Raw genomic sequence first — 56,250 nt, 5'->3', positions numbered from 1 at the left:
GCTCGAGCGCGAGGTCGGCGGCCCGGTGGTCCGCCGCGGCGCCGCCGCGGTCCCGACGTCGCTCGGCGACCGCCTGCTCGCCCACGCCCGCAGCGTGCTCGCCTCCGTCGACGCCCTGGAGGCGGTGGTCCGGCCCGCCACGGCGCGCGGCACCGTGCGACTCGCCGCCGTCCCCACCGTCTGCCAAGGCCTGCTGCCGCGGCTCCGCGAGCTCTGGGCGGTCACCCTGCCCGACGTGGACGTGCAGGTCTACGAGGGCGACGACGACGAGATGCCCGAGTGGCTCGAGGCCGGGACGGTGGACGCCGCGGTCCTCGTCGACCCCTCGCCGGTGCCGGACGGCGGGGTCGTCGTGGCGCAGGACGAGATGGCCGCGGTCGTCCGCCGGGACCACCCGCTCGCCGACCTGCCGGCGCTGACGCTCGACGACCTGCACGAGGACGGGCTCGTCGCGGGCGGCGGTGGCTGCGAACGCCAGATCCAGCGGCTGCACGAGCTCGAGGGGCAGCCGTTCCGGTGGGCGCACCGCGTACGGGAGATGAACACCATGTTCGGGATGATCGAACGCGGCGAGGGCGTGTCGATCGTGCCGACGCTCGGGCGCGGGATGCTGCCGCCGGACCTCGTCATGGTGCCGATGGCCCGGCGACTCGAGCGGACGCTGGTGTTGAGCGGACCGGTGTCGCGCGAGTGGCACCCGTTGGCGCAGGCACTGGTCGACGCGGTCTGAGCAGCGGCCGGGGTTGCATTTGCAAGTGCAACCGCCGTACGGTGTGCAGTGAGTTGCACACCCGCAGTCGCGACGTCGATCGGAGGAACACCTTGCGCGCCGGAACCATGACGAGTCGAGCAGTCCCGGTCGACGAAGTCGCGCGGGCCGAAGCAGCGGACGTCGTGACCTCGGCCGGTGACCGACGTGCCGTCACGGTCAGGATGACGCTCGACGACGGCTCTTCGATCGACCTCCCGGACCGACTCGGGACCTTCCTGGCCGACCTGGTCGAGAGCATGGCCGGCGGTGCGGGAGTGTCCACGAGCGTGCTCCCCGAAGAGATGACCACGACCGTCGCAGCCGACGTGATCGGGGTCTCGCGGCCGACCCTGGTGAAGATGATCGATCGCGGTGAGATCGCAGCACGGAGCGTCGGGACCCACCGACGGCTCCGACGCGAGGACGTCCTCGCCGCTCGGGTCACGCGTCGCGATGCACGTCGGATCGCCGCACAAGAGCTGCTCGAAGCGGGCGAGGCGTTCGACTGAGCTGGCCCCGCCCGCTACGGTATGAAATGTGATGCTCCAGCGGGTGTTCGTCGATGCGAACGTGTTCTGCAGCAGAACGCTGCGCGACTGGACCTGTCTCCTCCGACTCCGGACCGACGGCATGTTCCAGTTGCACACGACCGAGGACGTACTCGCCGAGACGGTTCGGACGCTCCGCCGCAAGCACCCCGAACTCCCGGGTGGAGCGGTGACGCGGCTGCGTGCGGCTGTCCTCGGTGCGATCGACGAACTCGTCGAGGAGTTCGACGCCACGTTGGCGTACACCGGACCGGACCCGGACGACCGCCATGTGCACGCTGCGGCCGAAGCATGTCGTGCACACGTCCTGCTCACCGAGGACCAAGGCTTCACCCACACCGACGCAGCGAACTACGAGGTCTACCGCTGCGACGACTTCTTCCTGCTCGTGGACGACTCGGCCCCGGGTGCGGTGCGTGACGTGGTGCGGCAGCAAACCCAGTACTGGGCTGCTCGTCCGGTCGCCACGCGCCGGGGACTCGCCGAGGCGTTGCGCGATGCGGGGTGTCCACAGTTCGCCGCCCGGGTGGAGTCGCACCTGCGGGTGCTCGCTGGCGAGGCATGCCGACGAGCGCCGGCGCCCCGGCGCTGACCCTGCACGGAGGGACGCTCGGCAGGATGGGGCGATGGCCGAGACCCACGTGAAGACCTTCACCGACCCGCACGAAGCAGCCGCCGAGGCCGCCGGTCTGGCCTGGTTGGCCTCGGCCGAGGAGTCCGGCGGCACCCGGGTCGCCCGGGTCCTCGGACGCCCCTCCCCGACCGTGCTCGAACTGGAACTGATCGACGACGGTTCGCCGAGCTCGGCGCAGGCGGAGCGCTTCGGACGGTCGCTCGCACACACGCACGCCGCGGGTGCTGACGGATGGGGAACGCCCGCTCCGGGCTTCCCGACGGCCGGTCCGCTCCGGATGGGGCGCTCGGGCACGCCCTTCGTCACCGCGGCGGACGCACCGGCGACCTGGGGCGAGTTCTTCGCCGAGTACCGCATCCGCGACTTCGTCCGCCGGATCGTCGACCGAGGCGGGTTCGACCACGCGCAGGCGGCGGTGTTCGACCGGGTCGCCGATCGGGTGCAGGACGGGACGCTCGGGTCGCCACAGCCAGTGCTGGTCGGGGACCGTCCGGCGAGGTTGCACGGCGACCTCTGGGCGGGGAACGTCCTCTGGCCCGGCGACCCCGCTGAACCCACCGGCGCGGTGCTCATCGACGCCAACCCGCACGGCGGCCACGCGGAGAGCGACCTGGCGCTCCTCGGGCTCTTCGGACTCCCCCGGCTCGAGACCGTCCTCGCCGCCTACGACGCCGAGTCCCGGCTCGCCGCGGGCTGGCAGGAGCGCGTCGAGCTGCACCAGCTCGCGCCGTTGCTGCTGCACGTGTTCCTGTTCGGCGGCTCGTACACGGGTGCGGCGATCCGGGCGGCGCAGCGGTACGCCTGACCTCGCACGGTGCGAGGGCAGCCGCGGCACGGTGCGAGGCACGCGGAAGCGCGCCCGCCGCTCTTAGGAACCGCCAAGCCCGACCATCGGGTCGTTCGGGGAACGCCCGGAATCCTCACTGGCATGACCACGTACCCGGTACCCGTGACCGATCGACGCGACCGCGCGCACAGTGACGCGCAGGATCGGCGTCGCAAGCCCCTCGCCCGCCTGTTCCTCGGCGAGCGCGAGGACGCCCGCTGGCTCCGCCCGGCGTTCTGGGCGCTCCTCGTCGTGACGGCCGTGGTGTACCTCTGGGACCTCAGCGTCTCCGGGTACGCCAACAGCTTCTACGCCGCAGCCGTCCAGGCCGGCACGAAGTCGTGGGAGGCGTTCTTCTTCGGCTCCCTCGACTCGTCGAACTTCATCACGGTGGACAAGCCGCCAGCCTCGCTCTGGGTGATGGTGTTGTCGGCGCGACTGTTCGGCTTCTCGAGCTTCAGCCTCCTGCTCCCCCAGGCGCTCATGGCCGTCGGCTCGGTCGCGCTCGTGTGGGGCACCGTCCGCCGCACCCTGACCCGCGTCGGCACGACGACCGCGAACGTCGGCGCGCTGCTCGCCGGGTTCGTCGTCGCGGCGACCCCGGCGGCGGCGCTGATGTTCCGGTTCGACAACCCGGACGCACTGCTCGTCTTCCTGATGACCACTGGCGCGTACTGCACGGTCCGGGCGCTGCCGCGGGGCAGCTGGAAGTGGATCGCCCTGGCCGGTGTCGCCCTCGGCTTCGCGTTCCTGACGAAGATGCTGCAGGGGCTCCTGGTCCTGCCCGCCTTCGGGCTCGTGTACCTGTTCGCAGCACGCACCACCTGGGGCAAGCGGGTCGTCGGCCTGCTCATCGCCGCGGGCTCCCTCGTGGTCTCCGCCGGCTGGTGGGTCGTCGCCGTGTGGCTCTGGCCCGCGGAGTCCCGCCCGTACATCGGCGGCTCGACGAACAACACCGTGCTCGACCTGGTGTTCGGCTACAACGGCCTCGGCCGCATCTTCGGCGGCTCGGGCAACGGGGGTGGAGGCGGAGGCGGCGGCATGACCGGCGGGACCGCGGGCTCGTCGTTCGGCGGCTCGACCGGACTGAACCGGCTGTTCTCCTCCGAGATGGGCCTCGAGATCTCGTGGCTGCTGCCCGCTGCGCTCATCGCGCTGATCGTCGGCCTGGTCGTCGTCGGCCGCCGGCACCTCGCCGACCCGGCCCGCGCCGGTCTCGTCCTGTGGGGCGGCTGGCTCCTGGTCACCGGACTCGTGTTCTCGTACATGTCCGGGACGATCCACCCGTACTACACGGTCGCGTTGGCGCCGGCCATCGCGGGCCTCGTCGGCACCGGCGGCGCGCTGCTGTGGCACGCTCGCGAGCGCTTCCTCGGTCGCCTCGGTCTGGCGGCCATGATCGGGATCACGGCGTTCTGGGGCTGGTGCCTCCTCAACGAGAACCCGACCTGGTTGCCGTGGCTGCGCTGGGTGATGCTGTTCGGCGGGTTGCTGTCCGCCGCCGCGATCGTCATCGGCAGCGTGCCGACGCTCCGCAAGCTCGTCACCGTCGGCGTCCTCGCCGGCACGCTGTTCGGGCTCACCGGCACCACGGCCTACGCCCTCGCGACGACGACCGTCGCGCACTCCGGGTCGATCCCGAGCGTCGGTCCGGCGGGCAGCAGCTCCGGCGGGACGGGTGGCGGCGGCACGGGTGGCGGTCTGCCTGGAGGCGCGGGGGGACCGGGTGGGTCGGCCTCCGGTTCCGAGACGGACGGCTCCGACAGCACGAACGGCACCCAGCAGGGTCCCGGCGGCACACCGCCCGAGGGCATGACCGGCGAGATGCCGGGTGGATCGACCGACGGGACGTCCGACGACGCGCCGAGCGGCACCGGAGGCGGCATGGGCGGCGCGGGATCGACGACCTCGTCGGCACTGCAGACGCTCCTCGAGGCCTCGGACGCCAAGTGGGCCGCCGCGGTGAACGGTTCGCAGTCCGCCGCGCAGATCGAGCTCGACACCGACACCGCCGTGATGGCGATCGGCGGCTGGTCGAGCGACCCGGCACCGACGCTCGCCGAGTTCAAGGCGTACGTCGCCGCCGGGGACATCGGCTACTACGTCTCCTCCGGGACCGGTGGAGGGATGGGCGGCGGTTCGTCCACCGCCTCGGCGATCCAGGAGTGGGTCGCGGCGAACTACGACAGCACGACGGTCGGCGGCCAGACGGTCTACGACCTGAGCGACCCGAAGTAGGCTCCGGGACATGCCCGCGTCACCGCTGCAGCGCACCGACGGCACTCCCGTCCGTGCCCTCGTCGTCGACGACGAGCACGCCCTCGCGGACGCCGTCGCCCTCGCGTTCGAGGGCGACGGCTGGTCCGTGCGGGCCGTGCACCGCGGCCGGGACGTCCTGTTCGCGGCGCGGGAGTTCCAGCCCGACGTGATCGTGCTCGACGTGATGCTGCCGGACATCGACGGCTTCGAGGTGCTCGATCGGCTCCGGGACGCCCGGGACGACGTCCGCGTCCTGTTCCTCACCGCGCGGGACGCCCCCGAGGACCGGCTCGCCGGACTCACCGGCGGGGGCGACGACTACCTGACGAAGCCCTTCGGCATCGACGAGCTGCTCGTGCGGGCCCGGATCCTCGCACGGACCTCCGCCCGGGTGACGGCCGCCGCGGGCGCCTCCGAGACGACCGTCGGCGACCTCCACCTCGACGAGGACGCCCGGACGGTGAGCCGCGCTGGCGACCCGATCGACCTCACCCCCACCGAGTACGAGCTGCTGCGCCACCTCGCCCGGAACGCGAACCGGGTACTGTCCCGGGAACAGCTCCTCGCGAACGTGTGGGGCATGGACTTCGGAACGTCCTCGAACCTGGTGGACATGTACGTGTCGTACCTGCGGAAGAAGCTCGACGCCGGACGCGAGCCGATGCTGCAGACGGTCCGCGGTGCAGGGTACGTGCTCAGGCCGACGACGTGAGCCGACGGCCCGAGGCGATCCGCGCCTCCAGACCGAAGCCGACGGACCGGACGAGACGCGTGCCGTCGCTCCGGTGGCGGATCGTGGCGGCCGTGGCGCTCCTGCTCGTCGCGACCAACGTCGTCGTGGGAGCCGTGACCGTCGTCGCGTTCCGCGGGTACCTCGTGCAGCGGCTCGACGCCGAACTCTCGACGGCGGCGAACCGGACCGTCGGCGGCCCGGACGGCCAGCGGCCTCCGCCGCCCTCGAGCGCGACGGGGACGGACCCGGACAACGCGTTCATCGGCGCTCCCGGACAGTCGGCCGGCACCGTCGTCGCGATCTTCCGCGACGGGAAGGCGGTGCTCGGCGGGTACACCGACAGCGACGGAGAGCAGCACGGGCTGACCTCGGCGCAGGAGCGGACGCTCGCCGCGGTGGCCAGCGACGGCGACCCGACGACGATCGACCTCGGCACGCTCGGCACCTACCGGGTGCAGGCGGTCGGCGACGACGGTGACGTGTTCGTCACGGCGTTGCCACTCGGTGACCTCGACGCTGCGATCACCCGGCTCCTGCTCGTCATCGGCGTCGTCACCGTCCTGGGGCTGGTCATCGCCGCGTGGGCGCTGACCCTGCTCGTGCGGCGGTCGCTCCGGCCCCTCGAGCGCGTCGCGGCGGTCGCATCCGACGTGAGCGCGCTCGACCTCGAACGCGGGGACACCGCGATCCCGGTCCGGGTGGGCCCGGCCGACCTCGCCGCCAACCGTGAGGTGTCGCAGGTCGGCACCGCACTGAACCGACTGCTCGGACACGTCGCCCGCGCCCTCACCGTACGACGCGACGCCGAGGCCGGGATGCGGACCTTCATCGCCGACGCCTCCCACGAACTGCGGACGCCGATCGCCACCGTGCGGGCGTACGCCGAGCTGACCGCGTCGTCGTCGGACGTCGACGCGATGCACCGGAACGTCGACCGGATCGGGCGCGAGGCGGTGCGGATGGGCGACCTCGTCGAGGAACTGCTGCTGCTCGCGCGCCTCGACGCCGGTGCGATGGCGTCCGGGCCGGCACCCGCGCGCGAGCCCGTCGACCTGACGTCGCTCGTCGTCGAGGCCACCATGGACGCCCGCGCGACCGCGCCCGGACACCGGTGGACACTGCAGGTGCTCGACGACCACCCGCTCGTGGTGTCCGGCGACCCGCGACAGCTCCGCCGGGTGGTGACGAACCTGCTCGCGAACGCCCGGACGCACACGCCCGCCGGCACTGCGGTGGTCGTGTCACTGCAGCGGGTGGGCGACGTCGTGCGGTTCGTGGTGGCCAACGACGGGCCGCCGATCCCCGCCGAGGCCCTGCCGACGCTGTTCGACCGGTTCACCCGTGGCGAGGCCTCACGCTCCCGGGAGGCCGGGACGAGCGGCCTGGGCCTCGCGATCGTCCGGGCGGTGGTGACGGCGCACGAGGGGCTCGTCCGCGTGGCCTCGGAGCCGGGCCGCACGGCCTTCACGGTCGACCTGCCCGGTCCGGGCGCCGGCGGCGCGGGCGCGGGCGGCGCGGGCGCGGGCGGCGCGGGCGCGGGCGGCGTCGACTGAGCAGAAATCGTCGGGTCGCCGCCGTGGACTCGACGATTCCTGCTCACTCGAAGGCGGCCGCGGGACGCATACTGGGGAGCACCGGGACGAAGGGGCCACGATGACGGACGCGAACGGCTTCGCACGACTTCCGGAGCGCCCACGCGCCGACGACCTCGTCGTCGAGGTGCCCGCGTTCGAGGACGACCGGCCCCAGCCAGAGCCCGCGCCACCCGCTGCCGCCCCGGAGCTCGTCGCCGCGACCGAGTTCGCCCGGACCTCGCACGCCCGCCCCACGATCCGCCGGACGCAGATCCGCGCGGGCGCGTGGATCGCGGGTGTCCCGATCGCGGTGCTCGCGGTGATCGCCGTCGTGCAGGTCCTGCTCCCGCGCTGACCCGGGCCACGAGTCTCGGGCCCAGCGACAGTTCTCGGGTCCCTGCGCCCGAGAAGTGTCGCTCAGCACGAAACTCGGGCCCGCGCCGCCCGGGCGCGCGTTCTTAGGGACGGCACAGGCCACTGCTTCGGTCCCCGTATGCCCGCTGCCGAGCATGAGCGCATGACGGAGACGAACCAGACCCTCGACATCGACATCGTCGTCCCCTGCTACAACGAGCAGGACACGCTCGCCGCCCACGTCCGACGGCTGCACACGTTCTGCCGCACGTCGCTGCACCACTCGTGGCGGATCACGATCGCGGACAACGCCTCGACGGACGACACCGCCCGGATCGCGGACGACCTCGCCGCGATGCTGCCCGACGTGCAGGCCGTGCACCTCCCGCAGAAGGGACGTGGCCGAGCGCTCAAGGCCGTGTGGAGCGCGTCCCCGGCGACCGTGCTCGTCTACGTCGACGAGGACCTGTCGACGGACCTCGCCGCGCTCGAGCCGCTCGTGGCACCACTGCTGTCCGGCCACTCGGACGTCGCGATCGGCACACGGCTGGCAGACTCGGCGCGGGTGGTGCGCGGCGGCAAGCGCGAGTTCATCTCCCGCTCGTACAACCTGTTGCTCCGGGCCACGATGGGGGTCTCGTTCTCCGATGCGCAGTGCGGGTTCAAGGCGATCACCCGCCAAGCCGCCGAGCACGTGCTGCCGCTCTGCGAGGACGACGCGTGGTTCTTCGACACCGAGATGCTCGTGCTGGCGGAGCACGCGGGGCTGCGCATCCACGAGGTGCCCGTCGACTGGGTGGACGACGTCAACTCGTCGGTGCACATCGCCTCAACCGCGACGGAGGACCTCAAGGGCATGTGGCGGGTGTCCCGCGGCATCGCGTCCGGCCGGGTGCCGGTCGCGGACGTGTACGAGGCGATCGGGCGCCGACCGTTCACCCCGCCGCACGTCGGGATCCTCGGCCAGGTGCTGCGGTTCGGCGCGATCGGGGTGCTGTCGACGGTCGCGTTCGCCCTGCTGTACGCGCTGTTCCGACCGGCGATCGGCGCGCAGACGGCGGACTTCCTCGCGCTGCTGGTCACCGCGATCGGCAACACCGCGCTCAACCGGCGGTTCACCTTCGGGGTGCGGGGCCGGGCGGGTGCGGGCCGGCACCACGTGCAGGGACTCGTGGTCTTCGGCATCGCGTGGGCGATCACGTCGGGGTCGCTCGTGGTGCTGCACGCGACCGCTCCGACCTCGTCGCACGGTACGGAGATCATGGTGCTGACGGCGGCGAACCTCGTCGCCACCGGGGTCCGGTTCGTCCTGTTCAAGGCGTGGGTGTTCCGGGCCCGTCGGCGGCCGGAACTCATCCGCCCGGGCACGACCCCGGCCGCGGACGCGAGCACCGCGGTCACCGAGCCGATCGCCGCGGTGGACGAGCGCGCAGCCTGATCACGCGAGCGGCGGGCCGGGCGGTCGTCGCGGTGTTGCGCGGGCGGTATACCGCGCCGTAGCATCGCCTCACCGCACCACAACCCCACAGGGCCCGACTGCCACCACCGGTCTGCCCGCGGCGAGCGCTCCACTGATGCAGCCTGGCCGTCCGCTGCCGGCAACGCCCCACTGGACCCGCACACGTGAACCCCTCCTCCTTCGGTCTCTACGACCCTGCCCGCGAATCGAGCGACTGCGGCGTCGGTTTCATCACCCGACTCGACGGCACGCCGAGCCACGACGTCATCCGCAAGGGCGACGAAGCGCTGTGCGCCATCCCCCACCGCGGCGGCAAGTCCGCCGAGGGCGTCGGTGACGGTGCCGGCGTGAGCATCGACCTGTCGGTGGAGTTCTTCAGCGCGATCACCGGCGAGGAGCTCCGCGCCGGCCACTTCGGCGTCGCGAACTGCTTCGTGCCGTCCGGCGACGACGAGCGGGCCGCAGCCCAGCAGACCGTGACCGACGCCATCGAGCACGAGGGCTTCGAGCTCCTGCTCGTCCGTGACGTGCCGGTGGACCACTCGGTCGCCCGGCCGGAGGCCGAGCAGTACCAGCTGCCGATCGTGCAGTGGGTCTTCCGCGCACCGTCGGACTGGGCGCGCACCGAGGTCGACGCCGCGGCGAACCGTGCTCTGCTCGCGATCGAGGCCGTCTCGTACGGACAGGCCGCCGCCGACCACGCCGAGCACGCCGCCCTGTACCCGCTGTCGCTCAGCGCGCGGACCCAGATCCTCAAGGGACGCCTGAACTCCGGCGAGGTCATCGGCTACTTCACGGACCTGCGGGACCCCCGCCACTCGGTGCGGACGCTGTACTTCCACACCCGGTTCTCGACGAACACCGAGCCGCACCCGACGATGGCGCAGCCGTTCCGCCTGATGGCGCACAACGGCGAGCTGAACACCGACCGGAAGAACCGGCTGTCCGACGAGGCCCTGGCCCGCGCGCGCACCCGCAGCATCGTCCGCCCGCCCGGGCAGTCCGACTCGAGCCGCCTCGACCAGACCCTGCAGAGCCGGGTGTTCGACGACGGACTCGAGATCGTCGAGGCCGTGGTGTCGCTCATGCCGCCGGCGTGGGAGAACGACCGCACACTGACGCCCGACGTGCGGGACATGCTCGAGTTCTTCTCGCTGTACGAGGAGAAGAACGACGGGCCCGCCGCCGTGATCTTCAGCGACGGCGACGTCGTCGGCGCGCGCCTCGACCGCCTGGGCCTCCGCCCGCTGCGCTCGGTGCAGACCGCCGAGTACCTGATGGTGTCGTCCGAGGCCGGTCAGGTCGAGTTCGACGCCGACGAGGTCGTGCACCGCGGCCGCATCGAGGCGGGCGGCATGCTCGTCGTCGACCACCGCACCGGCACGCTGATGCGCACCCGCGAGGTGCTCGAGATGCTCGCGGCGCGCAAGCCCTACGGAGCCCTGCTCGACGCCGCCCGCGTGAACCTCGACGACCTGCCGGCGCCGGAGTACCAGCGCACGACGACGACGCTCGGCTACGACGGCGACCTGTCGCTCGCGGGCCGCTACGTGGCGTACTCGCTGAACCAGGAGAGCTTCCGGTTCATGCTCGACCCGATGCTGCAGAACGGCTCGGAGCGCATCTCGGCGATGGGCTACGGCAACGCGATCAACGCCCTGAGCGACACCGAGGGCGGCATGGCGAAGTACTTCTCGCAGCGCTTCGCCCAGGTGACGAACCCGCCGCTCGACTCGATCCGCGAGGCCGACGGCATGTCGATGCGCGTGGCCCTCGGTGCGAAGCCGGACGGAACGGGTTCCGCGACCCGGCAGCTCGTCGTGCAGTCCCCGATCCTCGGGCACCTCGACATGGTCCGACTGCGCGACCAGGACATCGTGCCGCTGGAGCGGTTCGAGATGCTCTACGTGCCCGTGCTCGGCGACGAGCAGGCCAACGCGTCCGCCGTGCGCGCCGCCGTCGACGAGCTGTGCACCGCCGTCGAGCAGTTCGCCGAGCACACCGGCGGGATCGCCGTGCTCACCGACCGCAACGTGTCGTCGACGCATGCGCCCCTCCCGGTCATCCTCGCCGTCGCCGCCGTCAACCAGCGACTCATCGAGACCGGCCTGCGGCTGCGGGTCTCCGTGGTCGCCGAGTCCGGTCAGCTGCCATCGTCACACCACGTGGCGACGGCGCTCGGCTTCGGTGCCGCGGCTGTGTACAGCCTGTCGGCACGGCTGCGTGCGGAGGAGAAGTACCCCGCCGCGCCCGCCCCGGCCGGCGAGCTGACCGCGACCGACCTCGCGCTCAAGCAGTTCCGGAAGGCCGCCGAGAAGGCCCTCGCCAAGACGATGGGTCGCGTCGGGCTCTGCACCGCCGAGAGCTACATCGGCGGCGAGTTCTTCGAACCGAACTACCTCGACACGCGTGACGACCTGTTCGCCCGGGTCTTCCCGCACATGCAGGCCCCGGTCGGCGGTGTCGGCTTCGCCCGCATCGCCCAGGCTGCGACGGACTGGCACGAGCGCGCCCGCAGCGTCGAGTCCGAGGGCCAGGTGCCCATGCTCGGTCTCTTCAAGGAGCGCTCGGACGGCGCCGGGCACTCGTTCGGCGTCGCGAGCGTGCGCGGCTTCGGCGGCATGACCGAGGAACGTCCGTCGTTCGAGCGCTCCGGCGACTCCGAGGCGCTCCGGCTCCTCACCCTCGGACAGCTCGACGACGCGTTCGGCATCACCGACACGGCGTACCGCAACACCGGGTACGACCGCCTGAGCGACGCCGAGATCGACGCGCACCGGATCACCCCGGGCTACGTCACCTTCCTGCAGACCACGCACGACGAGCGCTCGCGCCGTCCCGCGGCCCTCCGCGACGTGCTCGCGCTGCCCGCGGACGTCACCGGCATCGACACGGCAGAGGACTTCGCCCGCGAACTCGGCCGCTTCGCCACGACCGGCAACGCGAGCGTCACGGTGCGCGGTCTGTCCGGCTCGCGTCCGTCGTCGTCCGACGCTCTGCCTGGAGGCACGGAGCGCTTCCGCCTGCAGCTCACGTCGACGGGGACGACGGGTGCACTGCGCCACGCGGCCCTGGCAGACGGCCTCGCGCTGCTGCACCCCGGCCAGGTCGACGTCGACTCCGTCGACGAGACCCAGGTGACGCTGCGCGCCACCGGCACGGCGGTCGACCTGCTCGTGCTGCTCGAGAGCGCCCCGGACAGCGTCGCGCTCGACGAGGTCCAGCCGGCCCACGAGATCACCCGGACCCTCGCGTCCGGTGCGATGAGCCACGGCGCCCTCGTCGCGACCGCGCACGAGGCGGTGGCGCACGGCACGAACATGGTCGGCGGCATGTCGAACAGCGGTGAGGGCGGTGAGCACCACTCCCGCTACGGCACCATCCGCGGCTCGCGGATCAAGCAGTTCGCTTCGGGTCGCTTCGGCATCTGGGCGGGCTACCTCGCCGACCCGATGCTCGAGGAACTCGAGATCAAGATCGGTCAGGGCGCGAAGCCCGGCGAGGGCGGTCAGCTGCCCGCGCCGAAGGTCACGGTGGACATCGCCGCGGCCCGTGGTGGCACGCCCGGCGTCGAACTCATCTCGCCGCCGCCGCACCACGACACGTACTCGATCGAGGACCTCGCGCAGCTCATCCACGACTGCAAGGCCGCCCGTGTCCGGGTGATCGTGAAGCTGGTGTCCTCCGAGGGCATCGGCACCATCGCGGTCGGTGTCGCGAAGGCCGGCGCCGACGTCATCAACGTCGCGGGCAACACCGGCGGCACGGGCGCCGCGGCCGTCACGAGCCTGAAGTACGCGGGTCGTTCCGCGGAGATCGGTGTGGCCGAGGTCCACCAGGCCCTCGTCGCGAACGGCCTCCGCCAGAAGGTCACGCTGCGCTGCTCCGGCGCGCACCAGACCGGCAGCGACGTCGTCACCAGCGCCCTGCTCGGCGGCGACAGCTTCGAGTTCGGCACCACCGCGCTCATGATGCTCGGCTGCGTGATGGCGAAGAACTGCAACGTGAAGTGCCCGGCCGGCCTGACCACGAACGCCGAGGCGTTCGAGGGCGACCCACGTGCGCTCGCGCAGTACCTGCTCAACATCGCCCACGACGTCCGGCAGATCCTCGCCCGCCTCGGCCTGCGCTCCCTCCGCGAGGCCCGTGGCCGGACCGACCTGCTGCAGCTCCTCGACCACCCGGCGAGCGTCGGGCGCCTCGACGTCCGAGCGCTCCTCGCGCAGGTCCCGGAGAAGGTCGTCGAGGACCCGGAGTACCTCGAGAAGGACTTCCACACCGACGACGCGCTGCTCGAGCGGGTCCGCACGGCCCTGGTCGACCACGAGCAGGAGCACGTGCTCGTGCACGGCGTGCTGCTCGGCAACAGCGACAAGTCCGTCGGTGGTCAGCTCGGCATCGACGTCGAGCGGCTCCTCAACCACGAGCTGCGCGACAGCGACCTGTCCGGGCACCCGGCGATCACCACGGACGACCGTGGCCGCCGTCGCCTGGTGGACGGCGCGGTCACGATCCGTACCCAGGGGTCGGCCGGGCAGTCCTACGGCGTGTTCAACAACGACGGCATCGTGCTCGAGCACACCGGCACCGCGAACGACGGCGTCGGCAAGAGCCAGAGCGGTGGCCGGATCATCGTCCGAGCGCCCGGCGGCGGCAGCACCGACCAGGGCGGCAACGTCCTCGTCGGCAACTTCGCCCTGTTCGGCGCCACCGGCGGTCGCACGTTCGTCGAGGGCGAGGCCGGCGACCGGTTCGCCGTGCGCAACTCCGGGGCGAGCGCGGTCGTCGAGGGCGTCGGCGACTTCGGCTGCGAGTACATGACCGGCGGCGCCGTGTTCAACCTCGGGTCGTTCGGCAAGGGCCTCGGCAACGGCATGTCCGGCGGGTTCCTGTACCAGTACGACCCGTCCGGTCAGGTCACCGAGCGCGCGAGCACCGACTCGCTCCTCGTGTTCCCCGTCACCGACACCGAGCGCGGGTCCTTCCACGAGGCCGCCGCGCGCCTGCTGCTCGAGTGGCACCTCGAGGCGACGGGCTCGGCGCTGGCCGAGCGTCTGCTCGCCGGCTGGGAGACCACGCGCCAGCACGTGTACGTCGGCATGCCCCGCGCGCTCCTGCTCACCCAGGACGCCGGCGAGATCTTGGCCGCGGCGAGCCGGAACGAGCTGCTCGACGAGCTGGCGACCTCGATCGCGACGGACAAGCTCCGCGCGTTCAAGGTCGACTACCGCGACCAGCGTGCCGTGCTCGGCGGCCGTGCCCCGGCGCTCGGCGACCAGGGCGACGACATGTTCTCGCTCCTGTCGTCGTACACGGTGCTCGGCGTCGCGCAGGACCTCGCGCTGGAGCGGGTCCCGGGTGCCGCGGGTCCGAACGACCCGCGCGTGACCGAGGCCGTCAAGAACCTCGTCCTCACCGAGGACTTCTTCGTGAAGCAGCGCGTCGTGAAGTACCTGCGCGGCACGCTCGACCGGTTCGCGGACGACCAGCTCGCGACCCTCATCGCCATCAAGCGCCTCGACGACTACAAGCGCGCGCTCACGCAGCGGAACAACCGCAGCATGGACGCGCCGGGCACCACCGGGTGGATCATGCACCAGAACGCCAAGAACGACGGCCGCGTCCGCGAGGCCCTCTTCGACGAGCTGCTCGCGAACGCGGCGCTCGAGGACATCGCCGGCCGTGCACCGCTGGCGCCGACCGAGGCGGTGTCCCTGTGAGCCTCCTGCCCCCGACCGGATCGCTGATCCCCGTCGACGCACCGTTCTCGGCCGCCCAGGAATCCTGGCTCGCCGGCTTCATCGCGGGCATCGCCGCCGCGGGCAAGCGTGCCTCGGGCGGCGCTCCGACGACGACGATCGACGTGCTGTTCGGCACGCAGACCGGCAACGCGGAGTTCCTCGCCGACGAGCTGGTCTCCGGCGCGAAGGCCCGCGGGCTCGGCGGTCGTGCCACCGCGCTCGACGCCGTCATGCCGGAGCAGCTCGCCGGGATGTCGCACGTGCTCGTCGTCACCTCGACGTACGGCGAGGGCGAGATGCCCGACAACGCCGGACTGTTCTGGGACGCGATCCAGGCGACCACCGTGCCGCGGCTCGAAGGGCTGCAGTACGCGGTGCTCGGGCTCGGCGACACCAGCTACGACGAGTTCTGCCAGGCCGGCAAGCTCCTCGACACCCGGTTCGAACAGCTCGGCGCGACGCGGATCCACGACCGTGTCGACTGCGACGTGGACTTCGAGGACCCGGCTGTGCTGTGGACCGCCGCGGTGCTCGACCGACTCGCGGCAGAAGCGGGCGCGCAACCCGGCGCGTCCGGCCCCGCCGGCGACCCGGCCACGTCGGCGACCGCGTCCGGCGGGGCGGGCGCGAGCCGTGCCTCCAGGCCGGGTTCCCAGTGGAACAAGCGCAACCCGTTCCCGTCGAAGCTGGTCGAGAACCGGCTGCTCTCCTCGCCGCGCAGCGCGAAGGAGATCCGGCACTACGAGTTCGACCTCGGCGACTCCGGCATCGAGTACGCGGCCGGCGACGCCCTGGCGGTCGTGCCGGTCAACGACGAGGTCTTCGTCGGCGAGCTGCTCGAGCAGGTCGGCGCGAACGGCTCCGAGTCGCTGGACGGTCGACCGGTCACCGAGGTCCTGCGGACCGACCGCGAGATCCGGACGCCCTCGAAGGACCTCATCGCCGACCTCGTCCAGCGCGCACCGTCGAGCGAGCTCGCCGCGGTCGTCTCGCACGGGGACAAGCACGAACTCGACCGCTGGCTCTGGGGACGGGACGTCCTCGACCTCCTGCGCGACGCCGGTCCCGCGGCACCGGGCCTCGACGAACTGCTGCCGAACCTCCGACCGCTGCAGGCCCGCCAGTACTCGATCTCGTCGAGCCCGCTCGCGCACCCGGACCGCATCCACCTGACGATCGCGTCCGTCCGCTACGGCGACCCGCACCGCATGTACGCCGGTGTCGCGTCGACGTTCCTCGCCGACCGGGTCTCACCCGACGGCACCGTCGACGTGTACCTGCAGCCCAACGCCTCGTTCGGGGTGCCGGCGGACCCGTCCGCGCCGATGATCATGATCGGCCCCGGCACCGGCATCGCACCGTTCCGCGGGTTCCTGCACGAACGTGCGATCGCGGGAGCCAGCGGCCGGAACTGGCTGTTCTTCGGCGACCAGCACCGCGACACCGACTTCGTGTACGAGGACGAGCTCACGACGCTGCAGGAGCAGGGCGTGCTGAACCGCCTCGACCTGGCGTTCTCGCGCGACCAGGCCGAGAAGGTCTACGTGCAGACCCGGATGCTCGAACAGGGCGCGGAGCTGTACCGGTGGCTCGAGGACGGCGGGCACGTGTACGTGTGCGGCGACGCCTCCCGGATGGCGAAGGACGTCGAGTCGGCCCTGCTGTCCGTCATCGGGTCCCAGCGCGGCAAGGGCGAGGACGACGCGCAGGCGTACCTCGCCGACATGCGCCGCGGGAAGCGCTACGTCCGCGACGTGTACTGAGCCGCGTGCCCGGGGCCGTGCGACAGCCGGCTCGGCAGTGTGCGAGGTTCCGCGCTCCGTGCGAGGGGACAGGCGTCCCACCGTGCGACGGCGCGTGCGCACGCCCGACGCCGTCGTCCCGGTGCGGAACCCGAATCCGCGACCGGGACGACGGTGAGGGGGCGCTGGGGGCTGGGAGACTCCTGATCCGGGACTCCCTCGCGCGACGCGTGGTTCCCCCCTCGACCGCCGGCGGACCCGTTCCGGCTCCCTGGGCCGGCGCGGACGCTCGCGGTGACACACAACCTACGGCCTTGCACGTCCGTGCGGAACCCGTTGACCGGACACACGGGTCGTGCTAGCGCCCCGAGCCGTCCGGTGCGTCGCCCGGCACCACGGCTCGCGACCACGCCGAGTCCTCCGCGGTGCTGGTGTCCGGCGGCTCCGGGGTCAGGACCAGGCCGGAACCGGAGGTCGCGGCCGCGTAGAGCTCCTCGAGCCAACTGCGGTTGATCGAGGGGACGCGGCTGCCGGAGAACTTGAAGTGCAGGCTCACGTCCGGGTGGAGCCAGATCGCGCTCCGGCCGTCGCCGCGCAGGACGTCGTCCTTCCACGAGAACACGAAGCGGTGTTCCCGACGGAGCAGGTTCACGATGACGATCTGCAGGTGCGTCAGAGCGCGGTCGTCCACGGCGAGGTCGAGCTGTTCGCCCGCGTAGATCAGATGGCCCATGTGTCCTTGTACACCGGACGGGCTGTCAGCCGAGCCGGTCCGCCCACGCGGTGACCTGCTCGTCGAACCAGACCGCGTCCGCGTTGCGTTCCCAGGCGTGCTCGGCCGGCGCGCTCACCGCGAGCGTGACCGTGTCCGGGTGGCGCGACGCGAACTCCTCGCTCACGGCGAAGGGCACCGTGGTGTCCCCCGTCGAGTGCACGAGCAGCACCGGGGGCAGCGCCGGTGGACGCCGCAGCCAGGACAGCGTCCGGACGTCGACGCGGGACCGGAGCCCGACCGCACGGCAGAGCAGCGGGGACGCCATCGCACCGAGCGCCGCCCCGACCACGACACCGGGCACCCCGGCACGGGCGGCCTGGGAGCGCACGGTGGCCTCCCAGTCGAGCGCGGGTGCCACGAGGACGACCCCGGCTACGCGGTCCCGGTGCGCCGACCTGCCGAGCAGTTCGTGGGTGATCGTCGCGCCCATCGACCAGGCCACGACGACGATCCGTTCGGCACCGTGGGCGACGGCGTGGTCGAGCGCGGCGTCGACGTCGGGCCACTCGCGAGCGCCGAGGTGCGACGCGCGGCCCTCCCGCGGGGCCTCACCGTCACCGCGGAACGAGGGCACGATCGAGGTCCAGCCGAGCTCCAGGGCAGCGGGGACGGTCCGGAGTGCGGTCACCCGGGTGGTCCGGATGCCGTGGACGTGCACGGCCCAGGTGCGCGAGGACCGGTCGGCGCCGTCGGACGGTCGGACGATCCACGCCGGCGCCGGTCCGACCGGGGTGTCCAGCGCGACCTCGGACCAGTCGACCCCCATCGCGGCAGGGTCGGGGTGCACGTGCCCGCTCCACCGCACCCGGGACCCCACGTCACCGGTGGTCCGCAGAACGGCGCGTCGCACGGTGCCCGCGGACTCATCGACCTCGAGCACGGGTCCGACGGTGGTGTGCCCAGCGCCGTCGTGCCACAGGCCGTACTCCCCTGCGTGCAGGGTGTCGTCCGTGATCGGCAGCAGCACCGAGTCGTCCGAGACCTCGAGCACCGGGGTCCAGCGGTCCGTCCCGGGCAGGACGATCCGCCCCACCACGGCCCGGACCACCAGGAGGGACGCCGTGAGCACCACCACCAGTCCACCGAGGACCCACCACACGATCGTCACCCGCGAACGATACCGAGGAAGCCGTTGCGGAGCGGTTCCGACGGGCGTAACGTGCAACCAAATGGTTGTACGAATCGAACTGAGCGATGCCGAGGTCGACCGGGTGTTCCACGCGCTGGCCGATGCGACGAGGCGCGACATCGTCCGTCGCACCCTCGTCGGCGAGGCGTCCGTGAGCGAGCTGGCGGACGCCTACGCGATGTCGTTCGCCGCCGTCCAGAAACACGTCGCCGTCCTCGAAGGAGCAGGACTCGTGACCAAGGAACCCCGGGGACGCACCCGCATCGTGCGCGCCGAACCGGGACAGATCGACCGGGTCCGCGGGCTGCTCGACGCCTACGCCGACCTCTGGCGCGGGCGGATCGACCGCCTCGACGCACTGCTGGGAGCCCACCGCGCGCCGCGGAGCGACCAAGACGCAGACCACGCGCCGCGCAGCGACCACGACCGAGAACAAGGGAGCCACTGATGCCGACCACGTCCGTCCACACCGATCCCGAGGAACTCACGATGACCCTCGTGGCCGAGTTCCCCGTCCCCGTCGAACGCCTCTGGGGTGCGTTCGCCGATCCGCGCCAGCTCGAGCGGTTCTGGGGTCCGCCCGGGTTCCCCGCCACGTTCACGTCGTTCGACCTCCGCCCCGGCGGCCGCGCCGACTACCGGATGACCTCACCGCAGGGCGAGCGGTTCCACGCCCTCTGGCAGGTCACCGCGGTCGAGGAACCCGAGCGGATCACCTTCCGCGACTTGTTCGCCGACGCGGACGGCACGGTCGACGAGTCACTGCCGGCGAGCGAGACCGTCCTGTCGTTCGAGCGCGTCGGGGAGGGCTCCCGGGTCACGGTGCTGACCTCGTTCGCGTCCTCGGCCGACCTCGACGCCATGATCCGGATGGGCATGCTCGAGGGCTACGAGCAGGCGTTCGGTCAGCTCGACACCGTGTTGGCCGACCTGCGCGAGTACGCCCTCGGCAAGGGCACGGTCACCGACGTCGTCGACGACACGCACGTCGCGATCACCCGCGCGTTCGCAGCGCCGCGGCACCTGCTCTGGCGCGCACACACCGAGCCGGAGCTCATGCGGCGGTGGCTGCTCGGCCCGGACGGGTGGGAGATGACGGTGTGCGAGAACGACCTGGTCGTCGGCGGCTCGTTCCGGAACGCCTGGGCCCCGGTCGGCGACACCGAGGGCGAGGCGTTCGGCTTCGAAGGCGAGAACCTCGTCATCGAGCCCGAACGGCGGATGGTCAGCACGGAGCGGATGACCGGCGCGCCGTTCCCCGCGAACGTCAACGACCTGCAGTTCGACGAAGCGGACGGCGTCACGCTCATGACGCTGCTCATCACGTACCCGGACCAGGCGCAGCGGGACATGATCCTGGCCACCGGCATGACCGACGGCATGGAGGCCAGCTACGCGCGTCTGGAACGCGAGGTGCTGACCGCCGCGGCGTGAGCACGAGACGGACTGGAGGCGCGTGGCGGGCCCGCACCGCGCCTCCAGTCCGTCTCCGGTTCGGGTGGAACCGCGAAAGCGACAGATCGCGCGCAGTGGCCACGTCCGGCCCGCGGAAGCGACAGATCCCCGCGGATGTTCCGCGGGGATCTGTCGCTTTCGCGAGGGGGTGCGAGGGGGTCGCGTCAGGCCGAGGCGGTCGCCTCGTAGCGGCGTGCGCCGCCACGCACGCCGGCGAACCGGTACGGCGCAGCCGTGACGTGCGGACGCTCGACGTCCTCGCTCGTCGCGGCACCCGCGGCGTGCAGCTCCCGGTACGCGTCCACCGTCAGCGGTACCCGGGCCGCGAGGAGGTCGCGGACGCGCCCCTGCCGACGGTGCTCCCGGTACGCCGGCTGGACGATGCCCGTGATGAGCTCGCCGACGCTGCCCGAGCCGTAGCTGAAGAGGCCGATCCGCTCCCCCGCGAGGTCGTCGTCGAGGTCGAGCAGCGCCGCGAGACCGATCCAGAGCGACGCCGTGTACGTGTTGCCGGTCTGCTTGTTGTACGTGAAGCCGAGCGCGAGTTCGGTCTCGTCGAACGGGACGCCCACGTGCTGCGTGAGCTTCCGGTGCGCCTTGAGCGCCATCTTCGTGAACGGCTGGTGGTGCACGAAGCGCACGATGTCCTCGTACGCCGGGCCGCCCTGGGCCGCGAGGTCGTCCCACGCGCCGACGAACGCGTCGACGTAGGCACTGACCGACAGGCGGCCGTCGACCAACGCGGTGGACCGGTCGTTCGGGCGCCAGAAGTCGTCGACGTCCGCGGTGAAGACACCCGCGGCGGGCTCGATCTCGATCAGGTCGGGGTCGGCGGCGATCAGGATCGCGGCGGCGCCGGCGCCCTGGGTGGGCTCGGCGGCGGTGTCGACGTCGTAGCGGGCGACGTCGGCGGCGATCACGAGCACACGTTCCTGCGGTGCACGAGCGACGATGCCGAGGGCGAGCTGCACGGCAGCGGTCCCGCCGTAGCAGGCCTGCTTCAGCTCGACCACGCGGACGTTCTGCGGCAGGCCGAGCAGACCGTGCACGAACACCCCGGCGGCCTTCGACTGGTCGACGCCGGACTCGGTCGCGAACAGCACCGTGCGGATGCCGTCGACGCCGTGCCGGTCGACGAGCTCCTTCGCCGCGGCGGCACCCATCGTGACGATGTCCTCGTCGGGTGCTGGCACGCTGAAGGCGTCCTGCCCGATGCCGACGTGGTACTTCGCCGGGTCGACGCCGAGGCGCTCCGCCAGGTCGTCGAGCTCGAGGACGTGGTGCCCGGTCGCGACGGCGAGGTCGTGGATGCCGATGCGGGTCATGCTGCGCCTCCGGCGGGCTTCGAGCCGCGACGCTCCATGGCGACGTGGGCGGCCATCAGCTCGCCCGGGTTGGTCTGCGCGGCGAGCAGCGAGAGCTCTCCGCAGAGGACCGTCGCGGCGCACAGGGCGGCGAGACGGCGGGCGTTGGCTCCGGGTTCGCGGTCTTCCCGGCAGCCGAGGCGCACGAGGGCGTCCTCGACGACGGGCAGATCGCCGCCCTTGCCGTTGCCGACCGTGCCGACGATGAGGTGCGGCAGCGAGGTCGAGAAGTACAGGTCGTCGCCGCGGACGTCGGCGGACGTGATCCCCTGCGAGCCCTCGACGATGTTCGCGGCGTCCTGCCCGGTGGCCAGGTAGAAGCCGAGGAGCATGTTCGCGTAGTGCGCGTTCGCGGAGCGGATGGCACCGGCGATGGTCGAGCCGACGAGGTTCTTCGCGACGTTCAGCTCGGCGATGCGCTCGGGCGTGCTGCGGAGCCGCTTCGACACGATCTCGCCCGGGATCACGATCTCGGCGATCGTGCTCCGACCGCGGCCACGGATGCCGTTCACGGCGGTGGCCTTCTTGTCGGTGCAGAAGTTCCCCGAGACGGACACGTAGCGCAGGCCCGGCTCCCACGCGAGGATCGCCGGCAGGAGCTTGTCCGCCGCCTGCGTGACCATGTTGTGCCCGGAGGCGTCGCCCGTGGTGAACGCGAAGCGCAGGAACAGCAGGTCCCCGACGATCTCCGGGTGCACCTCGATGAGCTTGGCGAAGCGGCTCTGCCCGGCGACGATCTGCTCGAGCTCGTCCTGACGGGCGAGGATGCGCCCGGTCGCGAGGTGCGCGGCTGCGGCGCTGTCCGCGCGGACCACCACGGAACGGGTCATGCGCTCGTCGACGACGGTCGAGACGATGCCGCCCTCGACCATGCGCGAGATGCGGGCGCCACGGCCGACGGACGGCCAGAGGGGCGACTCGTACGTGGCGAGCGGCACCTCGTGCTCGCCCTCCACCGCGTTGCCGCTGATGCGGATCGGCCCCACCCACTTCGTGGGGATCGGGGTCAGCAGGTCGGTCATTCGACGCTCCCTTCGGGCGCTTGCACCGCGACGCTGAGGTGTCTGATGTCGTGCGCCTCCCAGGCGCGGTGGATGCCGGCGAGGTCGGTGTCGGCCGGGACGAGCGCGATGCCGCAGTCGCCGCCGCCGGCACCGGACGGCTTCGCCGCCCCGCCGGCCGCCTCGACGACGTCGCACAGGGTGGCGAGGCGCTCGGTCTCGATCTGCGACCCGACGGACGTGCCGAGGCGCTGCAGCAGCACGCGCGCGCGACGCAGGGCGTCCAACGTCATCGACGCGTCGCCGGTCTGGAGGCCCGTGGTCAGGTCGTCGACACAGGTGCGGCTCTCGTCGAGGAACGCCTGGTACCCGCCGTTGCGGTGTCGACGGACGACGCCGACGAGCTTCGTGGTGGACGCCGGCGAACCGGTCCAGCCGACGAGCAGCTCGAGGTTCTCGGGCGCGGGCAGCCGCTGGACGTCGAAGCCCTCCCACGCGTCCGCGTCGGTCAGGATCTCGGACACCGTCCGACCGTCGAGCATGCCGGCGAGGTGCTCACGGTCGGGCGCGCTGTACCGCAGCCAGCCGCCGAACGTGCTCGCTGCGAGGTCGCCACCGGACGCTCGCGGGTTCACCCGGATGGTGGCCAGGAGGGCGACCTGGAACCGCTGTCGCTGGGACAGACCGAGTCCGTAGAAGCGGTCGAGCGCGCCGACGGTCGCCACGGTCACGGCCGCCGACGACCCGAGCCCGAACTTCCGGCCGCTGGCGTCGTCGAGCTGGCTGTGGATGCGCAGGTCGTGGAAACGCGGGGCGATGCCCCGTTCCTGCCGGAGCTTCTCGACCAGGTCGATGGTCGCCATCACGTAGTCGTACGGGTGGTGCTCGGTGTCGAGCGCGATGCCGTCGTCCGCTCGCGTCCACGTCACGGGGAGGTGCCCGTACTCCTCGGAGTGCACGCTGCCCGAGCCGTGGCCCTCGGTCACCCGGGCGGTGATGGCGCGATCGAGGGCGATGAGCACGGACGGCTGCCCCGGCTCGACGACGGCGTACTCCCCCGCGACGAACAGCTTGCCGTGGGCGCGGAACTCGATCACTCGGCGCTCTCCTCCTGGTCGGGGACGACACCCGGCTCGGGCGTCCCCGTTCCTTCGGAGCGGACGAGGCGCGCGCCTGGTCCGGTGCCGGACTCGATGACGTCGCCGAACCCGGCCAGCGCCGACGCGACGGCACCACGGTCCTCGGGCTTGGTGAGCACCACGACGTTCGGCCCGGCGTCGGCGGTGGCGTAGGCCTCGACCCCTGCGGTACGGAGCTCGGCGACCGCGTCGAACACGGCGACGCTGCGGGCGTTCAGGTAGCGGATCGGGGGGAACGCGCCCTCGATCGTGGCGTGCATGCGGAGAGCGTTGCTCTCGGTGATCTCGCCGATGCGGGTGAAGTCCCCGGCGGCGCACGCGTCGAGCATGTCGCCGACGGTCTCGGTGGTCGAGGTCACCCAGGCCGGGTAGAACGGCGACGTCGCGATGGTCCGCCGCATGGCCTCGCGCGACCCGATGGGCTTCGGGCCGGCGTCGATCGTCACGACGACCATCGCCATCGGCGGTGCGGGGATCGGCTCGGCGTAGGAACCCTGGTCGTCGCCGGCGTGCCAGACCGCCACCCCGCCGGGGATCGACCGCGTAGCCGAACCCGAGCCACGGCGGGCCAGGCGGGAGAGATCGCGCGGGGACAGGTCGAGGCCGAACGCCGCGGAGGCCGCCGTGGCGAGCGCCGCGAAGCCCGAAGCGCTCGAGGCCAGGCCGGCACCGGTCGGCACCGTGTTCTCGGACACGACGCTCGCGCGGGCGTCGCTGCCGGCGAGGTCTCGCACGAGGTCGAGGAACTCCCGGACCCGCACCAGCGCAGCGTCCTCGACGACGCGACCGTTCAGGGTGAACGCATCACGCGCCTCCAGGCCGTCACCCGACCCGCCGTCCACCGTGACGGTCGTCGTCGTCGGGAACACGTCGAGTCCCATCGACACGCTGCCGGTGGCCGGCAGCGCGAGGGACGCGTCCGCCTTGCCCCAGTACTTGACGAGGGCGATGTTGGGGTGCGCGACGGCGGTGGCGGTCATCAAGCGCGGGCTCCGATCGTGGTGGTCCAGGTGGCTGCGGCACCTGCGCCGCGGAAAGCGGCCGCGATGCGGTCCGCGTGGTCGCCGTCCGTGGCGAGGGCGAGGACGCATCCGCCGCGCCCGCCACCGGTGAGCTTCGCGCCCAGGGCGTCCGCAGCACGTGCGGCGCCGACGAGTCGGTCCAGGTCGTCGCTCGACACGTCGAGGGCGGTGAGGAGGTCGTGCGCGGCGTCCATCGTGGCACCGAGTCCCTGTGCGTCGCCGTCCACGAGCGTCCCCCGGGCACGTCGGGCCAGCGCGCCGATGCGGTCGACGACGCCGTCGACGGCCGCCGGGTCCGCGTCGTGTCGTTCCCGGACGGCGGCGACGGCTTCGCGGGTGTGGCCGGGGACCCCGGTGTCGGCGACGACGAACGTGAAGGGTGCGCCGAGCTCGACCGGTTCGATGCGGCCGGCCTCGAACCAGACGGGTGCGTCCGCGACGACACCGCGTGCGTCGAGGCCGGACGGACGGCCGTGGGCGACGCGCTCGCACGCCTGGATGAGCTCGTGGTGCGCCTCGACGTCGAGCGTCTCGCCCAGTGCGTCGGCGACCGCTGCGGTCACGGCAGCTGCGACGGCGGCGCTCGACCCCATCCCGCGGGCGGTGGGCACGTCGCTGTCGACCCGGACGTGGAAGCGGCGGTCCGTGACCCCGAAGTGCTGGAGCGTCGCGGTGACCGCGGTGACGGTCGGCATGACGGCGGCGGGAGCGAGGTCGAGGGGGCCGGTGTGGACCGCGGACTCGAGGTGGTGTCCCTCGGTGTCGTCGATCGGCGTCACCGTCGCGACCACCACGGCATCGATGACCGGCAGCACGAGCGCGGGTGCGCCGTAGACCACGGCGTGCTCCCCGATCAGGATCGTCTTGCCGTGGGACGACGCCCTACCGGTGCGGCGAGTGGTGCCGGCTCCCGTGGTCGCTGAGTTGTCGAGGTCGTTGCTGGTCATCGTGGGTCACGTCAGCCTAACCGTCCGGACCATGCGCGCGCTCGACGGTGTCCGTACCCCGGCCGTGAGCCGGCTCCACGGTCGTGCGGGAAGGTTGTGCGGGAAGGTTGTGCACAACTGAGTTGCGTGCGATGCTTACGGCATGCCCGTGACCGACGAGATGGTGTGCTTCTCCCTCTACGCTGCGAGCCGAGCCACCACGCAGGCGTACCGGACCCTGCTGCAACCGTGGGGCATCACGTACCCGCAGTACCTCGTCCTCGTGACGCTGTGGATCGAGGGCGACCAGACCGTGTCGACCCTCGGCGACCACCTGCAGCTCGACTCCGGCACGCTCTCGCCACTCCTGCGCCGCATGGAGCAGGGCGACCTCGTGCGCCGCGAACGCCGCAGCACCGACGAGCGCGTCGTCACGATCACGCTCGGCGACCGCGGCCGCTCAGTCCGTGGCGAACTGGCACACATCCCGTCGACGATCGCGGCCGGCATGGGCCTGCCCGACGAGCACGCCGCGATGGAGCTCATCGCGACGCTGCAACGGCTGACCGAGACCATGCACGCCGCCGCGGCGCCGAACCGCGCCGCCGCGGACCGCTGACCCCACGAAGGAAGGAACACCATGGAAGCCCTCTACACCGCCGAGGCCCTCTCCACCGGCGCCGGCCGCGACGGCCGCGTCGCCACCAGCGACGGCTCGTTCGCGCTCGACCTCGCGATCCCGAAGGAGATGGGTGGCTCCGGCGCCGGCACGAACCCCGAGCAGCTGTTCGCCGCCGGGTACGCCGCGTGCTTCCACTCCGCACTGCAGGGCGTCGCCCGCAGCCAGAAGGTGAAGATCGAGGACTCGTCCGTCGGCGGCCGCGTGCAGATCGGCCCGAACGGCGAGGGCGGCTACCAGCTGGCCGTCCTGCTCGAGGTCGTCCTGCCCGGGCTCTCGCACGAGGTCGCACAGGGCCTCGCGGACGCCGCACACCAGGTCTGCCCGTACTCGAACGCGACCCGCGGCAACATCGACGTCACCATCACCGTCTCGGAGGACTGAGCATGAGCACCACCCCCACCACGATGCGCGCCGTCGTCCACGAGACCTTCGCCGAGCCCGCCGAGGTCCTCGGCGTCCAGGAGCGCCCGGTCCCGACGCCCGGCGCCGGCGAGGTCCTCGTCCGTACGGTCCTCTCCCCGATCCATAACCACGACCTCTGGACCGTCCGGGGCACCTACGGCTTCAAGCCGGAGCTCCCCGCAGCCTCCGGCACCGAGGCGCTCGGCGTCGTCGAGGCCCTCGGCGAGGGTGTCACGAACCTGACGGTCGGCCAGCGCGTCGCCGGCGGGGCGTTCGGCGTCTGGGCCGAGTTCTACACCGCGAACGCCGCCGGGCTCGTCCCGGTGCCCGACGCCATGCCCGACGAGGCCGCGGCGCAGCTCGTGTCGATGCCGTTCAGCGCCATCAGCCTGCTGCACTCGCTCGACCTGCACGAGGGCGACTGGCTCATCCAGAACGCCGCGAACGGTGCGGTCGGGCGCATGGTCGCCCAGCTCGGAGCCGCGCGTGGCATCAACGTCATCGGGCTCGTCCGCCGCGCTGCCGGCGTCGAGGAGCTCCGCGAGCAGGGCATCGAGCGCATCGTCGCCACGGACGCCGACGACTGGCAGGACCAGGTCGCCGCGATCACCGGAGGCGCTCCGATCGTCGCCGGCGTCGAGTCCGTGGGCGGCAAGGCGGCCGGTGACATCGCGAGCGTCCTGGGCGAGAACGCGACGCTCGTCGTGTTCGGCGCCATGGCCTCGCCCACGCTCGAGATCCCGTCGGGCAAGGTCATCTTCGGCCAGCTCACGGTGAAGGGCTTCTGGGGCAGCGTCGTCAGCAAGACGATGCCGGCCGAGACGAAGGGGCAGCTCTTCGGCGAGCTCATCACGCGCGTGCTCGACGGTTCGCTGACGCTCCCCGTCGCCGAGACCTTCGCCTTCGAGGACGTCCGCGACGCGGTGCGCGCCTCGGACACCGCCGGCCGCGTCGGCAAGGTGCTCCTGCGCCCGTAGACGCGACTGCAGGACGGACGGGAGGCACGGTGCCAGCTGGCACCGTGCCTCCAGTCCGTTGTCGGGTGCGTTCTACCGCCGCGCCTTCTTCGCGGGGACCGTGAAGATGTTGCCGGTGGTGACGCCCTCCTCGACCTCTTCCAGGGTGCGGCCGCGGCTCTCCGGTACGAACTTCCAGATGAAGAGCAGGGCGAGGACGCCGACGATCGCGAAGCCGAAGAACGTCCCCGTGATGCCCGTCGCCGCGACGATGGTCGGGAAGTACAGCCCGAGGAACGCGTTCGCGATCCAGAGGCAGAACACCGCGATGCCCATGCCGAGCGCACGGATCTGCGTCGGGAAGATCTCGGACAGGATCACCCAGGTCGCGATGTTGAGGAACGTCTGCATCGAGCCCACGAACGCGACGACCAGGAACAGGATGACCCACGGTCGGGCCGGGTTGCCCTCGACGAGAGTCATCGATGCGATGCCGATGAGGAAGTGGCACACCGTCGTCAGCGAGTAGCCCAGGATGAGCGTCGTGCGTCGGTTGATCTTCTCCATGTTGTAGATGGCGATCACGCCACCGATCACCGCGATGATGCCCGGGGCGATGTTCGCGATGAGTGCCGCCGACTGCTGGAAGCCCGACTCGATGAGCACGGTCTGGCCGTAGTACATGATCGAGTTGATGCCGGTGAGCTGCTGGGCGACGCCGATGCCGGCGCCGATGAGCACGATCCTGATGAGCCACTTGTTGCCGAGCAGGGTGCGCCAGCCGCTCTGCTTCTGGACGTTCGCCTCGAACTCGTTCGAACGCTTGATGTCCTCGAGCTCGGCCTCGGCACGTTCCTTCGACCGGATCTGCCCGAGGACCTCGAGCGCCTCGTCGTTGCGACCCTTCGACGCGAGCCAACGGGGCGACTCGGGGACGCGGAGCATGCCGATGAACAGTGCGATCGCGGGGAGCGCACAGACTGCGAGCATGACGCGCCAGACACCGTTGCCCTCCCCCCAGAGGTTGCCGATGATCGCGTTCACGACGAAGGCGGCGAGCTGCCCGATAACGATCATGAGCTCGTTGCGGCCGGAGAGCGACCCGCGGATCTCGTACGGGGCGAGTTCGGCCAGGAACACCGGGACGACCGTCGACGCACCGCCGACCGCGAGACCGAGCAGGACACGGCCGACCACCATCACGCCGAACACCGGGGCGAAGACGCAGATCAGCGTGCCGACGAAGAACGTGACCGCGAGCAGGATGATCGTCTTGCGGCGACCCCAGCCGTCGGCGATCCGACCGCCGAGCATGGCGCCGATCGCGGCACCGAAGAGGAGCGAGCTGGTGACGACGCCCTCGGTGAAGTTCGTCAGGCCGAGCTCCTGCTTCATCGGCAGGAGCGCGCCGTTGATCACGCCGGTGTCGTAGCCGAAGAGCAGACCACCGAAGGTGGCGACGAGGGCGAGGACGCCGAGGCGGCGGACGTGTGGCCCCTGCCCGACCGGCGGGAGCGGGACGCTCGGGGCTGTCGGTTTGATGTCGACCATGCGGGTGACTCCTTCGTCAGTGATCAGGCTGCATCGCTTGGAAGGATCGTAACCCGTTTCCATGTCCTGTCAATCGGTCATGAAGACATCCGGACCATTGGATCGGTCCACACAACCCCTGGTCAGCGGTCAGTCCCCCGCTTCGGTCGGCTCCTCGGGGTCCTGGGCGGGCTGGTCGAGGACGTCCCCCAGCGAAGGGATGTCCGCTCCGTGGTCCGTGTAGCGGCGGACCGTCCGGCGGGCTGCGGCACTCGCGGCACCCGAGAGTCGTGGGTTCCGCTTCGCGGCGTCGGCGACCCGACCGGCGTGTCCGGCGGTGGACAGCAGGACGTTCGCCAGCGCCCGGGCCTCACCCGGTTCCGGAACTCCCGCGATCGACCACGCCGAGCGGACCTGGTCGTCCGGCGTGACCCCGCGACGCGTGCCCATCCGGTGCCAGTCCGACAGCGCACCCTCGGTGCGTGAGGCCGCACGGTCTGCCTCGCCCGCACGGCGACGCCGGGCATCCCGATCAGCGTCTGCTGCCTCGCTCCGCTCGATCCGGTCGGTCAGGCCGTCCGCACGCTTGCGGACCGCCTCGGCCCGCTCCCGGGCGGCGGCGTCGTCCCCACCGGCTTCGGCGATGCGGGCGGCGTGTGCGGCGGCGGCCGCTGCGAGGATCTCCGAACGCTCCATGCCCTCGACGGTAGCCCGTCCGACCGACACGGGCGTGTGGGGGACGGGTCGAGCGCCGGAACGGTCGGCGCGGCACCCGGATAGCCTCGCCCCAGCAGCGGCACCACGTGCGGTCCGCACGACCTGCCGACGACTGGAAGGTGTGCGACATGGCCGGTATCGAAGACCTCCTCTCCCAGATCCCGATCGGCGACCTGGCGAAGAAGCTCGGCGTGGACGAGGCGGCCGCGACCGCCGCGGTGCAGAAGGCGGTCCCAGCGCTCGTCGGCGGACTGCAGAAGAACGTCGAGAACGGGGGCGCGGCCTCGCTCGACAAGGCGCTCGACAAGCACGCCGCCCTCGCCGACCCCACCACGATCGACGACGTCGACGAGGAGGACGGCAACAAGATCGTCGCGAACGTCTTCGGCGGCAAGCAGCAGGACGTGGCCGCCGCCCTGGCCGGGTCCGGTGGCGGCGGTGGCGGGGTCGACCTCGGCGGGATCATCGGCAAGGTGCTCCCCCTCGTGGCGCCGTTCGTCCTCAGCAAGCTCGGCAACCAGAAAGCCGCGGCGACCCAGTCGGGCGGCGGCGGGTTCGACCTCGGGGGCCTGCTCGGCGGGCTCCTCGGCGGATCGGGTGGCCAGGCCGGCGGGCAGTCCGGCGGCTCCCAGGCGGGTGGAGGCGGACTCGACATCGGCGGGATCCTCGGCGGTCTCGGCGGGTTGCTCGGCGGCGGCAAGAAGTAGGCGCTGTACCCGAAGACACATCTCGATCACGATCCCTCCTCCACTGCCCGGTGCTCGGCTAGCGTCGAGCCGAGGGGGAATCATGAAGCGGATCGTGACGGTCGGTGCCGTCGTGCTGGCCACGGTCTTGACGGCCACCGTCGCGTTGTCCGGTTGCTCGTTGCTGCGCGGGTCGGACGGAGCGTTGCCCGCTCCGTCCAGCCCGCCGGCGACCACCGCGACGCCGACGCCGAGCGACACCGCGACACCCGACGGCGAATCGGCCGCCGACCTGCTCGAGGCGTCCGCCAGCCCCCGTACGCCGACCCCCGCCCCGACCGAGGCCGCCGCACCCGCGCCGACGCTCACGCCGATCCCGGCCGGGACCGTCCTGGCGCAGGGAGACGTCGCCTCGCCCAAGGGCAGCATCCACTTCCACTTCCGGATGGTCGCGAACGGTGACGACACCTTCACGGCGCAGTACTCCGGTGTGACCTCGACGCTGCCGGTCCCGGTCGGCGTCGGCCTGTTCGACCTGTCCCGGAAGGTCGGGGACGGCCTGACCTACCGGGGCGTCGGGGACCACACGCTCGGCGGTCCGACCAGCACGGCGATCGCTGCGAACGTGCCGCTCAGCGGATCGGGCGTCGACCCGTCGCACCTCGGCACCCTCGTGACGTACTCGGCAGCGACGCCGGGGCAGGACGTCCCCGTCGAGATCGCCGCCGACAAGGTGCTCGCGGTCACCTCGGTGCGCTGGTCCGTGCCGGCACGGCAGACGAACGTGCACCCGAAGGACGCCGGCGCCCGGGCGAACGCCACCGGATCCGTCACCGCGACGACCGCCGGCGGAGCTCCGAAGTCGTACACGGTGGCGCCGAACGACCTGATCGGCGACGTCGCCGCACGCTTCGGCATCACGGTGCGGGCGCTCGTGTGGCTCAACGAGGGCGTGCAGGTCTTCGGCGAGGACCAGCACCTCTACGAGGGCACGTCCCTCAACCTCGACCCGCTCGGCCGCTGACGCGGCGGGCGGCGCGGCCCGTGCGCGGCGCCGCCCTGCCGAGATTCGCGCTCAGCGACAGTTCTCGCGCTGCGGAACGCGAAAACCGTCGCTCACCCCGAGACTCGGGCACGCGCCGGCCCCCGGCCGCAGCGCGACCCACAGACGGACGGGAGGCCCGTGGCGGATCCGCCACGCGCCTCCCGTCCGTCAGGTGCGTGCGTTACTCGCCGCGCAGCTCCAGGTACTTGGCGATGAGCGCCTTCGTCGAGGAGTCCTGCGCGTCCAGCGCAGCCTGGTCGCCGTCGACCGCCGGAGCGATCTGCAGCGCCAGCTGCTTGCCGAGCTCGACGCCCCACTGGTCGAACGAGTCGATGCCCCAGATGGTGCCCTCGGTGAACACGATGTGCTCGTACAGCGCGATGAGCTGACCGAGGACGCTCGGGGTGAGCTCCGGCGCGAGGATCGATGTCGACGGCTTGTTGCCGGTGAAGGTCCGGGCGGAGACGATCGCCTCGTCCGTGGTGCCCTCGGCGCGGACCTCGTCGGCGGTCTTGCCGAACGCGAGTGCCTTCGTCTGCGCGAAGAAGTTCGCCAGGAACAGCGCGTGGACGTCCTGCCCGGGCTGCACGGCCTTGCCGTCGCCCGTCTCGTCCTTCAGCGGACGGGCCGGCTTCGCGACCGTGATGAAGTCGGTCGGGATCAGGCGCGTGCCCTGGTGGATGAGCTGGTAGAACGCGTGCTGCCCGTTCGTGCCCGGCTCGCCCCAGAAGACCTCGCCGGTCTCGGTGGTGACGGGCGAGCCGTCCCAGCGGACGCGCTTGCCGTTCGACTCCATGGTGAGCTGCTGCAGGTACGCGGCGAAGCGGTGCAGGTACTGCGTGTACGGCAGGACCGCGTGGCTCTGCGCACCGAGGAAGTTCGAGTACCAGACGTTGAGCAGGCCCATCAGGACGGGGACGTTCTGCTCGAGCGGCGTCGTGCGGACGTGCTCGTCGATGGCGTGGAACCCGGCGAGGAACTGCTCCCAGTTCTCCTTGCCGATGGCGATCACGACGCTCGTGCCGATCGCGGAGTCGACCGAGTAGCGGCCACCCACCCAGTCCCAGAAGCCGAAGGCGTTCTCCGGGTCGATGCCGAACGCGGCGACCTTGTCGAGCGCGGTCGAGACGGCCACGAAGTGCTTCGCGACCGCGTTCGACTTCTCGTCGTCGGAGGCGTCGCTCAGCCCGAGCTTCTCCCAGAGCCACTGACGCGCGAGGCGGGCGTTCGTCAGGGTCTCGAGCGTGCCGAAGGTCTTCGACGCGACGATGAAGAGGGTGGTCTCGGGGTCGAGGTCCGCCGTCTTCTCGTAGATGTCCGCGGGGTCGATGTTCGAGACGAAGCGCGCCTCGAGCCCGGCCTGCACGTACGGCTTGAGGGCCTCGTAGACCATGACCGGACCGAGGTCCGACCCACCGATGCCGATGTTCACCACGGTCTCGATGCGCTTGCCGGTGACACCGGTCCAGGCGCCGCTGCGCACCTGCTCCGCGAAGGCGTAGACCTTGTCGAGCGTGGCGTGCACGTCGGCGTCGACGTCCTGGCCGTCGACGACGAGCGCCGGCGAGGCACCCTTCGGACGGCGGAGCGCGGTGTGCAGGACGGCGCGGTCCTCGGTGGCGTTGATGTGCTCACCGGCGAGCATCGCCTGGAAGCGCTCGGCGACGCCGGTGTCCTTCGCGACCTGCAGCAGGTCCTGGAGGATCTCGTCGGTGACGAGGCCCTTCGACAGGTCCACGGTCAGGTCGGCGGCCTGGAACGTGTAGCGCTCGGCACGACCGGGGTCGGTGTCGAACCAGCCGCGCAGGTCCGGGGTGAAGTCGGCGGCGACGTGCGCCAGCTTCTTCCAGCCGTCGGTCGATGTGGGGTCGACGGGAGCGGATTCGGTCACTTGGGTCCTCCTGGGATCACCTTCAAGACGTACAAGCCCGCGGGTCACCGCAGCGCTGCGTCGCGGACCGCCTTCGAGCGTAGCGCCGTCCGGCCGGTGGTGCGCACCGGGGCGCTGCGGGGCGGGCGGGCCGCGCGCTGGGCGGGCGGTGGGTCGTTCCGCGCGTAGGAGGCCGAATCGCGCGTGGGAGGCAGGTTCTTCCTGCTCACCTTGCGCGATCCCGCTTTCCACGTCGCGTGCGATGGGAAGGAACGAGCCGGACTGGAGGCACGGGGTGCGTTCGCTCCGCGCGTCACCCGAGCAGCGTGGCGAGTGCGTCCGCGACGGATCCGGTGGGTGCGTCGCGCCAGGCGCGTCCGGCCCAGAGGTGCAGTTGCTGCGGGTCGTGGGCGGCAGCGGCCGCGCTCCGGATCGGCTTCGTGAGGTGGTGCAGCGCCGGGTAGCCGAGTGGTGCGTCGGTGTGCGCACGGACGAAGTCGTTCACGAGCGCCCGCGCCGGCCGGCCGGTGAACGCCCGGGTGAGCGCAGTCTCCCGGAACGTCGGGTCGGCGAGCGCGCGGCGGTGGGTGTCGCTCGTGCCGGCCTCCTCGGTGCGGAGCACGAACGTGCCGACGGCGGTGGCGCTCGCACCGGCGGCGAGCGCGGCGGCGACGTCGTCACGGGTGCCGATCCCGCCCGCGGCCACGACGGGCAGCGCGGTCGCGGCCACGACGGCCCGCACCAGGTCGGGCAACGGTCGGTCGACGAGCACCCGCGCGGGGTCGAGCACCGCGGAGTGGCCGCCCGCGGCGATGCCCTGGACGACGAGGGCGTCGACACCGAGGTGCTCGGCCCGCCGCGCCTCGTCGGGGTCCGTCACCGACTGGACGGTGACCGTGCCGCGCCGCCGGAACGCCTGCACGGTCGCGGCGTCGGGCAGCCCGAACGTGAACGACACGACGGGCACGGGGTCTTCGAGCAGCAGGGCGACCTTCGCGTCCCAGGCATCGTCGTCCTCGCGCTTGGCCACCGCGGTGGCGCCGGGCTCGTCCGCGAGGAGCGATCGGTAGTGGTCGTAGTCGGCATCACTGATCGGCACCGGGTTCGGCACGAAGAGGTTCACGCCGAACGCCGAGGTCCCCGCTGCCCGGACCGCGGCGATCTCGGCGGCGAGGGACTCCGCCGTCCCGTACCCGCCCGCCAGCTGCGCGAACGAACCCGCTCGCGCCGCGGCCGTGACCAGGGCCGGCGTGCTCGGGCCTCCGGCCATCGGCGCGACGTGCACGGACCCGACGGAACCGAGGACCCCTGGCAGCTGCACCATGTCCCCATCCTGCCCGTCAGGGGAGCGGCGTGAAGCGGCGGAGCCGCAGGCTGTTCGTCACGACGAAGACCGACGAGAACGCCATCGCCGCGCCGGCGAGCACCGGGTTGAGCAGCCCCGCCATCGCGAGCGGGATCGCTGCCACGTTGTACGCGAACGCCCAGAACAGGTTCCCCTTGATGGTGCGCAGCGTGGCCCGGGACAACCGGATCGCCTCGGCCACGACCGTCAGGCGGCCGCTGACCACCGTGATGTCGCTCGCCGCGATCGCCGCGTCCGTGCCGGCCCCCATCGCGATGCCGAGGTCGGCCGCGGCGAGGGCCGCGGCGTCGTTCACGCCGTCCCCGACCATCGCCACGCTCCGCCCCTCGGCCTGCAGCCGGCGCACGGTGTCGAGCTTCGAGGCCGGGGTGGCACGGGCGTGCACCTCGTCGATGCCCACCGCGGACGCCACCGCACGGGCGGCTCCCTCGTTGTCGCCGGTGAGCAGGACGGGGCGCAGCCCGAGGTCGACGAAGCGACGCACCGCGTCGGCGGCCTCGGGCTTCACCGTGTCGCCGACCACGACGACGCCGAGTGCGGATCCGTTGCGCGCGACGACCACCGCGGTGCCGCCCTCCGCCTCGGCAGCGTCGACGGCGTCCGACACCCCGGCGGGGACGGTGATCGACCACGCGTCGACGAGCCACCGGACCGTGCCGACGAGCACGACGTCGCCGTCCACGACTGCCTGGACGCCGGCACCGGGGGTCGCGGTGAACTGGTCGGCTTCGGACACGTCGAGACCACGTGCACGCGCCGCCTGGACGACCGCACGGGCGACGGGGTGCTCCGAACCGTCCTCCACGGCCGCCGCGAGCCGCAGCACGGTGTCGTCGTCGGCGTCCGGCGTGCCGGTCACCGAGCGGAAGGTCATCGACCCGGTGGTGACGGTGCCGGTCTTGTCGAGGACGATCGTGTCGACGCCGCGGGTCTGCTCGAGCACCTGGGGCCCGCCGATCAGGATGCCGAGCTGCGACCCGCGCCCGGTCCCGACCAGGAGTGCCGTCGGCGTCGCCAGACCGAGCGCACAGGGGCAGGCGATGATGAGCGTCGCGACGGCGGCGGTGAACGCGGCGGTCAGGGAACCGCCGAACACGAGCCAGCCGACGAAGGCCAGGACGGCGAGGCCGATGACGATCGGCACGAAGATCCCGGAGACCCGGTCGGCGAGGCGCTGGACCTCGGCCTTCCCGGTCTGGGCGTCCTCGATGAGCCGGCCCATGCGTGCGAGTTCGGTGTCGGCGCCGACGCGGGTGATCGTGACGACGAGCCGTCCGCCGACGTTGATCGTGGCGCCCGTCACGGCGTCGCCGGGGCGGACCTCGACGGGGACGGACTCGCCGGTGAGCATGCTGAGGTCGACGGCGGAGGAACCCTCGCGCACGGTGCCGTCGCTCGGGATCCGCTCCCCCGGGCGGACGACGACCACGTCGCCGACGACGAGCGAGGCAGCCGGCACGCGGGTCTCGATCGTCCCGCGCAGCACGGTGGCGTCCTTCGCCCCGAGTTCGAGCAGGGCACGGAGTGCGGCGCCGGACTGCTGCTTCGCGCGGGCCTCCATGTACCGCCCGGCGAGGATGAGCACCGTGACGGCGGAGGCCACCTCGAGGTACAGGTCGCTCGCCTCGGGGTCGGTCGCGAACCACGAGAACGTCATGTGCATGCCGGGCATCCCGGCGTCGCCGAGGAACAGCGCGTACAGCGACCACCCGAACGCGGCGAGGACGCCGACGCTCACGAGGGTGTCCATCGTCGCAGCGCCGTGCCGGGCGTTCACCCACGCGGCGCGGTGGAACGGCAGCGCACCCCACACCGCGACGGGTGCGGCGAGCGCGAGGGCCAGCCACTGCCAGTTCGGGAACTGCAGCACGGGCACCATCGACAGCACGACGACGGGCACCGCGAGGACCGCCGAGACGACCAGGCGCTGCCGGAGCGGGGCGGACGGGTCGTCGGTGCGGTCGCCGGCGGCGTCGTCCGAGGACGGCGAGGACGATGCCGGCGGTGCGGGCACGGAGGCGCCGTACCCGGCCGACTCCACGGCGGCGATGAGGGCCCCGGTGTCCGAGCTACCGGAGACGGTGGCCTTCTCGGTGGCGTAGTTCACCGTCGCGGTGACGCCGGGGAGCTTGCCGAGCTTCCGTTCGATGCGGTTCGCGCACGAGGCGCAGGTCATCCCCGTGATGTCGAGCTCGACGGCACCGTCGGTCATGACCGGACGACCTCGTACCCGGCCTCGGTCACGGCACCGCGGAGGGCGTCGGCGGGGACGGGGCCGTCCGACGTGACGGTGACCTCGGAACGACCTCCAGGCACGAGCTGCACGGTGACGCCGGACACACCGTCGACCTCGTTGAGTTCCTCGGTGACGCTCATCACGCAGTGTTCGCAGGTCATGCCCTCGACGAGCAGGAGTTCGGTGTTCACGGTGGTTCCCTTCTGGATGCGGATGGGGGTCAGGAGCGGACGAGCCGGGCGATCGCCTCGCTGGCTTCGCGGACCTTCTCGTCGGCTGCGTCGCCGCCCTCGGCAACGGCTTCGGCGACGCAGTGCTTCAGGTGGTCCTCGAGCAGCGACAGCGCGACGCGTTCCAGCGCCCGGTTCGCCGCCGAGATCTGGGTGAGGACGTCGATGCAGTAGGTCTCGTCCTCGACCATGCGCGCGATGCCGCGCACCTGTCCCTCGGCACGACGGAGTCGCTTGAGCAGGTCGTCCTTGTCGCCGATGTAGCCGACGTGTTCGTGCATGCTGGCCTCCGTCGAGTTCAATACGGTACCCCCCTAGGGTATTCCTTCGCACGAGATGCGCAACCGTGGGAGGATGCGCGCATGACCGAGGCGGCGACGAACGGCTTCCGCAGACTGCGGTTCACCGACGCCGACGGATCCGACTACTCCGCCATCTTCGAGGCGGAGTACCACGGCTCCGACTTCGCCTCGGAGACGTTCGCGACCGAGGACGCCCGGTACGAGTACACGGTGATCGGCGACGACGACCTGACGCTGCGGACCATGCGCGCCGAGGGTGGCCGACGCGGCGGGGTGATCGGCGCCCGGGACGACCACGTGGTGTTCTGGCTGACCAGGGGCCGGCTCGAGATGCACTTCGCCGACCGTTCCCGCCTGGTCGAACCCGGGAGCCCGTACATCGCTTCGGCGTCCGAGGCGTACCGCTTCGAGTCGACCGGGACCGTCTACAACGGCGTGCACGTCGCCGACCGGTTCCTCCGTGAGGTCGGTCGTGACCTCGGCTTCCGCCTGCCGGACGGCCCGCTGCTCTTCGACCAGCAGGACGAGGCCGTCGCCCGGCACGAGCCCCTCCGGCACCTCATCGGCGAGATCGGCCCGATGCTCGTCGACGACCGCGTGGTCGGTCGGATGCGCACGGCACTCAACCGGCGGCTGGCGATCGTCGTGCTCGACACGTTCCCGATCCGGAACCGCGGCACCGACGTGCCGGTCGCGAACCGGCTGCGCGACGCCGTGCGGTTCATCGAGGAGCACGCCGCCGAGCGGCCGTCGGTCCCCGAGATCGCCGCGGCGTGCGGGCTCAGCCAGCGCGGCCTGCAGGACGTCTTCGCACGGACGCTCGACTCCAGCCCGCACCGGTTCCTGCGGGACCACCGCCTCGACCGCGTCCGCCGCGAGCTCCTGCACGCCGAAGGGGCCGACACCGTCGCCGTGATCGCCGAGCGCTGGGGCTTCTCGAACCACGGCCGCCTCGCCGTCGCGTACCGCGACCGGTTCGGCGAGGACCCCGCCACGACGCTCCGGTCCGCGCGCGCCGCCCGGCCGGGTAGGGCATCGTGGCGGCTCCGACGGGCCGTCGCGTTCATCGAGGAACACCTCGACGAGGACCTGACCCTGCAGGCGGTCGCCGACGCCGCGGGCGTGCGCCCGAGACGCCTCCAGCAGCTCTTCCTGGAGGAACGGGGCGAGTCCCCGATGGCGGCCGTGCGGTCGATCCGTGGTGCGTCCACACGCAACGCAGCAGACGGTTCCGGCGACCGCGGCTGACGCAGCCACCCTCCGGGGTACGGAAACACTGGCATCGGTCGGTGTCCCTGGAAAGTTCCTGAATCCGGATGACCGGGTGTGACGAACGTCAGGTGAGCCCCGTCTCATCCGTGAACAGCAACCGCTGGGAACGCCCGGCGGGTCATCGGAAGGAACGAACATGGCTGACACCACGACCACCACCCCGGCCGCCACCGCGCCCCGCGGCATGACCAGCAACACCTCCACCGGCGGCGTCACCGGCAAGACCGTCATCGACGACACCGTCGTGTCGAAGGTCGCCGGCATCGCCGCACGCGAGGTCAACGGCGTGCACTCGCTCGGTGGCGGTGCAGCCCGTGCAATCGGTGCGCTCCGCGACGCGATCGGCCAGCGCGACTTCGGTCAGGGTGTCAAGGTCGAGGTCGGCGAGAAGCAGGTCGCCGCGGACATCGTCATCGTCGCCGAGTACCCGGTCTCGCTCCAGCAGGTCGCCGACGGCGTCCGCAGCAGCGTCGCACGTGCCCTCGAGCAGATCGTCGGCATGGAGGTCGCCGAGGTCAACGTGACCGTCCAGGACGTCTTCATCCCGGGCGACGACGACGACAAGGACGACGAGAAGAAGGAAGCGCGAGTCGCATGAGCAACACACTGATCGGCGCCCTCATCGGCGCAGTCCTCGCCGTCGTCGCACTGCAGTTCGGCTTCTGGGGCTTCGTCCTGGTCATCGTCTTCGGTGCGATCGGGGCCCTCGTGGCCGCGCTCGCCACCGGCAAGATCGACCGCGGTGCCCTGACCGACGTGCTGACCGGGCGCCGGAGCTCCCGGTGAACGCCGGCCCGGACGTCCCGGGCCGCGTCGAGATCACTGCTCGCGCGCTGACCTCGCTGGCGCGGGCCGTCGCAGCCGAAGGGCTCGGCGCCCCCGCCAAGCGGGTGCGGGTCGGGCTCGGCGACGCCGCGGGGGCGATCTCCCTCGACATCACCGGCCCGATTGCCGCGCACGACGACCTCGTCGCCCACGCGGGACAGGTCGCCGACACGGTCAAGGTCCGCGTCAGCGAACTCACCGGCCGCCGCGTCGGTAGCGCCCACATTGAACTGACGGGGATCGTGCGCGAGCGCGAGACCCGGATCCGCTAGGAGGCCATCATGAGCAACGGTTCCGTCGAACGACGCATCCGCCGTCGGAGCGTGCACCGCTCCCGCTCGACCGCAGTGGCGGTGTCGCTCGTGGTGCTCGCCCTGGTGGCCGCCTGGATCGGCACCGAATCGGTCCTGCGGGCGATCGGGCGGCCTCCGCTCCTCGCCGACCCGCAGACCGCGGTCGACGCCGCACTCCGGCCGGACGCCGCGTTCGTCACGATCGCCGAGGTCATCGCCGTCGTGCTCGTGGTCCTCGGGGTCGTCCTCGTCGTCCTGGCCCTCAAGCCCGGTCGGCAGCACCGCTCGGTCGTCCAGCACGACCGCGGGGCCGTCATCATCGACACCCGCATCGTCGCCTCCACCGCGGCCAACGCAGCCGGATCGGCAGCGGGTGTCCCGGAGGGCAACGCCTCGGCGACCGCCCGTGGCCGCCGGACCGACGTCCGCGTGGTCCCCGTCACGGGTGTCCCCGTCGACGAGGACGTCGTCCGTGACGCCGTCCGCGCGCGCCTCAGCGGGCTCGACGAACGCTTCGGCCAGCGCGTCCGCGTCCGGGTCGAGGAGAAGGGAACCCTCGCATGACCAAGAGCAACCGGACCCTCAACCGGATCATCCTCTTCGTCCTCGGACTCGTCGCGATCGTGGTCGGCCTCGTCATCGGCGCGGGCGTCCTGCCCGCCGTCCGTGACGCCATCGACCCCTACGTCGACATCCCCCGGAGCCTCGACGTCCCCGCGTCGTCGCTGTGGATCGTCGCCGGCGTCTGCCTCGTCGTCATCGTGCTCGCCCTCGTGTGGGCGACCACCCGCGGTGGGGGCGGCACGTCCGTCGCCGTCCGGGAGCGCACGGGCGACGATGCCGTGACCGTGAACGTCGCCCTCGTCCGTGACGTCGTCGAGCACGAGCTCGCCGGTGTCCGTGACGTCGTCGGCTCCCGGGTCGACACCTACCTCGTCCGTCGGCAGCGTGCCGCACGGATCCGGGTCGCGGTTCGCCGCGGTGGTGACGCCGTCACCGTCCTCGATGCCGTCGACCGTGCCGTCTCCGTGCTCGACCGGACCCTCGGTCGGCAGGTGCCCGTCCTGGTGCACCTGACCGGCGGAACCCGTTCGGCGCTCGCGAAGCCGACCCGCGTCCGCTGACAGCCGTCAGCCGGACGCGACCCCGGGCCTCCCGGCCCACCACCGCACCATCCACCGGGCGCACGCCCGACCGACGAAAGGACCCGTCATGGGACTCGACGACAAGATCAAGAACGCTGCTCAGGACCTCGCCGGGAAGGCGAAGGAGGCCGTCGGCAAGGCGACCGGTGACGACCAGAAGGTCGCCGAGGGCAAGACCGACCAGGCCTCTGCGAGCGTCAAGCAGACCGGCGAGGACGTCAAGGACGTCTTCAAGAAGTAAGACCCTCGAACCGTGTCGGGGCACCCGCGAGTCGGGTGCCCCGATGCGTTCCGGCGGAACCGAACGAGGAGGAACCATGCAGCACGACCCGAACGCGCACACGCAGGTCACCGAGGTGACCCTGCCCGCGGAGCTCACGGAGCCGCTGCCCGACGACGCGAGCACCGTGACGATCGTCGCGCGGACCGCGGCGGAGACCGCTCTGGCCGTGCCCGGCGTGCACCACCTCGGCGGGATCGCCGCCCGAGCTGCCGACCAGCTTCGCAAGCAACTCGGCCGGAGCGCGGGCACCGCCGGGGTCCAGGTCGACGAGGACGACGGCGCGCTCGGCGTGCAGGTCTCCGTCATCGTCAGCTACCCGCACCCGGTGATCGCGGTCGCCGACGAGGTACGCAAGCAGGTGTCCGCGGCCACCAGGCAGGTGTCGGACCTCCCGACGACCGTCGACGTCCGGGTGCTCGACGTGCACGGCCCGTTCGACGACGAGCCCTCGCCGCTCGGTCGTGCCGCCGAGGCGACGGGTGATGCCGTCAAGCAGGCGGCGACCGCCACGAGCGACGCGGTCAAGCAGGCCGCGAGCACCACTGGGGACGCCGTCAAGCAGGCCGCCGAGGCCACCAGCGACGCCACGAAGCGCGCCGCGACGGCCACCGCGGACGCGACGAAGCGCACTGCTGAGGCCACCGCGGACGTCACCCGTCAGGCGGCCGACGCCACGGCCGACGCTGCGAAGCGCGTGGTCGACGGCGCAGCCGAGACCACCGACCGGCTGGACGACGCCGCCGCCGGGGCCCTCGCCCGGTCGTCCGAGCTCGCCGCCGACGCGGCGGAGTCCGCGAGGGACGCCGCCGCCGGTGCCCGGGACGCGGCCACGGCCGCGGTGCCGGCCGACCGTGCCGCGGCAGCAGCGGACGCTGCCGGCGACGCAGCGGACGCAGCGGAGGACGCCGCGGAGTCCGCAGCACGCTCGGCCGAAGCCGTCGAGCGGCAGGACCGACCGTGACGACCGCGTGGTCGGGCAACCGACGGACGAAGGTCCGTCGGCCCCGCCCGCGCGGCGTCTGGATCGCGGGCGGGATCGGCATCGTCCTGGTCGTCGGCACCGTGCTCGGCGTGTTCCTCCCCCTCGTCGGGTTCCTCGGTGGCGTGACGGCCACCACGGCGGGGCTCGTGCCCTTCCCGTTCCTCCGCGTCACCGTCGCCGCACTGCTCGGAGCAGTCGTCGTGCTCGGGCTCCTGCTCCTCGCGTTCACGCGTCGGCACACCACCACGGCCTCGATCGCCGTCGTGCTCGCGGTCCTGGTGAGCCTGGCGGTCACCGCCGTCCCGGTCGTCCTGGTCGCGGTGGGATCTGCGGACCGCGCGGGCGACGTCTGGCCCATCGTCACGGAGCTCTGGCAACGCTTCACCGGCTGACCCGCCGGACCACGTGCACCACCAACGAAGGAGTTCCACATGCGCAACCGCATCATCGTCATCGGGGCCGTCGTCCTCATCGGGTTCTGGTTCGGCTCCCGCGCCAACCGCCCGGTGATCAAGACCTCCAAGGCCGAGACCGCTCGTCGGATCTGGAACGACCCGCGTGCTCGCAAGGGCCGCAAGAAGCTCGGCAAGAAGATCGCGAAGGCCGCCCGCAGCGGGCGCTGACGCCGCGTGACGGACTGGAGGCACGTGTCACGTGAGCCGGTCGGCTCGCGTGATCCGCGCCTCCAGTCCGCTACCCTCGCGACGTGAAGCGTCTCTCGCCCGGCCAGCGCTGGGTCCTCGGTCTCGGCGCGTTCGCGCTGGTCTGCCTCGTCGTCGGGATCATCGGGCTCGTCGTCGGGCGCACGGACGACTCGGGTGTCATCTGGGGCAGCGTGCTCGGTGTCGTCGGGCTGCTGCACCTCGGCCTCACGGGGCTCGCGGGTGCGCTCGTGTGGACCGCGTCGCCGGCCATCAGCCGTGAGCCGGTCGAGCGCCCCGCTGCCGTCGTCAGCCCCACGCACCGAGTGTTCTCGTACGGGACGCTCCGCCAGCCGCTCGTGCAGGAGTCGCTGTTCGGCGAGCACGTGCCGACCGAACCGGACGGACTGCCGGGGTGGCGACTCGACTGGGTGAGGATCACCGACCCGGACGTCATCCGGACGAGCGGGTCCGACCGGCACCCGATCCTCCGACGCGGTTCGTCGAGTGACGTCGTCGAGGGCTCGGTCCTGACGCTCGGGTACGAGTGGCACCTCCGCGCGGTCGACGACTACGAGGTCGCGGACTACCAGCGGATCGAGGTCCGCCTGGCCTCCGGCACGACGGCGTGGGTCTACGTGGCCGCCGAGGACGCCTGACCGTCGGCGCCTGTGACCGAGACTCGGCCACCGGGGCGCGAGACTCGGGCGCCGGGTCGCGAGACTCGGGCTCAGCGACACTTCTCGGGGCGGAGCGTCCGAGAACTGTCGCTCAGCGCGAAAGTGGGGTCGCAGCAGCCTCAGCGCGCGGCCGCCGCCAAGCGCGCCAGGCCCTCGTCGATCGACACCGCGGGCGCCCACTGCAGGTCCTGCCGGGTCCGACGCTGGTCGAACCAGTGCGCCGTCGACAGCTGCTCGGCGAGGAACCGCGTCATCGGCGGTTCGTCCTCCCCCGGACGCACACGCCACACGGCCTCGACGACCGCCCCGGCGACCCGGGCGACCCCGGCGGGCACGTGCACCCGCGGCGCCGGCACCCCGGACGCGGTGCAGATGCCGGCGAGCAGGTCACCGACGGGGCGGGGTTCACCGTTCGTCACGACGTACGCGTTCCCATGCACATCGTCGTCGGCGGCGTGCACCAGGGCCGCCACCATCGCGGACGCCGCGTTGTCGACGTAGAGCGTGTCGATGAGCGCTGCGCCGGAGTCGAGCAGCGGCAGCCGGCCCTTCCGCGCACGGTTGACGATCCGGCCGACGAGTTGCGTGTCGCCCGGCCCCCACACCAGGTGCGGGCGGACCGCGACGACCGCGAAGCCCGGGGCGTCCGCGCCGAGGGCGACGAGTTCCGCGGCGGCCTTCGTGCGGGCGTAGTCCCCGCGGGCACGCGCGGGTTCGGCGGGCCCGGCACCGGCGCCCACGAGGGACGAACCGGTGTGCGCGACCGACGGCGAGGACACGAACACGAACCGGCCGACTCCCGCCGCACGCGCAGCGTCGACGAGCGTCCGGGTCCCGTCGACGTTCACGCGGGCGAAGTCAGCGGGGTCGCCGGCGAGGGAGACCTTCGCGGCGAGGTGGACGATGGCGTCCGTCTCGGCCACAGCACGGGCGACCGCGGCGCCGTCGGTCATCGTGCCGAGGACGTCGGAGACCCCGGACACTCCCGACGGACGGCGCTGGAACGTCCGGACCTCGTGCCCGGCGTCGCGCACGGCGACAGCGGTCGCCCGGCCGAGGAACCCGCTGGCGCCGGTGACGAGGACCCTCACGGCCGGACCATCCGTCCGCCCGACAGCACCGAGGCCGCCCACCGGGACAACCTCGCCCGGTCGACCTTCGAGTTGTGCCGGATGTCGGTCGGCAGCACGGGCACGACGAGCACCGCGGCGAGCGGGATCCCGGCGGCTGCCCGCACGGCTCCCGCCAACGCGGGCGAAGCGAGCGCGGGTCGTCGTGCGGCGCGACCACCGGTCGTCTCCACGACGGCGACGGCCTGCTGCGTCCCGCTCGGCCCGATGCCCGCGAGCCCCGCACGACCGACACCGTCGACGCGTTCGATGCGCTGCTCGGGACCGACCGGCGTCACGACACCGTCCGGCGTGGTGAGCACGTGCTGCAGACGACCCTCGACCCAGAGCCGCCCGGAGTCGTCCAGGTGCCCGACGTCGCCGGTGCGGTGCCCGCGAGGGTCCTCCACGCCGAGTCGGGAGAGCCGGTTCTGCCGCCAGAGCCGGTCGTAGCGCTCCCGGACGTGCGGCGCGGCCACGACGATCTCGCCGGTGACGCCTGGTACGTCCGTCAGCGCACCGGTCGGCTCCCCGGAACCGTCGAGCGGTGCGATCCGCACCCGGACGTTCGCCGCCGGGACCCCGACGCAGATGCCCTCCTGGTCCGAGGCGCCGGCGGCCTGCACGCCGTCCAGGTCGACGTCGGTCATGAGCAGTCCCTCGGTCATGCCGTAGGGGGTGTGCGCGCTCGCGTTCGGCATGAGTTCCGTCGCCGCAGTGAGCAGCGCGGCCGACACGGGAGCACCCGCCGACAGGAACAGTCGCACCCGACCGAGCGCAGCACGATCGGCCTCGGTGAGCGCGGACGCGGTGGCGACGACGTTCGCCAGTGCAGCGGGCGACAGGAACACGACCGTCGCGTCGGCTGCGGTCACGGACGCCGCCACGGCCGTCGCCGTGAGGGTCCGCGGTGCGGTGACGTCCATGTCGGGTGCGACCGACCGGGCGCCGAGCGCGGGGCCGAGCAGTGCGAACGGCGCGAAGCCGGCGACGAGTCCGGTGCCGACACCGATGTCGTACTGGGTGGCAAGGGCGTCGCGGACGGCACCGAGCTGCCCGTGCGTGTACACGACGCCCTTCGCCGGACCGGTCGACCCCGACGTGAAGAGCACGGCGGCGGGCGCGTCGGACGACGGGGCCTCGGGCAGGGCAGAACCGTGCGCGAGGCGACGGGCACCCCGACGGGCGACGTCGACGAGCGTGTGTTCCACCCGCAGCGCACGACGCGCGGGCGCGGGCAGCGCCACGGTCGCGATGCGTCGACCGGGCCAACCGAGCGCGCGGGCGGCACCCAGACCCGGCAGCACACCGATGATCCAGTCGGGTCGGGCACCGCGGACGGCACGGGTCAGCCCGCGCAGGCCGAGCCCGGCATCGGCCACGACGACGACCGCACCGATCCGCACGCACGCGTACAGGACGGCGGTCAGGTCGGCACCGGGCGTCACGAGCAACGAGACGCGGTCGCCCGGACGGACACCGAGGTCGACGAGTCCCGCCGCGATCTCCTCCACCCGTCGGGCGAGCAGTCGCCACGACACGGTGCGGGGGCCGCCAGCGGCGGCCATCTCGACGAGCGAGGCCTCGTCGCTGTCGCGCAGGTCGTCCAGTGCCGCCCAGAGCGGGCGGCTCGCGTCGGCGATGTGGTCGCTGTCGTCGGACTGGAGGTGGGCCCCACCAGCCGGTTCCGGCGCACCGCGCCAGCGGGGTGACGGCCGTGCCTGGAGGGACTGCTCGGCTCCGGCGGGCGCGTGGCCGTTCGGCAGGTGGTCGCCGAGCCAGTCGAACACCGTCCCGGCGACGTCGGCGTCATCCGGCAGCAGGTGCCCGGCGCCCTCGAAGCGGTGCACGTCGGCCTGGGGCAGCCGCTCGGCGAGGTCGTCGAGGTACCGCTCGAGGAACACCGGGTCACGCGGCCCCCACATCAGCAGCGCGGGGACCTCGAGCGCCGCGACCCCCGCGGCGATCCGGTCGAGCTCGGGTGCACTCGGGTGTGCCGCGTCGACGGGGATGTCCGCCACGAAGCCACCGACACCACCACGTCGGGCACCACCGCGGTACGGCGCCCGGTACGCGTCGGCGACAGGACGGTCGAGCCGCGGGTGCGCGATCGCGAGCGTCGTCTCGAGGAACGCCGGCGTCACGACGGTCGCCCGGCCGAGCAGCTGGGGGCGGAGAGCGAGGCGCAAGGGCGCGGGGATCGGGGCGTCGTCGGGCTGGTGCACGGCGGTGTTGCACGTCGTGACGCCCACCACGAGGTCCGGGTGGTCGACCGCCCACCCGAGCGACACCACGCCGCCCCAGTCGTGGCCGAGGGTGACGACGGGTCCGGTCAGTCCGAGTTCCTCGGTCAGGGCGCCCAGGTCGGCGACGCGCTGCGGCAGCCCCCGCTGGACCCCGGTGCGCTCCGAGAAACCCATGTCGAGCTGGTCGACCGCGATGACGCGCCAGGCGGGACCGCCGGCGGCGGCGACCTCGAGCGAGGTGCGGAGCACCGACCGCCACAGGTACGACCAGGTCGGGTTGCCGTGCACGCACAGCAGCGTCCCGACCGGTTCCGCGCCGAGCGCGGCCAGGGAGCCGGCCGTGTCGAGGAGGTGCCAGGTGCGCGCGGCGCGATCCGTGCCTCCAGGACGGTCTCCAGACCACTCGGGCACCGTGACCAGACGCGACCACGCGGGGTCGAGTCCGGGCAGGGAGGGCGGCTGCGTGGCCGGAGCGGTGCTCGCGGCGACGCGGGGCAACCCGGCTGTCACCAGCGGAGCTCCATCATCGCCGTGTTGATACCGGAGCCGACACCACCGAGGAAGACGCGGTCACCGGGGCGGATCGACCCGCGGGCGACCTCGTCGGCGAGGGTGATCGGGATCGACGCCGGGCCGACGTTGCCGAAGCGCTCGTACGTCGTGGGGACCTTGTCACGCGGGACGCCGATGGCCTCGACGAAGGCGTTCGTGTGCACGTCGGAGACCTGGTGCAGCACGTACCGGTCCATGTCGGCCCAGTCGAAGTGCGCACGGGCCTCGTTCCAGGCGGCCACCACGAGTTCCATGCCGCCCTTGAGCAGCATCTTGGCGTCGGTGAACATGCCGTCGACGCTGCCGACGCAGAGGTCGTACCACTGGGTCGCCGCACGGGTGACGCCGCCGACGATCCGGTGTCCGCCCGGGTGCGCGTCCGCCGGGCCGAGCACGGCCGCGGCAGCACCGGAGCCGAGCGTCAGGCTGGCGAACTCGCTCATGAAGTCCTTGCGGTTCCGGCCGCCCTGGTTCAGGCGCTCGATCGTGTTGAGCTGCACCTGGTCGGCGTCCTCGCCGTCCACCACGAGCGCGTACTTGATCTGGCCGGAGTCGATCATGCCCGCGGCGACGCTCATCGCGTTGACGAACCCGAGGCACGCGTTCGCGATGTCGAAGTTGATCGCCGACGACGGCAGACCGAGCCCGTGGTGCAGGCGCACGGCGACGCTCGGCTCCAGGTGCGGGCGCGTCACCGACGTGTTGATGAGCAGGCCGACGTCCTCGGGGCGGATGCCCGCCTCGGCCATGGCGCGACGACCGGCGTCGATGGCGGCGTCCTGGAAGGACTGCCCCTCGCCCCAGTTGCGACGCTCCTTGACCCCGGCCACGCGTTCGAGCAGACCCATCGGCAGGCGCAGGCGGCGGAGCACGCCGCGGAGCTTCTCCTCGATGTCGGCCGAGGTGGTCACCCGCTCGGCCACGGTGGTCGCGACGGAGAGCAGCGCGACGTTGTCGTGCTTGGCCGTGGCGTTGCCGGGCCGTTCCGTTTCGCTGCTCGTCGCCTGGTCGACCGGCCGTTCCGTCATGATCGTCACCGACACATACTTCCGCATCCGGCCTGGGTACGCGATCCGGATGCGCTGTACGGCGGGTTCACGCGTCGGTCTGGCGGGGTTCCTTCGGCAGTTTCCGGAGCTTGGCGCGGCGCTTCCGCCGCTCCGGGATCATCGACCGCATCTCCTCGAGCTTGCCGAAGCAGAGCAGCCGGTCGCCCGGTTCCAGGGCGACTCCGCTCCGCGGGTTCGGGATGACGCCGGAGCCCCGGTGCAGCGTGAGGACGGTGATGTCGCGGTCCCAGAGACCCGACTCCTTGATGGTCTTGCCCACCAGGTCCGCGTTGGTGTGCACGAGCAGCTCGGCGACGCCGTACCCCGTCGACACCGACAGCCGCTGCCGGACGTCGATCTCCGGGAAGGCGACCTGGTTCGCGATGAAGTCGATGATCGCGCCGGCGATGTCGAGGCCCGTGGCGCGCTCGATGCCCTCCAGGCCCGGCGACGAGTTGACCTCCATCACGAGGGGCCCCTCGTTGCCCTCGAGCATGTCGACGCCGGCGACCCGCAGGCCCATGATCTGCGCCGACCGGACGGCGGCCTCTTCGTACTCGGGCGTCAGCGTGACCTTCTCGACCGTCCCACCGCGGTGCACGTTCGACCGGAACTCGTCGCCGGACGCACTCCGACGCATCGCCGCCACGACCCGGTCGCCGACGACGAGCGCTCGGATGTCCTTGCCGCGGCTCTCCGAGATGAAGCTCTGGATGAGGACGTTCTGCTTCGTCGAGTGCAGCGTCTCGACGATCGACTCGGCGACCTTCGCCTCGGGGGCCAGGATCACGCCGATGCCCTGCGTGCCCTCGAGCAGCTTGATCACGACCGGTGCTCCACCGACCCGCTCGATCGCCCCGCGGACGTCGGCGCGGCCGTTCACGAACGTCGTCGCGGGCATGCCGATGTCGTGCCGGGACAGGATCTGGTTCGCCCGGAGCTTGTCCCGGGAGTTCGTGATGCCGTTCGCGGTGTTCGGCGTGTACACGTCCATCTGCTCGAACTGCCGCACCACGGCGGTGCCGTAGTAGGTGATCGAGTTGCCGATGCGCGGCAGGACGGCGTCGTAGTCGGAGAGCAGCTTGCCCCGGTACTGCAGGTCGGGGTCGTCCCCGGTCAGGTCGATCGCGAACCGCAGGGTGTTCAGCACCTTGACCTCGTGCCCGCGGTCGATCGCGGCGGCCCGCAGGCGCTCCGTCGAGTACGCGTGCGGGGCACGCGACAGGATGGCGAGTTTCATCGGGGGTGCTCCGCTGGGTGTTCGGTATCGACGGCGACGCTCCATCAAAGCATGCGGACGCCCGGTCCGAGCATGCGACAGGATGGGCACATGGCCCGAACACCGAAGTCCCCGAACGGCGGTCTCGTCGTCGCCGGGTGGCGGGAGTGGGCGGCGCTGCCGGACCTCGACATCCCCTGGATCAAGGTCAAGCTCGACACCGGCGCCCGCAGCTCGGCACTCCACGCGTTCGACCTCGAGGAACTCCCCGGCGACCGCGTCCGCTTCTCGGTGCACCCCTGGCAGGACACCGATGCCGACGCGGTCACGATCGAGTGCGACGTGCACGATCGACGCATCGTCCGGAGCTCGACCGGCCACACCCAGGAGCGGATCGTCATCCTCACGAAGATGACCCTCGCCGGGCGTGTCTTCGACGCCGAGGTCACGCTGAGCAACCGCGACCAGATGGGTTTCCGGATGCTCGTCGGACGCGAGGCCCTGCGGCAGGGCTTCCTCGTCGACCCCGCTCGGTCGTTCATGGCCGGTCGGGCGCCGAAGGAGATCCGGCGCCGCAACCGCGGGCGCGCCTGACGTCGGGCAACGCTGCCGAGATGACCATGTGACGGCCTGGAGGCGCGGTGCGGGCCCGCCACGCGCCTCCAGGCCGCCGTCGACGCGGGTCAGGACCGCAGGTGGCGCGCGAGGAAGGTGAGCTGCTGCGGCGCCATGCGCCGCCAGTAGGCGGTCGTGTGGCCGCCCGGCTCGAACCCACCGGCCGGCGCGGTCGAGAAACCGTCGACGTACGTCCGGACCGCCGGCTCGAACCCGTCACCGGTCCCGCAGTCGACCCGGACCGCGATGCCGTCGAGCGAGCGTTGGCGCCCGAGGACGGTGTTCGCACGGAAGTCCTCCGCGTCGTCGAACGCGCCGCGCGCGGTGTCGCCCGCCGACGTCCAGAGCGCAGGGCTGATCGCGGAGACCGCCCGCACGCGCGCGGAGCCGACCACGCCCGCGAGGTGGAGCGCGCCGTACCCGCCCATCGAGTACCCGGTGAACGCCAGGCGCGCGGTGTCGAACCCGCGACGCGCGAGCAGCGGCAGGAACTCGTCGACGACCATCGCGGCGGGGTCGTCGCCGTCCGCACGCCGGTGCCAGTAGCGATTGCCGCCGTCGACCGCGGCGATCGCGAAGGGTGCACCTCCGGCAGCCACGTGCGCGGCGAGGAACCGGTCGTACCCGAGGTGGGAGCCGAAGAAGTCCGCGTGGTCGTCGCCGTACCCGTGCAGGGCCACCGCGATCGGCAGGGGTCCGTCGGCGTCCGGCGCGGCGATCGTCCAGCCGACGGTCCTGCCCCTCCGCGCGGACGAGACGAACGATCCCGAGCTCGACGGGACGGGGGCGACGTCGGGGACGGTGCCGGCCGGGCCGTCGAGCCCGAGCACCCGGTACATCGTCGACCGGCCGGGCAGGAGACGCAGGTTCACCGCCTCGGCCGCGGCACCCGCGACCACCACGGCGGCACCGCCGACGAGGAGGGACCGACGAGTGATCCGGGCCGCGCGCGAGCCGGTCATGCGAGGGGCACCGTGCCGTCCGAGGTCACGCGCTTCATCACGAGGGTCGAGGAGATCCGCTGCACACCCGGCAAGGTACCGAGTTCGGTGTCGTAGAACTCCTGGTACGCGGCGAGGTCGCGTGTGAGGACCCGCAGGAGGTAGTCCGGGTCGCCGAACAACCGCTGCGCCTCCACCACGTTCGGCATCGCGCGGACCCGCTCCTCGAACCCGCCGATCGTCTCGAGGTCGGTGCGGCCGAGGGTCGCGAAGACGATCGCCTCGAAGTGCAGCCCCACGGCCTCCGGTGAGACGACGGCGCGGTACCGCTCGATGGCGCCGGACTGCTCGAGCGCCTTCAACCGCCGGTGGCAGGACGACAGGCTCAGCCCGACCTCGGACGCCAGGTCGGTGGCACTCATCCGGCCATCGTGCTGCAGCAGTGAGAGGATCTCCCGGTCGAGTGCGTCCATGGCGGCGATCATTGCAGAAGAACCGAGTGTCGCGCGGAAGAACCGGAGCACATTCCGCCCGATTGTCCGTAGCGTCTCGGGCTGTGGACCTGACCCTCATGCTGCAGTTCTGGACGGTGGCGCTCCTGCTCGCACTGACACCCGGAGCCGACTGGGCGTACGCCATCGCGGCGGGACTCCAGCCGCGGTCCGTGGTGCCGTCGATCCTCGGCATGGTGAGCGGCTACGTGGTGGTCGTCGTGGTCGTGGCGCTCGGGATCGGCGCCCTGGTGACCGAGTACCCGGCGGCCCTCACGATCCTGACCGTGGCGGGTGCCGCGTACCTGCTGTACCTCGGCGTCAGCACGCTGGTCGCCCGGACCGGCACCGTGGTCGCGGCGAGCGATCGGCCGCTCGGGACGAGCGCGCGGTCGCGGTTCCTCCGTGGCGCCGGGGTGAGCGGCATCAACCCGAAGGGCGTGCTGCTGCTCCTCGCGCTCCTGCCGCAGTTCGTGTCACCCGGGGGCTGGCCGGCCCCGGTGCAGATGGGGGTGCTCGGCAGCCTGCACCTCATCGACTGCGCGGTGGTCTACCTGCTCGTCGCCCTGGCCGCACGGCGGATCCTGCGGTCGCGTCCGCGGGCGAGCCTCGTCGTGACGAAGGTCTCCGGCGTGCTGATGGTGCTCATCGGCCTCGGACTGCTGGCCGAGCAGGTGCTCCCGCACCTCCGGTGATGAGGGCACCGGCGATCGACCGCGCCGTCCCGGTACCGAGGCCGGGGTCGCGCAGCCGCATCGCGAGGTACCCGGACACCACGAGCAGCAGCTGGTCGGCGAGCACCGCGGACCGGTCCCCGACCACGGGTGCCGCGAGTTCGGCCAGTCGGCGATGCAGGGTCCCGGTCTCCAGGTCGAGCACCGTGCGCACGTCCTCCGGGGCGTCGACGTACTCGGCCGCGGCCCCGAGGAACGCACACCACCGCGACCCCGCGGCGGTCGACCGGTAGGCGTCGAGGGCGTCGAACACGGCGAGCAACCGACCCCGGTCGTCCCGTGCCGCGTCGATGGTCCGGTCCCACGTGGCGAGCCAGTCGTCGTGCCGCCGTCCGAGTGCCGCTGCGACGAGGGACTCCTTGCTCGCGTACCCGCGGTAGAGCGTGGCGCTGGAGATCCCCGCACGCTCGAGCACGGCGTCGATGGGCGTCGCCGCGATGCCACGGGTGAAGAAGAGTTCCTCGGCGGCGTCGAGGAGCTTCTGCTCGGTTCCTGGACGCATCGCCATGAGAGCACCCTAGGCTCTCAAAAGTGAAACGATCGTTTTCGTTACGACAGCGAGTCTTCCTGGTCAGCGGGCTCGGACTCATCGCCGCGACCTACGGCCTCGTCCGGCTGGCGTACGGGCTGTTCCTGCCCGACGTGCAGCGCGACCTCGGGCTCTCCTCCGGTGCCGCCGGGTGGATCTCCTCGGGTGCGTCGGTGCTCTACTGCGTCGGCGCGCTCGTCGGGTTCCTGCTCGCCGCACGGGTGCCGCGGGTCCTCGTGCTCGCTGCCGCGATCGTGGGCGGAGCGGGCGCGCTCGGGATGGCGACCGCTCCGGACTCGACGGTGTTCGGGGTGTCTTCGGTGATCGGGTCCGCGGGGGCGGGGCTCGCCTCGCCCGCACTCGTGCGGCTCGTCGCCCAACAGGTGCCGGAGGCCGTGCAGGGACGGGCGCAGTCGATCGTCAACGCGGGTACCGGGCCCGGCCTCGTGGGTGCGGGAGTGCTCGCGCTCGTGCTCCTGCCGGACTGGCGTGCGGCGTGGGCGGTCTCAGGGGTGTTCGCGTTGGTGGTCGGCGGCGTCCTGCTCGCGGCGAGCCGCGGTGACGGTGGCGGCGGCGGCGGCGGACGTACGCAGCCCGCCGCGCCCGCACGACGCCCGGACCGCGCGTGGGTCCTCGCGCACCGCGGGGTGATCTCCCTCGCCCTGCTGTTCGGCGCAGGTTCGGCGGTCGTGTGGACCTACGGTCGCTCGACCCTCGTCGACGCCGGCGCCCCGGTCGCGGCCTCCGTCTCGGCGTGGATCGCGCTCGGCATCGGTGGCGCAGCCGTGGTGCTGACGGCACGGTGGACGAGCCGTCTCCGTGCGGCGACGACCTGGACGGCGACGACCGGTGCCGTGGCGGTGACCGTCGTCGTCCTCGGTGTCTGGCCGCAGTCGACCGTGGCCGCGCTGCTGGCGTGCGCGGTGTTCGGCTGGGGCTACACGGCGGCGACCGGGGCGCTCATCACGTGGACGACCGAGATCGACCCCGACCAGGCGGCGGCGGGTACCTCGGTGCTCTTCGTTGCGCTCGTGCTCGGCCAGGCCGCGGGCGCTGCCCTCGCAGGTGCACTCGTCGGATCGGTCGGCACGGTGGTGGCGTTCATCGCCGGGGCCGTGGTGACCGCGGTCGGCGCAGCCCTCGGGCCGGTCGTCAGCGGAGCGGCCGCAGCTCGATCTTCCGGTTGCACGCCACCGACGCCTCGTTCGCGACGCGCAGGGCGGTCTCGGCATCCGGCAGCTCCATGACCCAGAACCCGGCGACGAACTCCGCGGGGTCGCCGAGCAGCCCCGGCGTCGTGGTCGCTCCGCCACCGCGGGCGTCGACCACGACGGCGTCGGCGGGCGCGGACACCCCGGCGGCGATGACGACCGAGTCCCCGAGGCGCTGGTTGAGCGCGTCGACCGCGTCCATCTCGGCCTGGGACGCGGACTCGGTCCGACCGGCGGCTTCGGCCTGCCCGTCGTCGATGACGTTGACGAGGAACTGCATGGTCTCTCCCCTGCTCCGTTGGCGGGAGGCTACTCCTGCGGTAGCGTGACGGCGAACACCCGATCCCGACGACAGCGGAGTCATGGCAACGAAGCGCTGAGCCGGCACCAGAGCCGGCTCCCCCTCCACGCGGACCACCCGTCCGCGCGCTTCCTGTACGCCCGCGCGGCACCGACGCCGTGCGACGACACCGAGGGTCTCCCGTGTTCTCCATCCGCGCCCGTTTCCGGGCTCCGTTCTCCACGCTCGCCGAGCACCGCTTCGTCACGTTCGCGGTCCTCGTCGACACCATCGGCGCCGGCCTCACGCTGCCGCTGACGATCGTCTACTTCACCCTGACGACCAACCTCTCGCTGGCGGTGATCGGCGTGCTGTCGACCGCCGCGTCGCTGCTCGCGCTGCCGATCGGGTTGCTCGGCGGGGTGGTCACCGACCGGTTCGGCGCGAAGGCGTCGATGATCACCAACAACCTGTTGTCCGCAGCCGGGTTCACGCTGTACCTCGTCGCCCACGACCCGGTGGTGGTGTTCGCGGCGATCTTCCTCGCGAACGCGTCCGAACGGCTCTACTGGACGTCGTGGACGGCGTACGTGCACGACCTGTCCGACGGCCGGCCGTTCGAGCGGTGGTTCGCCTTCCTCGAGGCCACGAAGGCTGCGGCCCTGGGCACCGGCGCGATCATCGCCGCCCTGACGCTCGCGGGCGGCGGCCACGACGGGCTGCGCTGGCTCGTGGTCGCGAACGTCGTGACGAGCGTCGCCGCAGCAGTCGTGTTCGCCTCGCAGCGGACGGGCGGCACCCGGTCGACCGCACCGCAGCCGCGGGACCTCGACGACGTCCGGACCGGGTCGCTCCGGGAGTTCGCCGCCGACCGCTCGATGCGGCTGATCACGCTCGGGCAGTTCCTGATCGGGCCGGCGATGGTGCTGCCGAACGTCGCGCTCAGCGTGCTGTTCGTCGAGCGCTGGCACATGCCCGCGGCCGTGGCTCCCGTGCAGTTCGCGATCGCGACCGGGCTCGCCGCCTGCCTGCAGACCTCGGTGACGCGGTGGGTCGCCGGCTTCGACCGCGGGGTGCTCGTCGCGGTCGGGGCCGCGCTGACCGGACTCACCGCCGTGCCGCTCATCGTCCTGCCGCCGCTGGAGGGGGTCGCCGCCTGGTCGTACGTGTTCCTCGTGGCGGTGCTGCTGGCTGTGGCGGACATGATCGCGTTGCCGGCCGCGAACGCCGTGATGGCCGAGGCGCCGCACCCCCGGATCCGTGGCCGGGCGATCGGGGTGTTCCAGACCGCGAGCTCGGTGGGCATGGCGCTGTTCCCCCTGTCGCTCGCGTTGCTCGACACCGACGTGCCGTGGGCGCTCTGGCTGCTGACCGCCGTGGTGTTCGCGGCGGCCGCCTGGGTGTGGCGGGCCGCGGTGGCGAGCCTGCCGGCCCGGGTACGCATCGCGACGGCCGCGGACGCTGACGGCTGACGTCGTCACGCCCGCGGCCGTTCCGCGCGTGGTGGGCAGAACCGCGCACAGGAGGCCGAACCGCGCGTAGGGAGCAGTTTCTTCTGACCAGGTACGCGCGATTCCGCTTCCCACCGCGGTCGGGATGGGAAGGAACGTCACCCGTCTCGGCGCGCGAGCGCGGCTCTGGACTGGAGGGGGGGGGGGGGGGGCGGGGCGGGCTGCGGCCCGCCCCCCCCCCCCCCGCC

At 72.2% G+C, this 56,250-nt stretch carries 55 protein-coding genes (1 of these 55 only partly in view); 33 read left to right on the top strand and 22 right to left on the bottom strand.

Annotated elements, in window-relative coordinates; all coding sequences use genetic code 11:
- From FS532_RS05410 to FS532_RS05360, 11 genes are all read left to right on the top strand, one after another.
- Positions 1–730 carry the 3' portion of a LysR family transcriptional regulator gene (locus tag FS532_RS05410; protein WP_144751144.1) on the top strand. It extends 119 nt beyond the left edge of the window, so 730 of the gene's 849 nt are visible here — the last part of the coding sequence; its start codon lies beyond the left edge, outside the window; its stop codon occupies positions 728–730.
- 107 nt (positions 731–837) lie between these two features.
- Positions 838–1,260 (top strand): excisionase family DNA-binding protein, encoded by a 423-nt coding sequence (locus FS532_RS05405; protein WP_144751142.1) that lies wholly within the window; start codon positions 838–840, stop codon positions 1,258–1,260.
- 31 nt (positions 1,261–1,291) lie between these two features.
- Positions 1,292–1,891: a PIN domain-containing protein gene (locus FS532_RS05400; protein WP_260852614.1), complete on the top strand. Its 600-nt coding sequence runs from the start codon at positions 1,292–1,294 to the stop codon at positions 1,889–1,891.
- Positions 1,892–1,925: 34 nt separating this feature from the next.
- A complete protein-coding gene (locus FS532_RS05395) occupies positions 1,926–2,738 on the top strand; it encodes a fructosamine kinase family protein (RefSeq protein ID WP_144751138.1) in 813 nt (270 codons plus the stop codon).
- A gap of 123 nt (positions 2,739–2,861) precedes the next feature.
- The gene (locus FS532_RS05390; protein ID WP_260852575.1) at positions 2,862–4,997 is read left to right on the top strand and encodes an ArnT family glycosyltransferase; all 2,136 of its coding nucleotides are present in this window, start codon (positions 2,862–2,864) and stop codon (positions 4,995–4,997) included.
- A 10-nt stretch (positions 4,998–5,007) separates the two neighbouring features.
- Positions 5,008–5,730 carry a response regulator transcription factor gene (locus FS532_RS05385; protein WP_144751136.1) on the top strand — a complete coding sequence of 241 codons (723 nt, stop codon included), beginning with the start codon at positions 5,008–5,010 and terminating at the stop codon, positions 5,728–5,730.
- Positions 5,727–7,304: a sensor histidine kinase gene (locus tag FS532_RS05380; RefSeq protein WP_144751134.1), complete on the top strand. Its 1,578-nt coding sequence runs from the start codon at positions 5,727–5,729 to the stop codon at positions 7,302–7,304. Before FS532_RS05385 ends, FS532_RS05380 begins: the two co-directional genes overlap by 4 nt.
- A 100-nt stretch (positions 7,305–7,404) precedes the next feature.
- Entirely contained in the window at positions 7,405–7,680 is a 276-nt protein-coding gene (locus FS532_RS05375; protein WP_144751133.1) for a hypothetical protein, read from the top strand.
- Between the two features lie 162 nt (positions 7,681–7,842).
- Positions 7,843–9,117: a bifunctional glycosyltransferase family 2/GtrA family protein gene (locus tag FS532_RS05370; RefSeq protein WP_144751131.1), complete on the top strand. Its 1,275-nt coding sequence runs from the start codon at positions 7,843–7,845 to the stop codon at positions 9,115–9,117.
- A gap of 185 nt (positions 9,118–9,302) precedes the next feature.
- On the top strand, positions 9,303–14,858 hold the full coding sequence (locus FS532_RS05365) for a glutamate synthase-related protein (RefSeq protein WP_144751129.1): 5,556 nt from the start codon (positions 9,303–9,305) through the stop codon (positions 14,856–14,858).
- A complete protein-coding gene (locus tag FS532_RS05360; protein WP_144751127.1) occupies positions 14,855–16,642 on the top strand; it encodes a sulfite reductase subunit alpha in 1,788 nt (595 codons plus the stop codon). Before FS532_RS05365 ends, FS532_RS05360 begins: the two co-directional genes overlap by 4 nt.
- 337 nt (positions 16,643–16,979) lie before the next feature.
- Here FS532_RS05360 and FS532_RS05355 read toward each other — a convergent pair whose 3' ends face one another.
- Both FS532_RS05355 and FS532_RS05350 read right to left on the bottom strand, forming a co-directional pair.
- Entirely contained in the window at positions 16,980–17,354 is a 375-nt protein-coding gene (locus FS532_RS05355) for a DUF7882 family protein (protein WP_144751125.1), read from the bottom strand.
- Between the two features lie 25 nt (positions 17,355–17,379).
- Entirely contained in the window at positions 17,380–18,504 is a 1,125-nt protein-coding gene (locus FS532_RS05350) for an alpha/beta hydrolase family protein (protein WP_144751123.1), read from the bottom strand.
- Between the two features lie 61 nt (positions 18,505–18,565).
- Between FS532_RS05350 and FS532_RS05345 the strand changes: the two genes are divergently transcribed.
- Together FS532_RS05345 and FS532_RS05340 are read left to right on the top strand one after the other, a co-directional pair.
- On the top strand, positions 18,566–18,973 hold the full coding sequence (locus FS532_RS05345) for an ArsR/SmtB family transcription factor (RefSeq protein WP_144751121.1): 408 nt from the start codon (positions 18,566–18,568) through the stop codon (positions 18,971–18,973).
- Positions 18,973–19,959, top strand: a complete 987-nt coding sequence (locus FS532_RS05340) for an SRPBCC family protein (protein WP_144751119.1) — start codon at positions 18,973–18,975, stop codon at positions 19,957–19,959. The genes FS532_RS05345 and FS532_RS05340 overlap by 1 nt, the downstream gene beginning before the upstream one ends.
- Before the next feature lie 185 nt (positions 19,960–20,144).
- Here the strand turns inward: FS532_RS05340 and FS532_RS05335 are convergent, their stop codons facing one another.
- Genes FS532_RS05335 through mvk form a run of 5 tightly spaced genes read right to left on the bottom strand, consistent with a single transcriptional unit; the run spans position 20,145 to position 25,453 of the window.
- The gene (locus tag FS532_RS05335) at positions 20,145–21,305 is read right to left on the bottom strand and encodes a hydroxymethylglutaryl-CoA synthase (RefSeq protein ID WP_144751117.1); all 1,161 of its coding nucleotides are present in this window, start codon (positions 21,303–21,305) and stop codon (positions 20,145–20,147) included.
- Positions 21,302–22,366 carry a hydroxymethylglutaryl-CoA reductase gene (locus tag FS532_RS05330; RefSeq protein ID WP_144751115.1) on the bottom strand — a complete coding sequence of 355 codons (1,065 nt, stop codon included), beginning with the start codon at positions 22,364–22,366 and terminating at the stop codon, positions 21,302–21,304. The genes FS532_RS05335 and FS532_RS05330 overlap by 4 nt, the downstream gene beginning before the upstream one ends.
- Complete coding sequence (locus tag FS532_RS05325) at positions 22,363–23,442, bottom strand: phosphomevalonate kinase (protein WP_144751113.1); 1,080 nt, start codon at positions 23,440–23,442, stop codon at positions 22,363–22,365. The genes FS532_RS05330 and FS532_RS05325 overlap by 4 nt, the downstream gene beginning before the upstream one ends.
- A complete protein-coding gene (mvaD, locus tag FS532_RS05320) occupies positions 23,439–24,464 on the bottom strand; it encodes a diphosphomevalonate decarboxylase (RefSeq protein WP_260852574.1) in 1,026 nt (341 codons plus the stop codon). The genes FS532_RS05325 and mvaD overlap by 4 nt, the downstream gene beginning before the upstream one ends.
- Positions 24,464–25,453, bottom strand: coding sequence for a mevalonate kinase (gene mvk / locus FS532_RS05315; RefSeq protein ID WP_144751109.1), 990 nt, complete (start codon positions 25,451–25,453; stop codon positions 24,464–24,466). The genes mvaD and mvk overlap by 1 nt, the downstream gene beginning before the upstream one ends.
- A gap of 142 nt (positions 25,454–25,595) precedes the next feature.
- On the opposite strand from mvk, the gene FS532_RS05310 reads away from it, so the two are divergent.
- The 3 genes from FS532_RS05310 to FS532_RS05300 are packed head-to-tail and all read left to right on the top strand — an operon-like array spanning position 25,596 to position 27,493.
- Entirely contained in the window at positions 25,596–26,051 is a 456-nt protein-coding gene (locus FS532_RS05310; protein ID WP_186321924.1) for a MarR family winged helix-turn-helix transcriptional regulator, read from the top strand.
- 21 nt (positions 26,052–26,072) lie between these two features.
- Positions 26,073–26,495: an organic hydroperoxide resistance protein gene (locus FS532_RS05305; RefSeq protein WP_144712794.1), complete on the top strand. Its 423-nt coding sequence runs from the start codon at positions 26,073–26,075 to the stop codon at positions 26,493–26,495.
- Between the two features lie 23 nt (positions 26,496–26,518).
- The gene (locus tag FS532_RS05300) at positions 26,519–27,493 is read left to right on the top strand and encodes a zinc-binding dehydrogenase (RefSeq protein ID WP_144752528.1); all 975 of its coding nucleotides are present in this window, start codon (positions 26,519–26,521) and stop codon (positions 27,491–27,493) included.
- Positions 27,494–27,565: 72 nt separating this feature from the next.
- On the opposite strand, the gene FS532_RS05295 is transcribed toward FS532_RS05300, so the two are convergent.
- Together FS532_RS05295 and FS532_RS05290 are read right to left on the bottom strand one after the other, a co-directional pair.
- On the bottom strand, positions 27,566–29,023 hold the full coding sequence (locus FS532_RS05295; RefSeq protein WP_144751107.1) for a sugar porter family MFS transporter: 1,458 nt from the start codon (positions 29,021–29,023) through the stop codon (positions 27,566–27,568).
- Between the two features lie 129 nt (positions 29,024–29,152).
- Positions 29,153–29,698, bottom strand: coding sequence for a hypothetical protein (locus FS532_RS05290; protein WP_144751105.1), 546 nt, complete (start codon positions 29,696–29,698; stop codon positions 29,153–29,155).
- 149 nt (positions 29,699–29,847) lie between these two features.
- Here FS532_RS05290 and FS532_RS05285 point away from each other — a divergent pair, with 149 nt between their 5' ends.
- Positions 29,848–30,426: a DUF937 domain-containing protein gene (locus FS532_RS05285; protein ID WP_144751104.1), complete on the top strand. Its 579-nt coding sequence runs from the start codon at positions 29,848–29,850 to the stop codon at positions 30,424–30,426.
- Between the two features lie 82 nt (positions 30,427–30,508).
- Positions 30,509–31,429 (top strand): LysM peptidoglycan-binding domain-containing protein, encoded by a 921-nt coding sequence (locus FS532_RS05280; protein ID WP_144751102.1) that lies wholly within the window; start codon positions 30,509–30,511, stop codon positions 31,427–31,429.
- A gap of 202 nt (positions 31,430–31,631) precedes the next feature.
- Here the strand turns inward: FS532_RS05280 and pgi are convergent, their stop codons facing one another.
- The 5 genes from pgi to FS532_RS05255 form a co-directional block, all read right to left on the bottom strand.
- Positions 31,632–33,341, bottom strand: a complete 1,710-nt coding sequence (gene pgi / locus FS532_RS05275; protein WP_144751100.1) for a glucose-6-phosphate isomerase — start codon at positions 33,339–33,341, stop codon at positions 31,632–31,634.
- Between the two features lie 292 nt (positions 33,342–33,633).
- Entirely contained in the window at positions 33,634–34,644 is a 1,011-nt protein-coding gene (locus FS532_RS05270) for a nitronate monooxygenase (protein ID WP_144751098.1), read from the bottom strand.
- 16 nt (positions 34,645–34,660) lie between these two features.
- Positions 34,661–36,898, bottom strand: coding sequence for a heavy metal translocating P-type ATPase (locus FS532_RS05265; protein ID WP_144751096.1), 2,238 nt, complete (start codon positions 36,896–36,898; stop codon positions 34,661–34,663).
- The gene (locus FS532_RS05260; RefSeq protein ID WP_260852573.1) at positions 36,895–37,113 is read right to left on the bottom strand and encodes a heavy-metal-associated domain-containing protein; all 219 of its coding nucleotides are present in this window, start codon (positions 37,111–37,113) and stop codon (positions 36,895–36,897) included. The genes FS532_RS05265 and FS532_RS05260 overlap by 4 nt, the downstream gene beginning before the upstream one ends.
- A gap of 29 nt (positions 37,114–37,142) precedes the next feature.
- Positions 37,143–37,433, bottom strand: coding sequence for a metal-sensitive transcriptional regulator (locus FS532_RS05255; RefSeq protein WP_079239032.1), 291 nt, complete (start codon positions 37,431–37,433; stop codon positions 37,143–37,145).
- Between the two features lie 81 nt (positions 37,434–37,514).
- On the opposite strand from FS532_RS05255, the gene FS532_RS05250 reads away from it, so the two are divergent.
- The 11 genes from FS532_RS05250 (at position 37,515) to FS532_RS19015 (ending at position 43,554) form a co-directional block, all read left to right on the top strand.
- Complete coding sequence (locus tag FS532_RS05250; RefSeq protein WP_144751095.1) at positions 37,515–38,702, top strand: helix-turn-helix transcriptional regulator; 1,188 nt, start codon at positions 37,515–37,517, stop codon at positions 38,700–38,702.
- A 160-nt stretch (positions 38,703–38,862) separates the two neighbouring features.
- The gene (locus tag FS532_RS05245; protein WP_144751093.1) at positions 38,863–39,324 is read left to right on the top strand and encodes an Asp23/Gls24 family envelope stress response protein; all 462 of its coding nucleotides are present in this window, start codon (positions 38,863–38,865) and stop codon (positions 39,322–39,324) included.
- The gene (locus FS532_RS05240; protein ID WP_123291766.1) at positions 39,321–39,512 is read left to right on the top strand and encodes a DUF2273 domain-containing protein; all 192 of its coding nucleotides are present in this window, start codon (positions 39,321–39,323) and stop codon (positions 39,510–39,512) included. The genes FS532_RS05245 and FS532_RS05240 overlap by 4 nt, the downstream gene beginning before the upstream one ends.
- Positions 39,509–39,823: a hypothetical protein gene (locus FS532_RS05235; RefSeq protein WP_144751091.1), complete on the top strand. Its 315-nt coding sequence runs from the start codon at positions 39,509–39,511 to the stop codon at positions 39,821–39,823. Before FS532_RS05240 ends, FS532_RS05235 begins: the two co-directional genes overlap by 4 nt.
- A 9-nt stretch (positions 39,824–39,832) precedes the next feature.
- Positions 39,833–40,408, top strand: a complete 576-nt coding sequence (locus FS532_RS05230; protein WP_144751089.1) for a DUF6286 domain-containing protein — start codon at positions 39,833–39,835, stop codon at positions 40,406–40,408.
- Complete coding sequence (locus FS532_RS18635; RefSeq protein WP_186321923.1) at positions 40,405–40,968, top strand: FtsX-like permease family protein; 564 nt, start codon at positions 40,405–40,407, stop codon at positions 40,966–40,968. The genes FS532_RS05230 and FS532_RS18635 overlap by 4 nt, the downstream gene beginning before the upstream one ends.
- 88 nt (positions 40,969–41,056) lie before the next feature.
- Entirely contained in the window at positions 41,057–41,230 is a 174-nt protein-coding gene (locus FS532_RS05215) for a CsbD family protein (RefSeq protein WP_144751083.1), read from the top strand.
- Positions 41,231–41,306: 76 nt separating this feature from the next.
- Positions 41,307–42,233, top strand: coding sequence for an Asp23/Gls24 family envelope stress response protein (locus FS532_RS05210; RefSeq protein WP_186321922.1), 927 nt, complete (start codon positions 41,307–41,309; stop codon positions 42,231–42,233).
- Positions 42,230–42,646: an MFS transporter permease gene (locus FS532_RS05205; RefSeq protein ID WP_144751079.1), complete on the top strand. Its 417-nt coding sequence runs from the start codon at positions 42,230–42,232 to the stop codon at positions 42,644–42,646. Before FS532_RS05210 ends, FS532_RS05205 begins: the two co-directional genes overlap by 4 nt.
- Before the next feature lie 39 nt (positions 42,647–42,685).
- Complete coding sequence (locus tag FS532_RS05200; protein ID WP_144751077.1) at positions 42,686–42,877, top strand: hypothetical protein; 192 nt, start codon at positions 42,686–42,688, stop codon at positions 42,875–42,877.
- Between the two features lie 83 nt (positions 42,878–42,960).
- A complete protein-coding gene (locus FS532_RS19015) occupies positions 42,961–43,554 on the top strand; it encodes a gamma-glutamylcyclotransferase family protein (RefSeq protein ID WP_260852572.1) in 594 nt (197 codons plus the stop codon).
- Between the two features lie 140 nt (positions 43,555–43,694).
- Here FS532_RS19015 and FS532_RS05190 read toward each other — a convergent pair whose 3' ends face one another.
- The 4 genes from FS532_RS05190 to rimK all read right to left on the bottom strand — a co-directional run bounded on the left by FS532_RS05190 (position 43,695) and on the right by rimK (position 49,771).
- On the bottom strand, positions 43,695–44,666 hold the full coding sequence (locus FS532_RS05190) for an NAD-dependent epimerase/dehydratase family protein (RefSeq protein WP_144751075.1): 972 nt from the start codon (positions 44,664–44,666) through the stop codon (positions 43,695–43,697).
- Positions 44,663–47,440, bottom strand: coding sequence for an alpha/beta fold hydrolase (locus FS532_RS05185; protein WP_260852571.1), 2,778 nt, complete (start codon positions 47,438–47,440; stop codon positions 44,663–44,665). The genes FS532_RS05190 and FS532_RS05185 overlap by 4 nt, the downstream gene beginning before the upstream one ends.
- The gene (locus FS532_RS05180) at positions 47,437–48,510 is read right to left on the bottom strand and encodes a 3-oxoacyl-ACP synthase III (RefSeq protein ID WP_079239036.1); all 1,074 of its coding nucleotides are present in this window, start codon (positions 48,508–48,510) and stop codon (positions 47,437–47,439) included. The genes FS532_RS05185 and FS532_RS05180 overlap by 4 nt, the downstream gene beginning before the upstream one ends.
- 67 nt (positions 48,511–48,577) lie before the next feature.
- Positions 48,578–49,771: a 30S ribosomal protein S6--L-glutamate ligase gene (gene rimK, locus FS532_RS05175; protein WP_144751073.1), complete on the bottom strand. Its 1,194-nt coding sequence runs from the start codon at positions 49,769–49,771 to the stop codon at positions 48,578–48,580.
- 90 nt (positions 49,772–49,861) lie between these two features.
- Between rimK and FS532_RS05170 the strand changes: the two genes are divergently transcribed.
- A complete protein-coding gene (locus FS532_RS05170; RefSeq protein WP_144751070.1) occupies positions 49,862–50,344 on the top strand; it encodes an ATP-dependent zinc protease family protein in 483 nt (160 codons plus the stop codon).
- An 89-nt stretch (positions 50,345–50,433) separates the two neighbouring features.
- Here the strand turns inward: FS532_RS05170 and FS532_RS05165 are convergent, their stop codons facing one another.
- Positions 50,434–51,327, bottom strand: a complete 894-nt coding sequence (locus tag FS532_RS05165; RefSeq protein WP_144751069.1) for an alpha/beta hydrolase — start codon at positions 51,325–51,327, stop codon at positions 50,434–50,436.
- Positions 51,324–51,779 (bottom strand): Lrp/AsnC family transcriptional regulator, encoded by a 456-nt coding sequence (locus tag FS532_RS05160; RefSeq protein ID WP_079236983.1) that lies wholly within the window; start codon positions 51,777–51,779, stop codon positions 51,324–51,326. Before FS532_RS05160 ends, FS532_RS05165 begins: the two co-directional genes overlap by 4 nt.
- Positions 51,780–51,862: 83 nt before the next feature.
- On the opposite strand from FS532_RS05160, the gene FS532_RS05155 reads away from it, so the two are divergent.
- Positions 51,863–52,492 (top strand): LysE family translocator, encoded by a 630-nt coding sequence (locus FS532_RS05155; RefSeq protein ID WP_144751067.1) that lies wholly within the window; start codon positions 51,863–51,865, stop codon positions 52,490–52,492.
- Here the strand turns inward: FS532_RS05155 and FS532_RS05150 are convergent.
- Positions 52,443–53,039 carry a TetR/AcrR family transcriptional regulator gene (locus FS532_RS05150; protein ID WP_144751065.1) on the bottom strand — a complete coding sequence of 199 codons (597 nt, stop codon included), beginning with the start codon at positions 53,037–53,039 and terminating at the stop codon, positions 52,443–52,445. The genes FS532_RS05155 and FS532_RS05150 overlap by 50 nt on opposite strands.
- A gap of 23 nt (positions 53,040–53,062) precedes the next feature.
- Here FS532_RS05150 and FS532_RS05145 point away from each other — a divergent pair, with 23 nt between their 5' ends.
- Positions 53,063–54,307 carry an MFS transporter gene (locus FS532_RS05145; protein ID WP_144751063.1) on the top strand — a complete coding sequence of 415 codons (1,245 nt, stop codon included), beginning with the start codon at positions 53,063–53,065 and terminating at the stop codon, positions 54,305–54,307.
- Here the strand turns inward: FS532_RS05145 and FS532_RS05140 are convergent.
- Positions 54,213–54,551 (bottom strand): YciI family protein, encoded by a 339-nt coding sequence (locus FS532_RS05140; RefSeq protein WP_144751061.1) that lies wholly within the window; start codon positions 54,549–54,551, stop codon positions 54,213–54,215. The two genes, FS532_RS05145 and FS532_RS05140, sit on opposite strands and share 95 nt — an antisense overlap.
- A gap of 203 nt (positions 54,552–54,754) precedes the next feature.
- Between FS532_RS05140 and FS532_RS05135 the strand changes: the two genes are divergently transcribed.
- Positions 54,755–56,023, top strand: coding sequence for an MFS transporter (locus tag FS532_RS05135; RefSeq protein ID WP_186321921.1), 1,269 nt, complete (start codon positions 54,755–54,757; stop codon positions 56,021–56,023).
- Positions 56,024–56,250: the final 227 nt, after the last annotated feature.

The organism is Curtobacterium pusillum, assembly GCF_007673235.1.
GTDB lineage: Bacteria > Actinomycetota > Actinomycetes > Actinomycetales > Microbacteriaceae > Curtobacterium > Curtobacterium pusillum_C.
This window is presented reverse-complemented; position numbering and strand designations above follow the sequence as displayed.

Coding starts and splice junctions, on each gene's coding strand:
- FS532_RS05280 (WP_144751102.1), top strand. CDS start 30,509: ATGAAGCGGATCGTGACGGTCGGTGCCGTCGTGCTGGCCACGGTCTTG.
- FS532_RS05390 (WP_260852575.1), top strand. CDS start 2,862: ATGACCACGTACCCGGTACCCGTGACCGATCGACGCGACCGCGCGCAC.
- FS532_RS05170 (WP_144751070.1), top strand. CDS start 49,862: ATGGCCCGAACACCGAAGTCCCCGAACGGCGGTCTCGTCGTCGCCGGG.
- FS532_RS05265 (WP_144751096.1), bottom strand. CDS start 36,898: ATGACCGACGGTGCCGTCGAGCTCGACATCACGGGGATGACCTGCGCC.
- FS532_RS05340 (WP_144751119.1), top strand. CDS start 18,973: ATGCCGACCACGTCCGTCCACACCGATCCCGAGGAACTCACGATGACC.
- FS532_RS05180 (WP_079239036.1), bottom strand. CDS start 48,510: ATGACGGAACGGCCGGTCGACCAGGCGACGAGCAGCGAAACGGAACGG.
- FS532_RS05200 (WP_144751077.1), top strand. CDS start 42,686: ATGCGCAACCGCATCATCGTCATCGGGGCCGTCGTCCTCATCGGGTTC.
- FS532_RS05285 (WP_144751104.1), top strand. CDS start 29,848: ATGGCCGGTATCGAAGACCTCCTCTCCCAGATCCCGATCGGCGACCTG.
- FS532_RS05295 (WP_144751107.1), bottom strand. CDS start 29,023: ATGGTCGACATCAAACCGACAGCCCCGAGCGTCCCGCTCCCGCCGGTC.
- FS532_RS05210 (WP_186321922.1), top strand. CDS start 41,307: ATGCAGCACGACCCGAACGCGCACACGCAGGTCACCGAGGTGACCCTG.
- FS532_RS05375 (WP_144751133.1), top strand. CDS start 7,405: ATGACGGACGCGAACGGCTTCGCACGACTTCCGGAGCGCCCACGCGCC.
- FS532_RS05290 (WP_144751105.1), bottom strand. CDS start 29,698: ATGGAGCGTTCGGAGATCCTCGCAGCGGCCGCCGCCGCACACGCCGCC.
- FS532_RS05240 (WP_123291766.1), top strand. CDS start 39,321: ATGAGCAACACACTGATCGGCGCCCTCATCGGCGCAGTCCTCGCCGTC.
- FS532_RS05405 (WP_144751142.1), top strand. CDS start 838: ATGACGAGTCGAGCAGTCCCGGTCGACGAAGTCGCGCGGGCCGAAGCA.
- FS532_RS05160 (WP_079236983.1), bottom strand. CDS start 51,779: ATGGACGCACTCGACCGGGAGATCCTCTCACTGCTGCAGCACGATGGC.
- FS532_RS05310 (WP_186321924.1), top strand. CDS start 25,596: ATGCCCGTGACCGACGAGATGGTGTGCTTCTCCCTCTACGCTGCGAGC.
- FS532_RS05400 (WP_260852614.1), top strand. CDS start 1,292: ATGCTCCAGCGGGTGTTCGTCGATGCGAACGTGTTCTGCAGCAGAACG.
- mvaD (WP_260852574.1), bottom strand. CDS start 24,464: ATGACCGCCACCGCCGTCGCGCACCCCAACATCGCCCTCGTCAAGTAC.
- FS532_RS05255 (WP_079239032.1), bottom strand. CDS start 37,433: ATGCACGAACACGTCGGCTACATCGGCGACAAGGACGACCTGCTCAAG.
- FS532_RS05300 (WP_144752528.1), top strand. CDS start 26,519: ATGCGCGCCGTCGTCCACGAGACCTTCGCCGAGCCCGCCGAGGTCCTC.
- mvk (WP_144751109.1), bottom strand. CDS start 25,453: ATGACCAGCAACGACCTCGACAACTCAGCGACCACGGGAGCCGGCACC.
- FS532_RS05345 (WP_144751121.1), top strand. CDS start 18,566: ATGGTTGTACGAATCGAACTGAGCGATGCCGAGGTCGACCGGGTGTTC.
- FS532_RS05165 (WP_144751069.1), bottom strand. CDS start 51,327: ATGACCGGCTCGCGCGCGGCCCGGATCACTCGTCGGTCCCTCCTCGTC.
- FS532_RS05215 (WP_144751083.1), top strand. CDS start 41,057: ATGGGACTCGACGACAAGATCAAGAACGCTGCTCAGGACCTCGCCGGG.
- FS532_RS05250 (WP_144751095.1), top strand. CDS start 37,515: ATGACCGAGGCGGCGACGAACGGCTTCCGCAGACTGCGGTTCACCGAC.
- FS532_RS05385 (WP_144751136.1), top strand. CDS start 5,008: ATGCCCGCGTCACCGCTGCAGCGCACCGACGGCACTCCCGTCCGTGCC.
- FS532_RS05355 (WP_144751125.1), bottom strand. CDS start 17,354: ATGGGCCATCTGATCTACGCGGGCGAACAGCTCGACCTCGCCGTGGAC.
- FS532_RS05270 (WP_144751098.1), bottom strand. CDS start 34,644: ATGGTGCAGCTGCCAGGGGTCCTCGGTTCCGTCGGGTCCGTGCACGTC.
- FS532_RS05305 (WP_144712794.1), top strand. CDS start 26,073: ATGGAAGCCCTCTACACCGCCGAGGCCCTCTCCACCGGCGCCGGCCGC.
- FS532_RS05395 (WP_144751138.1), top strand. CDS start 1,926: ATGGCCGAGACCCACGTGAAGACCTTCACCGACCCGCACGAAGCAGCC.
- FS532_RS05230 (WP_144751089.1), top strand. CDS start 39,833: ATGAGCAACGGTTCCGTCGAACGACGCATCCGCCGTCGGAGCGTGCAC.
- rimK (WP_144751073.1), bottom strand. CDS start 49,771: ATGAAACTCGCCATCCTGTCGCGTGCCCCGCACGCGTACTCGACGGAG.
- FS532_RS05335 (WP_144751117.1), bottom strand. CDS start 21,305: ATGACCCGCATCGGCATCCACGACCTCGCCGTCGCGACCGGGCACCAC.
- FS532_RS05150 (WP_144751065.1), bottom strand. CDS start 53,039: ATGGCGATGCGTCCAGGAACCGAGCAGAAGCTCCTCGACGCCGCCGAG.
- FS532_RS05245 (WP_144751093.1), top strand. CDS start 38,863: ATGGCTGACACCACGACCACCACCCCGGCCGCCACCGCGCCCCGCGGC.
- FS532_RS18635 (WP_186321923.1), top strand. CDS start 40,405: ATGACCAAGAGCAACCGGACCCTCAACCGGATCATCCTCTTCGTCCTC.
- FS532_RS05140 (WP_144751061.1), bottom strand. CDS start 54,551: ATGCAGTTCCTCGTCAACGTCATCGACGACGGGCAGGCCGAAGCCGCC.
- FS532_RS05370 (WP_144751131.1), top strand. CDS start 7,843: ATGACGGAGACGAACCAGACCCTCGACATCGACATCGTCGTCCCCTGC.
- FS532_RS05330 (WP_144751115.1), bottom strand. CDS start 22,366: ATGACCGACCTGCTGACCCCGATCCCCACGAAGTGGGTGGGGCCGATC.